The organism is uncultured Kocuria sp. (assembly GCF_947500125.1).
In the GTDB taxonomy this organism is placed as follows: Bacteria; Actinomycetota; Actinomycetes; order Actinomycetales; family Micrococcaceae; genus Kocuria.
The window spans coordinates 55,690-111,829 of sequence record NZ_CANMRA010000002.1; the positions used below are offsets into that span (position 1 = coordinate 55,690).

Genomic DNA, 56,140 nt, shown 5'->3' on the forward strand with positions numbered 1-56,140 from the left:
TGCTGCTCCAGGCGCTGCTGCTCCGCGGACCAGCGCAGGCGGGCGGCCGCCGCGTAGGCGGCCCCGGACTCCTTCATCCGGCCCGCGCGCTCGTAGAGCCGGCCCAGGGCGGTGAAGCACTCCGCCTGGTCGGTGGTCGTGGCCTCGGTCTCCTGGTAGAAGTCCAGCGCCCGGTTGTACGCGGTGATGGCCTGGGTGTGGCGCTCGCCCAGTTCGTACACCCGCCCCAGGTTGACGTGGCACTGCGCCTGGTCCTGCGCCTCGTGCGGGGTGTCGAGGTACTGGCCCAGGGCGTCGAGGAGGTGCTCCTCGGCGTCGTGGGCGCGGTCGAGCTCGAGCAGCAGGCTGCCCAGGATCAGGTGCGTGCGAGCCTTGTGCTTGCCGCTGCCCGGGATGTGGCGGAAGAGCCCGAGGGCGTTCTCGTAGGCGGTGAGCGCCCGGCCGGGGCGGTTCATCCCGAGGTAGAGGTGGCCCAGGTTGTAGTGGCAGGCGGCCAGCTCCTGGGCGGAGTCGCCCTCCTCCTCGAAGAGGACGATGGCCTGCTGGTAGGCGGTCTCGGCCTCGTCGAGCCGTCCGCGGTCCTCGGCGTCGAGGGCCCGGGTGAAGAACCCGTGCCCGTCCTGGGTGTAGCTCATGCGGATTCCTTTCTCGGCCGGGTCTCCCGCGGGGTGGAGGGAGCTACGCGGGATGCGGGTCCTGCGGGCGGGGGGCCCGGCGGCCCAGCGCGAACCACAGTCCCGCGCCGGCGACGGGGAACGCGAGGATCACGAGCAGCCACAGCAGGCGCAGCACGGGGTCCTGGGCCGGGCTGCGCAGCAGGGAGAGCGAGGCGGCGGCCATCAGCGCGACGACGACCGCTCCGGCCGCCGTCGCACCGCTCTCCCACGCTCCCGTCCGCACGGCCTCGGCGCCGCCGGCCGCGAGGACGGTCAAGGTGCTCATGCATCGATACTGGCACCGCCGGGGCGGGTGGACAAGGGCGGGTGCCGGGGCGTGCCGGTCCCCGGTCCCCCGTAGAGTGGGCTCCGTCACCGCTCAGCACGCTGATAAAATCTGCAGGACGACAGCAATCCCGAGGAGAGCCCACGATGTCCACCTCCGACGACCGCCCGTACGACCAGGAATCCACCCGCGAGGAGACCACCGCCGGGCGCGCCGGCGGACGGGACGCCGACGACACGGGGGTGGAGCGCCACGCGCCCAGCTCGGCGACCGAGCTCTGGGACCACAACGCCTACGGGCGGGAGGACGGCGACATCGGCGGCCCCGCGACCTCGGGCCCCACCGACACGCGCGACCCGCGCGGCGGGGCCCCCGCCTACAACATCGACGCCGGGGACGACGACGCCGTCCGTCACGGCGACGACTCCGGCCGCGAGGGCGGCACGGACGTGCGCAGGACCGGCGAGTCGCTGACCGGGGCGGACGCCACGGCCGGCGACGGCCGCGAGATCGTCGGCGGCGGCGGGGGGCGCGGCGACCGGCGTGACGGCCGGCGCGACGAGCCGTCCGGTGCCGTCGGGCAGGCCTTCGACCAGGAGGCGGCCGACCGGGACGCCACCGCACCGGGCGCGGGGGACCGGGGCGCCCCGGCCGCTGAGGGCCGGGGCACGACGGAGCGCGGTGCCGGCCGCCACGTCGCCGGGGACGAGGGCCGCGACCTCGGGTCCGCCGGTGCCGTGGGCGGCGGGCGCCCGGAGGAGAGCCCCTCCGTGGTGCGGCAGGAGGAGCGGCTGCAGGTCGGGACGGAGCGGGTCGAGACCGGGCGGACCCGGCTGCGCAAGTACGTGGTGGAGGAGCCGGTGCGCGCGGAGCAGACCCTGGCGTCCGAGGACGTCGAGGAGATCCGCACCCCGGTCACCGACGAGGAGCGCGAGGCGTTCCTCGCCGGCCAGGAGCTGACGGTGGGGGACGACGAGGTCGTCCTCTACCGGGAGGTGCCCGTGGTGCGGACGGTGCGCGTGCCCTACGAGCGGGTGCGCCTGGCCGTGCGCCGCACGGAGCGCACCGAGGTGGTCGAGGAGACCGTGCGCCAGGAGTGGATCGACGTCGAGGAGGACTGAGTCCCTCCGTCCCGGACCCCCTCGGCCGTGCGGCCGAGGGGGTCCTTTCCGGTGCGGGGAGGCGCGTCCCCAGGTCGCAGGCGGTTGTTCACCCAGCGCGGAGCCGCGCCCGGGGGCTTGTGCCCTGCCTCACGGGAGTGCAGTAATGATCAGTGAGCTGGTCGTTCCGGTCCGTGCGGGTCGGTGCCGGCCGGTGCCGACCACGTGACGACGACCGGGAGGTCCACCATGCGCAAGAGGCTGAACAGGATGAGGCAGAAGACCGGGGAGCAGTCGTCCATGGCCCCCGGCGTCCCCGGCAGCGAGACCGCGCCCGTCGCGGAGCCCACCACGCCGCGTCCGCCCCTGCCGCCCAAGCCGGACCAGGGCACGCCCGAGCCCGTGAGCCCCACGGGCCAGGACACCGGGATCGACCCGACGCTCAACGCCCAGGGCGGGGAGCACCTGACCACCGCCCACGGTGCTCGGCGCAGCGACACCGACCACTCCCTGAAGGCCGGCCGGCGCGGGCCCGTGCTCCTGCAGGACCACCACTTCCGGGAGAAGATCAGCCACTTCGACCACGAGCGCATCCCGGAGCGCGTCGTGCACGCCCGCGGCGCCGGCGCCCACGGCGTGTTCCGCTCCTACGGCACCGCGAGCAGGATCTCCTCCGCCGCGGTGTTCCAGAAGGACGTCGAGACCCCGGTCTTCGTGCGCTTCTCCACCGTCCTCGGCTCGCGCGGCTCCGCCGACCTCGCCCGGGACACCCGCGGCTTCGCCACCAAGTTCTACACCTCCGAGGGCACCTGGGACCTCGTGGGCAACAACATCCCCGTGTTCTTCATCCAGGACGCCATCAAGTTCCCGGACGTCATCCACGCCGGCAAGCCCCACCCGGACCGGGAGATCCCGCAGGCGCAGTCCGCGCACGACACCTTCTGGGACTTCGTCTCCCTGCACACCGAGGCCCAGCACCACACCATCTGGAACATGTCGGACCGCGGCATCCCGCGGTCCTACCGCACGATGGAGGGCTTCGGCATCCACACGTTCCGGCTCGTCGACGACGCGGGCCGCAGCGTGCTCGTGAAGTTCCACTGGAAGCCGAAGCTGGGCGTGCACTCGGTGCTGTGGGAGGAGGCCCAGATCGCGATGGGCATGGACCCCGACGTGCACCGCCGGGACCTCGCCGACGCCATCGAGGCCGGTGCCCACCCCGAGTGGGAGCTGGGCGTCCAGGTCTTCGAGGACAACGAGGAGCAGACCTTCGAGGGCATCGACCTGCTCGACCCCACGAAGATCGTCCCGGAGGAGCTCGCACCCGTCGAGCCGGTCGGGCTGATGACGCTCAACCGCAACCCGTCGAACTACTTCGCCGAGACCGAGCAGGTCGCCTTCAACCCCAACAACCTGGTCCGCGGCATCGACGTCACCAACGACCCGCTGCTGCAGGGCCGGCTGTTCTCCTACCTCGACACCCAGCTCAGCAGGCTGGGCGGGCCCAACTGGACGCAGCTGCCGATCAACCGCCCGCACGCCCCGGTCAACGACATGCTCCGGGACGGCATGCACCAGACCGCCGTGCACTCCGGCGTCGCGCCCTACCACCCGAACTCGCTGGACGGGAACAACCCCTTCCCCGCCGACGAGCCGGCCCGCCCCTTCATCGACCACCCGGCCCCGGTCGCGGAGTCGGTCAAGGAGCGCGGGAACCCCGTCTCCTTCGAGGACCACTACAGCCAGACCCGCCTGTTCTGGCTGTCGATGAGCGACGTCGAGAAGGAGCACATCGCGCAGGCGTACACCTTCGAGCTCGGCAAGTGCTGGGAGCAGTCCGTCAAGGAGCGGCAGCTGCAGGCGCTCGCCAACGTGGACGAGAAGCTCTGCGCCGTGGTCGCCCAGGGGCTGGGCCTGCCGGCGCCGAAGCCGACCGTCAAGCACGGGAAGATCACGCCGAGCCCGGCCCTGTCCCAGGTCGGCGGGCAGTGGCCCCTCGACGGCCGCCAGGTGGGCATCGTGGTGGGCCCGGACCCGGACGAGAACGACCTCGTGGCCGTGGTCTCCGCGATCGACGACGCCGGGATGGTGCCCCTGGTCATCGCCCCGCACGGCGGACCGGTCGGGCGCGGCGGGAAGGTCGTGGCCCACCGGACCTATCTCACGGCGCGCTCGGTCGAGTTCGACTCGGTGCTCGTGGCCGGTGCCGTCCCACCGGCCCCGGACGCCCAGCAGGGCCTCGACGCGAAGGCCGGGGCCGTCTCGTCCGGCGGCGTGGACCCGCGCGTGCACCTGCTGCTCGGCGAGGTGTTCCGCCAGGCCAAGGCCATCGGCACCTGGGGCACCAAGGGGCAGGTGCTCGCCGCGGCGGGCCTGCCCGCGGGTGCGCCCGGCGTGGTCTCCGGCAAGGACGCCGCCGCCGTGGTCGAGCAGGTGGTCACGCTCATGAAGAGCCACCGCGCCTGGGAGCGGTTCCCCGTCTCCGGCCGCCTCTGACCCCCGCCCCCTGACGCGAAGTCACCACTTCTGCCCGAGACCGCCGCAGACCAGCGGTGCGCTCGGGCAGAAGTGGTGACTTCGGCGGCTGGGGCGCGCGGGGTGCCCGGGGAGGGGCCGGTCAGAAGCGGCCGAGCTCCTCCCGCAGCGCCGAGCCCAGGTCGGGGTGGCGGAACCGGTAGCCGCGGTCGATGGCCCGGTCCGCCGAGACCCGCTGGTCCGCGAGCGCCATGAGCTCGGCGCCCTCGGACCCGAGCACGAGCTTCGGCCCGAACCCTGGCGTGGGCAGCAGGGCCGGCCGGCCGAGGACCTTCCCGAGGGTCCGGGCGTAGTCGCGGCCCGTCACGGGCATCGGGGCCACGGCGTTGAGGGGCCCGTGCAGGCCGGGGGAGAGCACGGCGTGGGCGAACAGGCCCACCGCGTCGTCCAGCGAGATCCAGCTCAGCCACTGCTCCCCGGAGCCGAGCCGCCCGCCCAGTCCCGCGAGGAACAGGGGCAGCTGGGCCTTGAGGGCGCCGCCGGCGGGGCTCTGCACCACCCCGGTGCGCACCGTGACCACGCGGGTGCCGATGGCCTCGGCGTCCTGGGCGGCCCGTTCCCACTCCGTGCAGACCTCGGCGAGGAAGTCGTCGCCCGGCGGGGACTTCTCCGTGACGGTCTCCCCGTGCGTGTCCGCCCCGTAGTACCCGATCGCGGAGCCGTTGATCAGCGCGGAGGGCGCCTCGTCGCCGAGAGCGGTGAGGGCCCGGACCAGCAGCCGGGTGCCGAGCACCCGCGAGTCGTGGATCTGCTCCTTCGCCGCGTCCGTGAGCCGCCCGCCGATGCTGCGCCCGGCCAGGTTCACCACGACGTCCACGCCCCGCAGGGCGGCGGGGTCCAGCTCCCCGGCCTCCGGGTCCCACGAGATCTCGAGGGGGGTGCGCGCCGCGCGGCGCACGAGGCGCAGGACCGTGTGGCCCCCGGTGCCGAGCAGCGCGGCCAGCTGGACGCCGATGGTGCCCGAGGCCCCCGTGACGGCGACGGTCAGGGGCCGGCCGGGATAGCGGGAGTGGAGGTCGAGGTCGGCGGCCAGCCGCCGGGAGCGGGTCTCGAACTGGCGTCCCAGGGACCGGCTCATCAGCCGGTCCCCGAACGCCCGGCTGCCCGGCAGCGTCGCGTACTCCACCGTGTCGGTGACCAGGGTGCCGCCGTGCCCGTCGTCGTCGAACCGGTGGTGGTGCTCCCACGAGGCGAGCGGGCCCTTCACCATCCGGTCCCGGAACTCCCGGCCCGGGACGAAGCCGTGGTGCTCCGCGGTCCAGGGCACCGAGGCCAGCCCGTAGGAGCCCGGCACGGCGACCCGGAGCCGGGAGCGCGTCCCGTCCTGCAGCGGGGGCGAGGACTCCTCCACCACGGAGCCCGTCCAGGCGGGGGTCAGCCGTGTGAGCGCCCCCGGGCGGGCGTGCCAGGCGAAGACGTCCTCGACGGGATGGGGCACGCGGGAGCTGAACGTGAAGGTGGTCATGCGTGCCACTCAACCCGCAATGCCCCGGTTCGTCCAGGACCTCGCGCCGCAGGCCGTCCGTGTCCCCGCCCGAGCCCCGGCGCCCGCCCTTCCCCGGGCCCGTCCGGTTCGCTAGGGTGGACGCACGTTTTCGCGAAGGAGGTTGCCATGACCACCCCGAACAACGACGACACGCCGGACCTCGACGACGTCATCCGGCCCGAGGAGGACGCCCTGCCCCGCCGCATCCACCAGGGGCACGCCGGTATGCCCGAACGGCTCGACGACGACGCCCTCGCCGCGGCCACCGAGCAGGAACGGGTGGCCGCCGGGTTGCAGGACTGGGCGCCGGGGCAGGCCCCGCCGGCCGCCGACCCGCTGCCCGAGGGGTCCTCCGAGGCCGCCGACCGGGCCCAGCGGGGCCTGCCCGACGAGGAGCCCGGCTGACCGTCCGCCCGCTCCGGCACGACCGTCCGGCCACGGGCAGGGCCGGGCCGCCGGCGGGAACCGTTCCGGCAGGGCCCCTGACCGGCAGGGTCCCACTCCGGCAAGATCCCATTCCAGCAAGGTCCCATTCCAGCAAGGTCCCATTCCAGCAAGGAGATCGACATGGCCGAGCGAGGCAGCACCAAGCACAGCGCGGAACTGGACGACCAGATGAAGCAGGAGGTCGCCGGTGAGGTGGCCGGCGTCCAGCCCGACCACGTGGAGGAGCACCGGCAGACGGACCCGTGGGTCGACGACACCGACAGCCCGGAGGTGCTCTCCGCCGTCGAGGAGCGCGAGCGCGCTCCCCGCCCGGAGGACCGGCCGTAGCGGTCGGGGGAGCCCGGAGCCCGCGCGGTCGCGGGCTCCGGGCGTCCCGCTTGCCCCGGGGCGGGCCGTCGCCCAGAGTGGGGGACGTGAACACCCCCGGACGCATCGTCCTCATCCGCCACGGTCAGACCGACTGGAACCTCGAGGAGAGGCTCCAGGGCGCCACGGACGTCCCGCTCAACGACGCCGGGCGGGAGCAGGCCCGGGCCGCCGGCCGGCACCTGCTCGCCGAGGCCCTCGGCTGGGACGTGCTGGTCTCCTCGCCGCTGGGCCGGGCCGTGGAGACCGCGCGGATCATCGGCGAGGCCCTGGGCCTCGAGCTCGCGGCGACCTACGACGAGCTCGTGGAGCGCAGCTTCGGCCCGCACGAGGGCTCGCGCCTGGCGGGCCTCGAGGGAGTCGCACGGGAGCGGGTCCTCTCCGCGGGGGAGCCGGCGGAGGCGGTCGCCCGCCGCGGCCTGGCGGCGCTGCGCCGGATCCGCGACGACCACCCGGGGCGCAGCGTGCTGGTCGTGGCGCACGGCTCGCTCATCCGCCTGACGGTCTCCGAGCTCAACGGGGAGGCCCATCCCCGGGTCCGCAACTGCGAGGTGGTGCCCGTGCGGGCGGAGGCCCTCGGCGCCGCGCGCCTGCGAGATGACGTGTCGGAGTCCACCGCACCCTGACAGCCCCGGGTTCCTTCAATAAGCTGAGGCCATCAGGGACGGTCCCACGAGGTGCCGTCCACCCCCTGCGGCGGCGACGGTGGCGCACAGAACGCGTCCCCGGCCGTCCACGGCGACGAAGGCGTGATGCGGCTGTGGCCTCTGACCAGTACACGATCCCCGACGAGGACCGGACCCAGGCGATCCGCGTGATCCCGCGGGCCCCCGACTGGACCGGGGACCGGGAGTGGATCAACGAGTACTACCGTCACGTCCCGCAGGACGACCTGCTCGCCCGCACCGAGGAGCAGCTGCGCGAGCGGGCCGAGCACCATCACGAGGTGGGCCGGGTCCGGGCGCCGCGGGAGATCGCCGTGGGCGTGCGCCAGGAGGACTCGACCTCCGTGGTCTTCGTGGTCACCGAGGACGTCCCCTACCTCGTGAGCACCGTGTCCGCGGAGATCGCCGCCAAGTGGGGCGGCGCCCGCCTGCTGATCCACCCCGTGCTCGTCGCCACCCGGGACGCGGACACCCACGAGCTGCGCGAGCTCCAGCAGGTGCCGGACTTCTCGGCCACCTCCAGCGGCGACACCACCGCGCTGCCCAGCCTGGCCGGCCTCCGCTCGGACGGCAGCACCACGCACGTCGTGGAGTCCTGGATCTCCGTGGAGCTGTCCCGGCAGATGTCGGACGGGACCGCCCAGGAGCTCGTGGACCGGCTCTCGAGCCTGCTCGAGGACGTCCAGCGGGTCGACGACGACCAGGTGGAGCTCAAGGAGCGCGTCGGCCGGCTCGCGGACGAGCTCGACCGGCTGCGGCAGCTGGACCTGCCCGAGGGCGGGCACCCGCCGCTGATCGGACCGTCCCAGGAGTTCCTGCGCTGGCTGGTCCGGGGCAACTTCATCCTCATGGGGTTCAAGGAGTACGACCTCGAGGACTCCGGCGACGGACTCTCCCTGGTCAGCCGCCCCGGCACCGGCCGGGGCCTGCTCGTGGAGCACGACCGCAAGCCGCACCGGCAGGTCCTGACCGGGCTGGGCCGGGAGCACGCGCGCGAGGCCGGGACGCTGTTCATCACGAAGGCCAACCGCCGCTCGTCGATCCACCGCCGGGAGTACCTCGACTACATCGGTGTCGCGAAGTACGACGACGAGGGCCGGATCGTGGGCGAGTACCTGGTGCTGGGGCTGTTCACCCGCCGCGCCTACAACACGCCGGCCCGCGAGACGCCGCTGATCAAGGAGAAGATGGCCGAGGTCGCCGAGCGGTTCGGCTTCCTCGAGGACTCGCACTCGGCCCGGGACCTCATGGGCAACATCGAGGACTACCCGCGCGACGAGCTGTTCCACATGACCGCGGACGAGCTCTACGACATCATGCGCGGTGTCATGGGCCTGGACGAACGGCGGCAGACCCGCCTGTTCCTGCGCCAGGACCACTTCGGGCGGTTCATGTCCGCCGTCGTCTTCCTCCCCCGCGACCGGTACAACACGTCGGTGCGCGGGCGGATCGAGGCGGAGCTCAAGCGCACCTTCGACGCCGAGTCCATCGACTTCGACGCCCGGCTCTCCTCCTCGACCCTGGCCCGCCTGTTCTTCCGCATCCGGCTGCCGTACACCGGCGAGGTGCAGTCCTTCGACCGCTCGGGCCTCGAGGCGCGGCTGCGGGCCGCGGTGCGGTCCTGGTCCGAGGCGCTGGCCCGCGCGATCCACCGGAACTTCTCGGAGGAGCTCGCCCGGACCCACGCCGAGAACTGGGCGGAGGCGTTCCCGGACGCCTACCGGGCGGACTACGAGATCGAGGAGGCCGTCGAGGACCTCCAGCGCTGCGAGGAGCTGTGGGGGCGGGACCCGGACCTGCCCGCGGAGGTGCGCGTCGTCGACGACCCCGGGGGCGTGCGGCTGAACATCTACCTCACCCGGTCGCTGTCCCTCACCGAGCTGCTGCCGATGCTGCAGAACCTCGGCCTGACGGTCCTCGACCAGAAGCCGTACGAGGTCACCCCCGCCGACGGCCGCCACTTCCAGCTCTACGACTTCGGGGTGCGGCTGCCGGAGGGCGTGGACGCGACCGGCCCGGAGGACGCCAAGACCGAGGACCTCATCGAGGACACCCTGTGCGCGGTGCTGTCCAACCGCTCCGAGTCGGACTCCCTGAACCGGCTGGTCCTCACGGAGCGCATGACGTGGCGGACCGTGGCCGTGCTGCGCTCCTACGTCCGGTACCTCCTGCAGCTGGGGCATCCCAACTCGTTCGACTACATCGCGGACACGCTCCTGGCGTTCCCCGAGGTCACCCGGACGCTGGTCGAGTTCTTCGACGCGAGCTTCAACCCGGCGCTCGACGACGCCGTGCGCGGCTCCCAGCGCGACGCCGCGCACGGCCGGCTCATCGAGGCCCTGGACGAGGTGCCGACCCTGGACGCGGACAAGCTGCTGCGCGCGCTGGCCGAGATCATGGCCGCGACCCTGCGCACCAACGTGTACCGGCACCGCCCCACCATGGCGTTCAAGCTGGATCCCCGGCGGATCAGCACGGCCCCGCTGCCGCACCCGATGTTCGAGGTCTGGGTGTGGTCCCCGCGGGTCGAGGGCACGCACCTGCGCTTCGGGCCCGTGGCCCGCGGCGGGCTGCGCTGGTCGGACCGCCGCGAGGACTTCCGCACCGAGGTGCTGGGCCTGGTCAAGGCGCAGATGGTGAAGAACTCGGTGATCGTGCCCAACGGCGCGAAGGGCGGGTTCTACCCCAAGCAGCTGCCGGAGCCGGCCGTGGACCGCGACGCCTGGGTGGCCGAGGGCCGGGAGGCCTACAAGCTGTTCATCGCCTCCCTGCTGGACATCACCGACAACCTCGTCCGGGACGAGTCCGGCCAGGACGTCGCCGTGCACCCGGAGCACGTGGTGCGCCGCGACGGCCAGGACGCCTACCTGGTGGTGGCCGCGGACAAGGGGACGGCGTCCTTCTCGGACACCGCCAACGCGATCTCCGCGGAGTACGGCTTCTGGCTCGGGGACGCCTTCGCCTCGGGCGGCTCGGTGGGCTACGACCACAAGGCCATGGGCATCACCGCCCGGGGGGCGTGGGAGTCGGTGAAGCGGCACTTCTTCGCCCTGGGCGTCGACACCCAGACCGAGGACTTCACCGTGGTGGGCGTGGGGGACATGTCCGGCGACGTGTTCGGCAACGGGATGCTGCTCTCCGAGCACATCCGGCTGGTGGCCGCGTTCGACCACCGCGACATCTTCCTCGACCCCGATCCGGACCCGGCGGTCTCCTACGCCGAGCGCGAGCGGCTGTTCGGCCGCCCCCGGTCCTCGTGGCAGGACTACGACCCGGAGAAGATCTCGGCCGGCGGCGGCGTGTACTCGCGCACCGTGAAGTCCGTGCCGATCTCACCGCAGGTCCGCGAGGCCCTCGACCTCGACGACGGCGTCGAGGAGCTCTCCCCGATCGAGCTGATGCGCGCGATCCTCACGGCGCCCGCCGACCTGCTGTACAACGGCGGGATCGGCACGTACGTGAAGTCGGCGCAGGAGACCTCCACGGACGTGGGGGACAAGGCCAACGACGCCATCCGCGTCGACGGCCAGGACCTGCGGGCCAAGGTCGTCGGCGAGGGCGGCAACCTGGGCTGCACCCAGCTCGGCCGCGTGGAGGCCGCGCTGAACGGGGTGCTGATCAACACGGACGCGATCGACAACTCCGGCGGCGTGGAGTCCTCCGACCGCGAGGTCAACATCAAGATCCTCGTGGACCGCATGGTCGTGGCCGGGGAGCTCTCCGCGGACGAGCGCGCCGGCTTCATCGAGGCCATGACCGACGAGGTCGCCGGGCTCGTGCTGGAGACGAACGTGGCGCAGAACGTGCTGCTGACCACGGAGCGGGCGCGTGTGCGGGACCTCAACGAGGCCTACATCCGGTTCATGCACTGGCTCGAGGAGGAGGCCGACCTCGACCGGGAGATCGAGTTCCTGCCCTCCGACGAGCAGCTGCGCGAGCGGGTCCGCTCCGGCCACGGGCTCACGTCCCCGGAGCTGTCCGTGCTGGCGGCCTACGCCAAGATCCAGCTCTCGGAGGCCCTGGTCGAGGGCGGCCTCGCCGAGGACCCGTGGTTCGTGGAGGTCCTGGAGGCCTACTTCCCGGAGCAGATCACGCAGCGCTTCGGCGAGCTCGTCGGTACCCACCCCCTGCGGGCCGAGATCATCGGCACGGTGGTCGCCAACCAGATGGTCAACTACGGCGGCATCCCCTTCGTCTACCGCGTGATGGAGGAGACCGGGTGCGGGCCCGTGGAGGTGGCCCGGGCCTTCGTGGCGGCGGTGCAGATCTACGAGATCGATCGCTACGCCCACCAGCACCGGGAGCTGCCCGCGGACGTGCCCACCGAGATGTGGGACCGGATGTTCCTGGACATGCGCCGCCTGCTGGACCGCGTGGTGCGCTGGCTCATCAACCGGGAGGAGACCGCCAACCCGGTCGCCGAGGTCATCGACCGCTACAAGCCCACCGTGGACATCCGGTTCCTCGAGGACCGGCTGCTCGGGGAGGACTCCCGGCAGCGGGTCGACTCCCGGGCGGAGGCCGCCGAGCGGCAGGGCATCCCCGGGCCGCTGGCCACGGAGTGGTCGCAGCTGCTGGACGCGTTCGCGCTGCTCGACGTCGCCCGCCTCGCGCACGCCTCCGGCGAGGCCGTCGCCGAGGACGGCAGCCTCGACGAGGAGCAGATCAAGACCATCGCCAAGGTCTACTTCCGGCTCTACGACCGCTACCGCATCGAGAGCCTGCTCAACCGCATCACCGGGCTGCCGCAGACCACCCGCTGGGAGAACCTCGCGCGGATGTCCATGCGGGAGGACGTCTACGCGACCCTCGTGGCCCTCGCCGACCAGGCGCTCGAGGCGCCCGGGCAGGACGCGCGGGAGAAGGTCGAGTCCTGGGAGTCCAGCAACGAGTCCCGGCTGAGCCGGCTGCGCGACGTGCTGGGGGAGATCGAGGCCGAGGGCACGGGCGAGACCTCCGCCGAGCTCGCGTCCCTGTCCGTGGCGCTGCGGACCATGCGCAGCGCACTGGCCGGGTAGGACGGCCCGTGCAGGGAACGGCCGCGGTCGTCGGCTCGGGGCCCAACGGGCTGGCCGCGGCCGTGGTGCTGGCCCGTGCGGGGCTCGACGTCACGGTCCACGAGGCGGCGGGCGCGGCCGGGGGAGCGGCACGCTCCTCCGCCGCGCTCGGCCCCGGCACGGTGGTCGACCTCGGCTCCGCGGTGCACCCCTTCGGCGTGGCCAGCCCGCTGTTCGCGCAGCTGGGCCTGCACCGGCACGGCCTGGAATGGCTGCACCCGCCGGTCGTCGCGGCGCACCCGCTCGACGACGGCCCGCCGGGCCTGCTGCACCGCTCGCTCGAGCGCACCGCGGCAGGGCTGGGCGCGGACGGCCGGGCGTGGTCCCTGCTGCACCGCGGCGTGGTGGAGCGCTGGGAGGAGACGGTCGAGTCGGTGCTGGGCCCGCTCGTGCGCGTGCCCGAGCACCCGCGGGCCCTGGCGTCCTTCGGCCTGCGCGCCCCGTGGCCCGCCGCGGCCACGGCGCGGGCGCTGTTCCGCACCGAGCAGGCCCGGGGACTCTTCGCCGGGTCCGCGGCCCACGCGGTGCTGCCCCCGCGGCACGCCCTGACCTCCGCCTTCGGGACGCTGTTCGGCGCCGCCGCCCACGCCACGGGGTGGCCGGTCGCGCGGGGCGGGTCCCAGACCGTCGTCGACGCCCTCGTGGCCGATCTCGAGGAGCACGGCGGCCGGGTGCTCCTCGACTCGCCGGTGACGGACCTCGCCCGGGTGCGACCCGCCGACGTCGTCCTGCTGGACCTCACGCCCCGGCAGGTGCTGGGCCTGCGCGGGCTCGAGCTGCCGGACCGGTACCGGCGGGCGCTGGCCCGGTGGCGCTACGGCACGGCCTCCTACAAGGTGGACCTGCTGCTGGACGGGCCCGTGCCGTGGCGGGACCCGCGCGTGGCGGAGGCCGGGACCGTGCACGTGGGCGGGACGCTCGCCGAGATCGCCGCCGCGGAGGAGCAGGCCCGGGCGGGCCGGCTGCCGGAGCGCCCGTTCGTGCTCGTGGCCCAGCAGGGTGCCGCCGACCCGTCCCGGGCGCCCGCGGGCCGGCAGGTGCTGTGGGCCTACGCCCACGTCCCGCACGGCTGCGACGACCCGAGGGCGGGGGAACGGGTGCTCGACCAGCTCGAGCGCTTCGCCCCCGGGGTCCGCGACCGGATCCGGGGGCGCGTGGACACCTCGCCGGCCCGGCTCGAGGCGTGGAACGCGAACCTCGTGGGCGGGGACATCGGCGGCGGCTCCCTGGACGGGCTGCAGCAGGTGTTCCGGCCGGCCGTGCAGGCCGACCCCTACGCGACCGGCGTGCCGGGGGTCTGGCTGTGCTCGTCGTCGACCCCACCCGGCGGCGGGGTGCACGGGATGGCCGGGTACCACGCGGCCCGCAGGGCGCTCCGGGGCATCGCGAGGAGCCGGCGGGCCGCCGGCTGACGGGAGCTCAGGCGCCGATCCCGGCGTACGTGGTGGCCGCGAGCTCGCGGATCTGCGCCACGTAGCCGCGGGTCTCCGCGAACGGGGGGATCCCGCCGTGCCGCAGGACGGCCGTGGGCCCGGCGTTGTAGGCCGCGAGCACCAGGTCGATCTCCTCCTGGGGCGAGGCGGGCGCCAGCCCCTGCACCATGCGCCGCAGGTCCTTGAGGTAGACGCCCTGGGCGCGGATGGCGGCCCGCGGGTCGAAGGGGTCGCCCCGCCCGTAGCGCTGCCAGGTGTCCGGCATGAACTGGGCGAGGCCCTGCGCGCCGGCGTGGCTGACGGCCCGCGGGTTCCACCGGCTCTCGACGTCCAGCTGGGCGGCCACGATCTCGGGCGGGAGCCCCGAGAGCTCGGCGGCGGCCAGGACGTCGTCGCCCCACGGCTCCGGGACGGGAGCGGTGCGGCTCGGCCCGTCCCCGCGGAGTGCGTCGCAGCACCCGGGGGCGTTGGCGTGGAAGAGCCCGCCGGTCCCGATCAGGAGCAGCACCACGGAGGCCAGCAGGAACCACGGGGAACCGCGCGGGGCGAGTTCCCCGGGGCCGGCGCTCTCGGTGCCGGTTCGCTCGGCGCCGGTTCTCTCGGCGCCGGGGCGCGCGGGGTCCAGGACAGTGGTGGTCATCCGTTCCAGGCTAGGAGGCCCTGTCCGTCCCGGTCTGCGGCCTCTTGGGGGGACAGCGGCCGTCCCGCCCGGTGGGGAGGGCGGGTCAGCCCGTGACCTCGATCAGGCCGCGGGCTCCCCGCTCGGCCTCCACGAGGGAGTGGTTGACGAAGGGGTAGGTGCCCGGGTCGGGGAACTCCAGCTCCACGAAGCCGCCCTGGGCGGGGGCGAGGTCGAGGGCCTGGGCGCCGCCGGAGGACGCGCCGCCGGGCTCCAGGAGATAGGCGCCCTCCCGGTGGACGGTGTCGAACTGACCGCCCACCACGTGGAAGCTCAGTCCCGTGGACGGACCGGCCGCGAGGACCCGGATCCGCACCCTCTCGCCGGCGCGGGCGGTCAGCGGCTCGTGCAGGTACTGGGTGGCGTGGCCGTTGAAGACCGTGAGGCTGGGCACCCCGCCCGGGATCCTGGCGGGATCCACCACCGCGTCCACCCCGGCCTCCTCGTCGGCGACGTCCCGGGGCGGGCCCAGGTACGTCTCGTTCTGCACGAGGAGGTAGTCGCGGTCCACCTCCGGGAGCCCCGGTGGGTCGATGACCACGGCGCCGAACATGCCGGCCGCCACGTGCGTGCTCATCGGCGCGGTGGAGCAGTGGTAGAGCCAGATGCCGGAGCGCACCGCCTCGAAGCGGTAGACGAGGGACTCCCCGGGGGCGACGGTGCGCATGGTCTCGTCGGGCGCCACCGTGCCCGCGTGGAAGTCCACCGAGTGGCCCATCGTGCCGCCGTTGGTCAGCGTGATCTCGAAGACGTCGCCGACCTCCCCGCGCAGCGTGGGCCCCATGTAGCGGCCGTTGTACGTCCACGCCCGCATGCGGACGCCGGGGGCGATCTCGTGCTCGCCCTCCGAGACGTCGAGGTCCACCCGGTGCACCCGCCGGCCGTCCTCCTGCACGCCCGCCCCGACGGGCTCGAGCACGGGGGAGCGGACCTCGACGCCCTCTCCCGGGGCGGCCCCGAGGTCCGCCCCGGCGGCCGGATCGGCGCCGGCGGGGACCGTGCCGGGCGTCCCGTGCCGCTGGTCGGCCGCGGAGGGCGCGTCGAGGGGAGCGCCGTCCGCGCCGACGGCGACCACGTCGAGGGTCATCCCCATGCTGCGGTGCCCGACGATCGAGCACCACCCCTCCAGGGGCCCGTCGACCACGCCGGCCTCCACGGTCACCGTCTGCCCGGGGCCGACGCGCCCGGAGCTCGTGCCGGAGGCCAGGACGAGGTCGTGCACGTTGGTCGGGTCGTCGTTCGTCAGCTCGATCACGAGCTCGTCGCCGACCGGGACCTCCACGGCGGAGGGCTCGAAGCGCATCCCTTCCCGGGCACTGACCTGCACGGTGGTCGTCCTGCCCGTGGCCGGAGCCCCGGAGCCGCCGCCGCGCACGTCGAACCCCGCCGCGGCGGGGTTCACGGCGATGCCCGCCGCGACGCCCAGGGCCACGACGAGCACCCCCGCCAGCGCCTCGCGGGCCGGCCGCGGAGGCGCGGCGGGGGCGACGGCCTCCGGCGCGGGCACCGGCTCCCCGGCCCGGCGGGCCATGGCCGCCCGGCGCCCCGCCACCGAGGTCCGGGCGGCGGAGACCATGAGTGGGACGAACGCGAAGAGGGCCGCCGCGCCCAGGACGGAGACCACGGCCCGGACCCAGGAGGGCACCGCGCCCGGTGGGAGCGCGAAGAGCAGCACGCACAGGTTGACGACCACCACGCGGAACGTCCCGGCGCGGTTGATGGCCCGGTGGGCCGCCCGCACGGTCGCCGGCCCTCCCCCCATGGTCACGGGCAGGAGGTAGGACATGGCCCCCAGCAGCACCTGCACCAGGAAGCCGGCCACGAACGGGACGGTCAGCTGCCCCAGCGCCGCCGCGTCGAAGCCGCGCAGGGCCACCACGAGGGCGGCGGCGACCACGGCGAGCGTCCACCACAGGACGCCGGCGGCCACGGACCAGCCCGCGTAGTCGGCGGGGCGGGCCCGCACCGCGGTCCGGGCCATGACCGCGACCACGGCGCCCAGCCCCGCCGCGTAGACCGCCAGCCCCGCCGCGGCGAGCACGGGGGACCCTGCCAGCGCCGCCGTCCCGGTGAGCACCAGCCCCCCGGTCAGCACGGGCAGCGCCGCGGTGCTGACCCGGGTGGAGAGCTCCGCCATGCGCGTGCGCAGGATCGTGGGCCACAGGGTGAGCACGGTCCCTGCGACGGTCAGGCCCACGAAGCCCAGGACGTTGGTGGCCTCGTGGGCGAGGAGCAGGCGCGCGTGCCAGGCGCCGGCGGGACCGGTGGCCAGGAGCGCGCCGAGGACCGCGCCCACCGGCAACAGGAAGGCCGCGACCACGTAGTAGCGCACGGTCACCGCGAACCGGGACGGCAGCGCCGTGCGCAGCTGCCGGAGCAGGGCCACCCCGTGCCAGGCCACCGCGGCGCCCACGGCGGTCGAGGCGACGAGCACCAGCACGTACCAGCCGGTGAGGAGTCCTGCGACGAGCAGCACGGTGCCGGCGTTGAGCAGCCCGATCCGGGCCAGCTGCCGGCCCCGGGCGTCGTCGGGCACCCGGTTCTTCAGCAGGGAGTCGGTGAAGTGCTGGGACCAGACCAGGACCGAGTTGGTCACGAGCCCCAGGGTGACGAGGTGCACCAGCAGCCACCGCGTCTCCGGGAGCCAGCGGTGGAAGAGCACGACGAGGAGCAGGGCCGCCATCCACAGGAGGACCGGTCTGCCGGCCCGGCGGTGCCAGGACGTCCGTCCCCGGGGGCGTGCGGATGCGTGCACGGAGCTCACCTGCCCAGTTAATCAGCGGATCAGATACCAGTATAGGGTGCGGCCTGCGCCGGGCGTGCCGCCTACGATGAGGGCGTGACTGCCGAGATCATCGCGACCCTCATCACCGCCGTCCTGCTCGTCGTGGGGTGCCTCGGCATCGTGGTGCCGGTCCTGCCGGGCTCCATCCTGATCGTGGTCGGGCTGCTCGTCTGGGCGCTCACGGTCCAGGCCGTCGAGGGCTGGACCGTGCTGGCCCTCGGCTCGGCGCTGGCGATCGCCGGGATGGCCGCGAGCGCCGTGCTCACCGGGACCCGGCTCAAGCGCCGGCAGATCCCCAACCGCTCCCTCCTCTACGCCGCCGCCGGCGCGGTCGTGGGGCTGTTCGTCATCCCCGTGGTGGGGATCTTCGTGGGGTTCTTCGTGGGCCTGCTCCTGAGCGAGACCGCCCGCCGGCGCGACCTGCGGGCGGCGCTGGACGCCAGCTGGGCGGGACTCAAGGCGGCCGGCCTGGGGATCGTCGTGGAGTTCGCGTGCGCGCTCGCCGCCTCCACGGTGTTCGTGCTGGGCGCGCTGGTCCTGTTCACGACCGCCTGAGACCGAGCCGGCCCCGGGGACGTCCCGCAACACGCCGGGGGCCCGGACACGCTCGGTGTCCGGGCCCTCGGCGTCCTGCGGCGGCTCAGTGCTCCGCGGCGGCTCGGTGCTCCGCGGCGGCTCAGCGCCAGGGCAGGGGGACCACCTCGGCGTCCTGCCCGGCGGCCACGCCGTCCGGCGGGACCACGATGATGACGTCCGCGTGCGCGAGCCCGCGCAGCATGTTCGCGCCGACCCGGTCCCGGGGGGAGACCGTCCCGTCCCGGAGGTAGCCGGGCACCAGGGCGGTGACCTTCTGGCCCGGCAGGTCCTCGGCCGCGGGCAGGGTGCGGGTGGCCGGGGGCTGGTCGCCGTGCAGCTTGGCCAGCAGCGGCTCGGCCACCGTGAAGATGCTGGTCATCGCGGCCAGCGGATTGCCCGGCAGGCCGACGACGAAGGGGCCGTCCTCGGGCAGCCGCGCCAGGAACGTGGGGTGCCCCGGACGCTGGGCGAGGCCGTCGAGCAGGAAGACCGCGCCGAGCTCCAGGAGCGCCGAGCGGACGTGGTCGGCGTCGGAGTGCCCGGTCCCCCCGGTGGTGATGACCACCTCGGTGCGGGCGTCGAGCACCGACCCCATGCCGGAGGGCGCCTCGGTCAGGGCGGAGAGCATCGCCTTGGCGGTGTCCTCGACGCGCCGGAGCTGGTCCACGGACCCGCCCAGCATCTCCACGAACGTGGGCAGCTGGGGGCCGAAGGCGTCCCGCACCTGGCCGGGCTCGGGGATCCCGTCCTCGACGACCTCGCTGCCGGTGAGCAGGATGGTCACGCGCGGACGGCGGCGGACCGGGAGCATGTCGTGGCCGCTGACGGCGGCGAAGGCGATGTGCGCCGGGTTGAGCAGGCACTCGGCGTGCAGGATGACGTCCCCGGCCGCCACCTCCTCGCCGGTGCGGCGGATGTTCTGCCCGTAGGGGATGTCCTCGGCCGAGGGGGCGTGGGCCGCGATCGTGAGCACGGTCCCCTCCTCGGACAGGTGCGCGAACTCGTCCCGGAGCACGGCCCGGGCCCCGGCCGGGACGAGTCCGCCGGTGACGATGCGGGTGGCCTCGCCCGGCTCCAGGTTGAGCACCGGGCGGTAGAGCTCCTTCGGCGGGATGGTCAGCATCTTGCGGGGGTCCGTCTCCACGGGCTCGGGGAAGACCACCGTCCACGGCTGGGGGCCGGCCACGGCGTAGCCGTCCATGGCGGAGGAGGCGTAGTGCGGGACCGGGATCGGGGCGGTGACGTCCTCGGCCAGGACCTCGCCGAGCGCCTCCTGCAGGGGCAGCCAGTGACTGGGCAGCGCGGTGGCGATCTCGTAGGAGAACTGCCGCGCCCGGTGCCAGTCGGCGTCGTGGATGGCCTCGACCTCCTCCGCGGCGGTCTCGGGCGTGCCGCTGTCGTCCTCGATGACGGGCAGCGCGTGCGTGTAGGGGCTGTTGGTGTCGTGGGGCAGGGGCAGTCCGGACATCAGTTCTCCTCGGGGGTTCGGCGTGCGTCGGGGACGAGTCCGTCGACGGTCTGCAGGGCGCGCGCCAGGGCGCGGTGCTCGTCCTCGCCCGCGGCCACGGCGCGGGCCACGTGGTAGCCGAGCAGGTAGGCGGTGGGCGGGACGGCAGGGCGCACGGTGCCGTGGGCGATCCTGCCGGTGAGGCCCAGCACCTCGTCCACGGGGAGGTCGGCGTCGGGCACGTCCAGGGCTCCGCGCACCGTCGCGATCCACCGCTCCAGGATCTCGTTCTCGGACGGGCTCAGGTCCTCGGGCATGCGCCGCTCCTCCCGGGCGGTGGGGCCGCCCGCTCGTGGTCAGGTCAGGTGGTGCCTCTGCACATCGTCCCACGTATCGACGTCCGCGGTGGCGTCCTGGGGCACGGTGACGTCCCGCAGCGGGAGGTCGCGCACGAAGGAGAACACGGAGCGGTCCGCGGCGTCCTGCCCCGCGTACGCCGCGCGCAGCACGTCGCTGCGGTAGAGGGCGGCGAGGGGCTGGCGGTGGCCGCCGGGCGGGACGCAGACGTAGCCGGCGGCGTCGGGGCCGGTCCGGGCGGCCTCCAGCAGGAGGGGCACGGCCCGCGACACCCCGGGCATGTCGCAGGCCAGCGTCATGGTCCAGTCCGCGCCGGGCAGGCGGTCCAGGGCGCGCAGCCCGGCAGCGATGCCCGCGGCCGGTCCGGAGAACGGCGGGTCCTCACGGGTCCGCAGCACGCCCTCGGGAACGGAGGGGTCCGGGGGTCCGACGACGACGACGCCCGCCGCCTCCCGGACCGCGTCCAGCGTGAGCTCCAGGAGGGTGCGTCCCGCCCGCCGCAGCCGGGCCTTGGACCGTCCGCCCAGGCGGGCGGAGCGGCCGCCCGCCAGGACCACGGCGTGGAAGACCGGGGCCGGGCCCGGGGCGCTCACGCGCTCACCCGCCCGAGAAGGGCGGCAGGACGTCGAGCACCCCGTCGGCCGGGACCATGCTCCCGGGATCGGGGCAGGCCACGCCGTCGAGCAGGAAGCTCGACCGGGCCAGCACCTCCGCCAGCGGGGGCTGCCCGGGCGGGGGCTCGGGGTGGGCCCGGACCAGCAGGGCCTCCACGTCCCGGCGGGTGCAGGGCCGGTCGGCGGGGGTCTCCAGGGTCTCGGCGTCGGTGCCGGCCGCGGCGCGGGCGGCGGCGAAGTAGCGGATCAGCACTCCGGCTCAGCCCCCGATCGCGCTCATCGAGCGCTCGGGCTGGACGTAGTCGGCGGAGTCCAGGCCCACGTGGTCCATGCCGTGGGCAGCTGGCTTGAGCCACATCGCGGCCCGCCAGCGGTCGGCGAGCTCGGCGTCGGTCGCACCCGCCCGGAGCAGGGGCAGCAGGTCGAACTCCTCGTGCGAGAAGAGGCAGGACCGGATCCGGCCCTCGGCCGTGATCCGGGTCCGCTTGCAGTCGGCGCAGAAGGGCTCCGTCACGGAGGCGATGACGCCCACGGTGCCCAGCGGCGCGTCCTCGGCGTCGGCGGGGGCCGCCGGGCCGTCCGCGGCGGGGCGCACGTCCCAGAGCTCGGCCGGGGCGCCGTCGCGCCGGCCCGGGTGCGGGGACAGCCGGAACCGGGTGCCCAGCCGGTCACGGATCTCGGCGGCGGTGACCATGTCCGCCCGGGTCCAGCCGTGGTCGGCGTCCAGGGGCATCTGCTCGATGAACCGCAGGGCGAAGCCGCGCTCGAGCGCCCACGCGAGCAGCTCCGGGGCCTCGTGGTCGTTGACCCCGCGCATCAGCACGGCGTTGATCTTCACCGGGGCCAGGCCCGCGGCGGCCGCGGCCTCGGCGCCGGCCAGGACGTCCGCGAGGCGGTCGCGGCGGGCCAGGAGCTTGAAGGTCTCCGCGCACAGGCTGTCCAGGGAGATGTTCACCCGGGTCAGTCCCGCCTCCGCCAGGGCCTGGGCGCGGGCGGCCAGGCCGATGCCGTTCGTGGTCAGGGACAGCGGCAGCTCGGGGTGCGCCGCCCGCACCCCCGCCACGATCTCCTCGAGGTCGCGGCGGACCAGGGGCTCCCCGCCGGTCAGGCGCAGCTCGGCGATCCCGAGCTCCCGGACGCCCACGCCGACGAGCCGGACGATCTCGTCCGCGCTCATGAGCTGCGCGGCGGGCAGCCAGGGGAGGCCGTCCGCGGGCATGCAGTAGGTGCAGCGCAGATTGCACTTGTCGATGACCGACAGCCGCATGTCGGTGGCGCGGCGGCCGTGGCGGTCCACGAGCCCCGCCTGTCGTGGCGCGCCGCTCGGCGCCGGTCCGGCACTGCGGATCTGCGGGAATCCCAGGGAAACGCTCATGTCACCGCCTCGGTGGTTCCGCCGGCGCGCAGGGTGTCGGCGCGCCGGGATGGTCCGCCCAGTGTAATCAGACCCCAGCATGCTGAGAATGCCCCCGGCTCCGTCCGGCGTCATGCCGGCTCCGGCGGGGCCTGCGCGTCCAACTGGGCGAGGGCGCCCGTCCACCGGGTCTCCCGCTCGGCGGGCGACTGCTCCCACCACGGCGTGCCGCGCTCGCCCAGGCCCAGTTTCGCGAGCCCCACCCGGTCCCGCACGGCCCGCAGCTCCTCCTCCGTGCCGTGCCGCCGCACCGTGCGGACGGCCGCGCGGGCCCGGCCCAGGTGGGATCTCAGCCGGGCCGCGACGTCCGGGGGCAGCGCGGGGTCCTGCCGCCGCCACCGCCGCCCGTCCACCACGATCCACCGGCCGTCCGGCGTGTGCTCCACGTCCCGTCGCGTCATGGCCCCGATCCTGCCAGGGCGGGCCCGTCCCGGCACCTACGCTGGAGGGATGAGCAGGCACGCGCAGCACCCGGTCCGCAGCGTCGACGAGCACCGCCGTGCGGTCACGGACGCCCTGCGCGGCCTCCGGCCCCGGACGGAGAGCGTCCCCCTGGAGTCCGCGCCGGGCCGGGTCCTGGCCGCGGACCTCGTGGCGGCCCTGAGCCTGCAGCCCTTCGACAACTCGCAGATGGACGGTTTCGCGATCCGTGCCGCCGACAGCCGGGCGGCGCCGGGGGAGGACGGGCGCACGCCGTTCGTCGTCGTCGCCCCCGTGCCCGCCGGCCACGTCCCCGGCCCGCTGGCTCCCGGGGAGGCGGCCCCCGTCATGACCGGAGCGCCGATGCCGCCCGGTGCGGACGCGGTGGTGCCCGTCGAGGAGTCGCTGCCGGGAAGCTTCCCGGCGGCGGGGACGCTCCTGCGGCTCCCGGCGGGCCAGCCGGCCGGGCGGTTCGTCCGGCGGGCGGGGGAGGACGTGGCCGCGGGGGACACGGCGCTGGTCGCGGGGCAGCGGCTCACGCCCGCCCGGATCGGTCTCGCCGCCGCCCTGGGGTGCGCGGAACTGACCGTGCGCGCCCGCCCCCGGGCCGTGCTCTACACGACGGGCGACGAGGTCGTGACGCCCGGCGCCGTGCGCGGCCCCGCCCAGATCTTCGACGCGAACGCGGCGATCCTGCGCGCCCAGCTGGCCGAGGCGGGCGTGGAGGTGATCGGCGCCCACCTGGTCCCCGACGACGCCGACGCCTTCGCGGCACGCCTGGCCGAGGACACGGCGCGGCGGCCCGACTTCTTCGTCTCCTCCGGCGGGGTCAGCGAGGGCGCCTACGAGGTGGTGCGGCAGGTGCTGGAGCCCCACGGCGAGTTCGGGCACGTCGCGATGCAGCCCGGCGGGCCCCAGGGTCTCGCGGCACCCGGCGGCGTGCCCTTCGTCTGCCTGCCGGGCAACCCGGTCAGCACCCTCGTGTCCTTCGAGATGTTCCTCCGCCCCGCCCTGACCGAGGCCGTGGGGGCCCCGGCGCCGCGGGCCCGCGCCACGGGGCCCCTCGCGGAGGCCGTCCGGCCGCTGCCCGGCCGGACGCAGGTGCGCCGGGCGGTCTGGGACGGCGCCACGGTGCGGATGGCGGGCGGGCCGGGCTCCCACCTGCTGGCCGCGGCCGCCCGGGCCAACGCCCTCGCGCTCGTGCCGGCGGGCGGGGCGGAGCTGCCGGCGGGGACCCTGGTGAAGCTGCTGCTGCTGGAGTGAGCCGCCCGCGCGAGCGACCTGCGGCAGGACGGGACGGCTCCGGCCGGGCCCGGGGGCGCCGCGGCGGTGTCGCCGCCGCTCGTTAGACTGGTCCGCGCCCCGACCGGACGATCGCACAGAACAGGTCCCCATGACGTCCCTGCTCGCCCCGCTGCTCCTCGCCGCCACCGCCGTGATCCAGGCGCTCGGCCGCTACGAGTACCACCAGAACGGCATCACCGTGGTGGGCCAGATGCTCTTCCCCATCTTCTTCGCCGTCCTGGCGGTCTTCCTCGCCCGCCGCGGCGAGCGGGGCTCCTTCGGCACCGCGCACCTCGGGCTGCTCGTGGTCGGCGCCGTCCTGTTCGTGCTCACCCTGGTCGGCTGGAACGGCACCGTCCCCCAGCTCTACCCCTCCGTGTGGATCTACTACGCGGCGTTCGCGCTGCTCGCGGTCCAGGCCGCGCTGCGCATCGCGGGGACCCCGGGACGCCGGCGCGGGGACGCCCCGGCCGAGGACCCCGCCGCGCGGGACTGAGCCGCTACAGGGCGGTCTCGGCCCCGCCGACGCGTTCCAGCACCAGTTCCGCCAGCTCCCCGGCCCGGGTCTCCGGCAGCCAGTGGCCGGCGTCCAGCTCCACGAACCGGTAGGGTCCCCGGACCTGCTCGGCCGTCAGCTCCGCGGCCCGCCGGCCCAGGGCGGGGTCCCGGCTGCCCCACACGTACGTGGTCGGGACGTCGACCGGCGCGCTGCGCAGCCGGGACAGCGGCAGGGCGCGGTACCAGTTCAGGGCCCCGGTGAGCGCGCCCGGCTCCCGCATCCGGGCCGCGTAGCGGGCGGCCTCCGCCGCGGGCAGACCGGAACGGCGCAGCAGGTCCTCGAGGCGCGGGCCGAGCAGCGCCTCCGGGAGCCGGGGCAGCTGGAAGGCCCCGACGTAGGTCGAGCGCAGCGCCTGCGACGAGCGCGTCAAGGAGCGTGCCAGGGCCCGCGGGTGCGGGACCGAGGCCACCGTCAGGGAGGCGACCCGCTCCGGGCGGTGGCCCGCGAGGGCCCACGCCACGATCCCGCCCCAGTCGTGGCCGACGACGTGCGCCCGCTCCGGTCCGGCGGCGTCCAGCACCGCCACGGCGTCCTGGACGAGCAGCTCGAGCCGGTAGGCGCGGCGCCCCCGGGGCCGCGCCCCGGGGGCCAAGCCCCGCTGATCGGGCACGAGCGTGCGCAGCCCCGCGCGCCGCAGCACGGGCGCGACCCCGGACCAGCACGTGCCGTCCTGCGGGAAGCCGTGCAGCAGCAGCACGGGCTCCCCGTCCGGGGGCCCGTCGTCGCGCACGTCGAGGCGCACATCGGGGCGCACGTCGGGGTGCACGCCGGGTCGGAGGTCGCCAGGAGTGCGGAGGGTCGGTCGGTCCATCCGGCCAGGCTAGCCCCGGCCGGCGCCCGTCCGCGCGACGGCCGGGGCTCGGTCATCCCCTTTCCGCCGAGAAAAACAAGGGTGCCGGAATTCTTGACGGAAAATGAATTCTGAACTTGATGCGTCATGAATTCTTTTTCACCGAATCGCCGTTTATTGGTCCACAAGAAAATCCTAATTCAGAATGCTGAATTCGATAGGTTGGCACCATGGTTGCCAGCTCCGTTCCGCCGGGCACCGATGGCCCCGCGTCCAACGCCCTGCTCAAGCTCGGGAAGTTCTTCACCCGCTGGGAGGAGTCGCCGGACGGCCGCGCCGTCTACCGCGAGGGCGGGCGGGCCGGGGACGCCTTCTACCGGAACCGGTGGAGCCACGACAAGGTGGTCCGCTCCACGCACGGGGTGAACTGCACGGGCTCGTGCTCGTGGAAGGTCTACGTCAAGGACGGGATCATCACCTGGGAGGCGCAGGAGACCGACTACCCCTCGGTGGGTCCCGACCGCCCGGAGTACGAGCCCCGCGGCTGCCCCCGCGGCGCGGCCTTCTCCTGGTACACCTACTCGCCGACCCGGGTCCGCTACCCGTACGTCCGCGGGGTGCTGCTGGAGATGTACCGCGAGGCCAAGGAGCAGGTGGGCGGGGACCCCGTGCTCGCCTGGCAGGCGGTCGTGGGCGACCCGGAGAAGCGCCGGGCCTTCCAGCAGGCCCGCGGCAAGGGCGGGCTGGTGCGCTCGAGCTGGCAGGAGGCCCTCGAGATGACCGCCGCCGCCCACGTGCACACCGTGAAGACCTACGGGCCCGACCGGTGCACCGGGTTCTCCCCGATCCCGGCGATGTCCATGGTCTCCCACGCCGCGGGGGCCCGGTTCATCAACCTCATCGGCGGCGTGATGAACAGCTTCTACGACTGGTACGCGGACCTCCCCGTGGCCAGCCCCCAGGTCTTCGGCGACCAGACGGACGTCCCGGAGTCCGGCGACTGGTGGGACGCGACCTACCTCATGATGTGGGGCTCCAACGTCCCGGTCACGCGCACCCCGGACGCGCACTGGATGGTCGAGGCCCGCTACCGCGGCACGAAGGTCGTCTCCGTGAGCCCCGACTACGCGGACAACACCAAGTTCGCCGACGAGTGGCTGCCGGCCCAGGCCGGCACGGACGCCGCCCTGGCGATGGCGATGGGCCACGTGATCCTGCGGGAGAACTTCGTGGCGCGGCGGGTGCCGTTCTTCGAGGACTACGTCCTGCAGTACACGGACCTGCCCATGCTCGTCACCCTCGACGAACGTGAGGACGGCACCGTGGTGCCCGGCAAGTTCGTCACCGCCGCGGACCTGGGCGGGGGCGAGGCCAAGGCCTCCGACGCGGCGTTCAAGACCGTGCTGATCGACCGCGACGCCGGCACGCCGGTGGTCCCCCACGGGTCCATGGGCTTCCGCTACAACGACCAGGACGAGGGGAAGTGGAACCTCGACCTGCAGGGCGTGCGCCCGGCGCTCTCGCTCGCGGACGCCTCCTCCTACCAAGGTTCCGTGAGCGCGGTGCACCTCCCCGCCTTCACCGACGCCACGGGGGAGGGCTCGGTGCTGCGCCGCGGTGTTCCCGTCACCGAGGTCGCCGGGCGGAAGGTCACCACGGTCTTCGACCTGATGCTCGCCCAGTACGGTGTGGGCCGCGAGGGCCTGCCGGGGGACTGGGCGGCCGGGCTCGACGACGTCGCGACCCCCTACACCCCGGCGTGGCAGGAGGAGATCACCTCGGTCCCGGCCCAGGCCGTGATCCGCACCGCCCGCGAGTTCGCGGCCAACGCGGAGAAGTCCGGCGGCCGGTCGATGATCATCCTGGGCGCCGGCATCTGCCAGTGGTACCACGGGGACGTCACGTACCGGGCGATCCTCGCGATGCTCATGCTGTGCGGGTGCCAGGGCCGCAACGGCGGCGGGTGGGCGCACTACGTGGGCCAGGAGAAGGCCCGCCCCATCACGGGCTGGGCCGCGATGGCCGCCGCCACCGACTGGACCCGCCCGCCCCGGTTCATGATCGGCACCGCGTTCTGGTACATGCACACCGACCAGTGGCGCTCCGACGGCTACTCGTCCGACTCCCTCCAGTCGCCCCTGGCGGAGGGCCACCTGAAGGGCATGCACACCGCGGACGTGATCGCGAAGTCCACCCGGATGGGCTGGATGCCGTTCTACCCGCAGTTCGACCGCAACTCCCTCGACGTCGCGGACCTCGCCGCCGAGGGCGTGGCCCGGGGGGAGGCCCCCGCCGAGGCGCAGTGGGTCGCGGACCGGCTGAAGTCGGAGGAGCTGCGCTTCGCCGTCGAGGACGTCGACGCCCCCGAGAACTGGGCCCGCACCCTGGTGCTGTGGCGCTCCAACCTGCTGGGGTCCTCCGCGAAGGGCGAGGAGTACTTCCTCCGGCACCTCCTCGGCACCCACCACAACGTCATGGGCCAGGACCACTCCGCGTCCCGGCCGAAGGACGTGGCCTGGCACGAGGAGGCGCCCGAGGGCAAGCTCGACCTGCTGGTCTCCGCGGACTTCCGGATGACGAGCTCCACCCTGCTCTCCGACGTCGTCCTCCCCGCCGCCACCTGGTACGAGAAGTACGACCTGTCCTCCACGGACATGCACCCGTACGTGCACGCGTTCACCCCGGCGATCAACCCGCCGTGGGAGGCCAAGACCGACTACGAGCTGTTCCGGCTGCTCTCCGAGGAGTTCTCCCGGCAGGCGCGGACCCACCTGGGGGTGCGCAAGGACCTCGTGGCCACCGCGCTGACCCACGACACCCCCGGGGAGATCGCCCAGCCCGGCGGGCACGCGCCCGACTGGAAGCACACCGACCTGCCGGCCGTGCCGGGCAGGAACCTGCCGAACCTCAAGGTCGTGGAGCGGGACTACACCGCGATCGGGGACAAGTTCTCGGCGGTGGGGCCCCTGGCCGAGCAGCTGGGCTTCACCACGAAGCACATCACCTACGACGTCTCCCGCCAGGTGGACCAGCTGGCCCGCCTGCACGGGGTCTTCGACTCCGGGGCCGCCGCGGGCCGCCCGGCCGTGGACACCGACGCGCGGATGGCGGAGGCGATCCTGCTCTTCTCGGGCACCACGAACGGGGAGCTCGCCGTGCAGGGCTTCGAGACCCTCGAGAAGCGCACCGGGGTGGAGCTCGCGGACCTCGCCCGCGGCTCCGAGGAGAAGCGGATCAGCTTCGCCGACACCCAGGCCGCCCCGGTCCCGGTGATCACGTCCCCCGAGTGGTCCGGCTCGGAGACCGGCGGGCGGCGCTACGCCCCGTTCACGGTCAACATCGAACGGCTCAAGCCCTTCCACACCCTCACCGGGCGGATGCACTTCTTCCTGGACCACGACTGGATGAAGGACATGGGCGAGACCCTGCCCATCTACCGCCCGCCCCTGGACATGCACCGGCTCTTCGGCGAGCCGCAGCTCGGGGAACGGGGGGAGCTGTCCGTCGCCGTGCGGTACCTGACCCCCCACAACAAGTGGTCGATCCACTCGGAGTACCAGGACAACCTGTTCATGCTCTCCCTCTCCCGCGGGGGCACCACGGTGTGGATGAGCCCCCAGGACGCCGCGCTGATCGAGGTCTCCGACAACCAGTGGGTCGAGTGCGTCAACACCAACGGCGTCTACGTGGGCCGGGCCATCGTCAGCCACCGCATGCCGGCCGGCGTGGTCTACGTCCACCACGCCCAGGAGCGCACCATCGACGTGCCGAAGTCCGAGGCGACCGGTCGCCGCGGCGGGATCCACAACTCGGTCACGCGCATCCTCGTCAAACCCACCCACATGATCGGCGGCTACGCGCAGCTGTCCTGGGCCTTCAACTACCTCGGGCCCACCGGCAACCAGCGCGACATCGTCTCCGTGGTCCGCAAGCGCTCCCAGGAGGTCCAGTACTGATGCGAGTCATGGCCCAGGTCGCCATGGTGATGGCGCTCGACAAGTGCATCGGGTGCCACACCTGTTCGGTGACGTGCAAGCAGGCGTGGACGAACCGCGCCGGCACGGAGTACGTGTGGTTCAACAACGTGGAGACCCGTCCCGGGCAGGGCTATCCCCGCCGGTACGAGGACCAGGAGAAGTGGAAGGGCGGCTGGGAGCTCAACCGCCGCGGCAACCTCAAGCTCAGGTCGGGCGGGCGCTGGGCGAAGCTCGCGGGACTGTTCGCCAGCCCCGTCCAGCCGGAGCTCAACGACTACTACGAGCCGTGGACCTACGACTACGAGACCCTGACCAACGCGCCCGCCGGCACCGACTTCCCCGTGGCCCGCCCCAAGTCCCTGATCACGGGGGAGGACACCAAGATCGAGTGGTCCGCCAACTGGGACGACAACCTCGGCGGCGTCACCGAGGCCGGCCACCTGGACCCGATCGTGGAGAAGGTGCGCCGCGAGTCCGAGGACCGGATCACGTTCGAGTTCGAGCAGACGTTCGCGTTCTACCTCCCGCGCATCTGCGAGCACTGCCTGAACCCCTCCTGCATGGCCTCCTGCCCCTCCGGCGCGATCTACAAGCGCACCGAGGACGGGATCGTGCTGGTGGACCAGGACCGCTGCCGCGGCTGGCGGCAGTGCGTCACCGGCTGCCCGTACAAGAAGATGTACTACAACCACAAGTCCGGCAAGGCCGAGAAGTGCACGTTCTGCTATCCCCGGATCGAGGTGGGCATCCCCACGGTCTGCGCGGAGACGTGCGTGGGCCGGCTGCGCTACATCGGCATCTTCCTCTACGACGCCGACCGGGTCACCGAGGCCGCCGCGACCCCGGACGAGCGGGACCTCTACGAGGCCCAGCTGGACCTCATGCTCGACCCGCACGACCCGGAGGTGGTCGCCGCGGCGCGCGCCGAGGGCATCCCCGAGGACTGGCTCGACGCCGCGCGCAGGTCCCCGGTCTACACCCTGGCCAAGGAGCTGCGGGTGGCGCTGCCGCTGCACCCGGAGTACCGGACGATGCCCATGGTCTGGTACGTCCCGCCGCTGTCCCCGGTCGTGGACCTGCTCAAGGACCAGGGGCACGACGGCGAGGACGCGGGCAATCTGTTCGGCGCCATCGAGTCGCTGCGCATCCCGGTCGAGTACCTCGCCGAGCTGTTCACGGCGGGGGACACGCAGATCGTCACGGACGTGCTGCGCAAGCTCGCGGCCATGCGCTCCTACATGCGGGACATCGCCCTCGGGGACCCCCCGGACGAGTCGATCGCCGAGGGCGTCGGGATGACCGGGTCCGAGATCCAGAAGATGTACCGGCTCATGGCCATCGCCAAGTACGACGAGCGCTACGTCATCCCCTCCGCCCACCTGGAGGACGCGCACAACCTCGAGGAGATCGGCTGCTCCCTCGACGTGGACGGCGGGCCCGGAATGGGCCAGACCGGCGTGTTCGGCGAGGCGTCAGGCCGCCCCACGCCCGTGGCCGTGGAGAACTTCAACGCCCTGCAGGCGCGGCAGACCGGCGAGTCCGCCACCGGGGAGCAGCAGATGGCCGGCCGAGTGAACCTGCTCAACTGGGACGGCAGAGGAGCGCCCGCGGGGCTGTTCCCGCCGCGCTCCGAGGACGGGGACCGGCCGTGAGCCTGCTGGAGAGGCTGCTGGGCAAGGCCGGCAAGGGCACTCTCGACCCCGGGGCCTGCACGGACCGGCACCCGCGGCGCAGCGCGGTGGCCCGGCAGGCCGCCGCCGTGCTGCTGGGCTATCCCGACCGCGAGCTGCTGGCGATGCTGCCCGTCCTGCGGGAGGCCCTCGAGGAGGTGGGCGCGCCCGTGCCCGAGGACCTCCTCGACTGGCTGCGCGCCCGCCCGCTCGACGCGGTGCAGGCCGACTACGTCCAGGAGTTCGACCTCTCCCGGCGGCACAGCCTGCACCTGACCTACTGGACCGACGGGGACACCCGGCGGCGGGGCGAGGCGCTCGCCGCGTTCAAGGAGGTCTACCGGTCCCACGGCGCACAGCTGGACGAGACCGAGCTGCCGGACTACCTGCCGCTCGTGCTCGAGTTCGCGGCGACGGTCTCCCCGGAGGACGGCTACGAGCTGCTCCAGCGCTATCGGCCGTCCCTCGAGCTGCTGCGGCTGGCGCTGCGCGACGACGGCCTGCCGTACCACGGCGTCGTCGCCCTCGTGTGCTCCACCCTGCCCGGGGTCTCCCCGGAGGACCGGGACGCCGCCCTGCGGATGGCCGGCTACGGTCCGCCCACGGAGTCCGTGGGCCTCGACCCGTACGATCCCCGGCTGCTGCCCGTCACCGAAAGGAACAGCGCATGACTGCCACCGCCGCGAGCCTGCTCGCGCCCGGGACCTCCCTCCCCCTCGAGGCGGCGGTCCCGGCCGCCGCCGGGACGGGGGTCGGCGACATCCTGCTCTGGGGCGTGCTGCCCTACGTCGTGCTCGCGATCGTGATCGGCGGCACCGTCTGGCGGTACAGGTACGACCAGTTCGGGTGGACCACGCGGTCCTCGCAGCTCTACGAGTCCCGCATCCTGCGCATCGCCTCCCCGCTGTTCCACTTCGGGATCCTCGCCGTGCTCGCGGGCCACGTCATGGGTCTGATCATCCCGAAGACCTGGACGGAGGCCGTGGGCGTCACCGAGGGGATGTACCACTTCCTGGCCCTGAGCATCGGGCTCGTGGCCGGCGTGGGCACGCTGCTCGGGATCGTCCTGCTCATCTGGCGCCGGCGCACCACCGGACCCGTGTTCATGGCGACCACCAAGAACGACAAGTTCATGTACATCATGCTCGTGGCCGCGTTGCTCACGGGGCTGGGCACCACCCTCATCTCGGTGTTCGACCACTCCGTGCCCGACTACCGCCAGACGGTCTCGCCGTGGTTCCGCTCGATCTGGATCCTGCAGCCGGACGTCGCCGCGATGACGGCCGCCGGGATCTCCTTCAAGGTGCACGCCCTGTGGGCCATGGGGCTCTTCGCCGTGTGGCCGTTCACCCGCCTGGTGCACGCGTTCACGGCGCCCGTGCACTACCTGTTCCGGCCGTACATCGTCTACCGCTCCCGGGACCACCGGTCCACCGGGTCCGTGCCGGTGCGCCGCGGCTGGGACCCCGTCGGGACCCAGGACCGGGACAGGAGCACCCACCGCAACCGCGCCGGCACCCGCCGCTGACCCCCGCCCCCGGACCCACGAGGACCGCCATGTCATCTTCGCCGCCCCATGCCTCCCCGGACACCGCGGCCCCGGACCTGCGGTCCGGCCAGCTGCGGAACCTGCTCCTCGCCACGCTGGCGTCCACGGCGGGCTTCTGGGCCTGGACGATCGTGGGCCCGCTGTCCAGGCGCTACGCGGAGCAGATGGAGCTCAGCTCCTCGCAGACCGCGCTGCTCGTGGCGATGCCGATCTTCGTCGGCTCCATCGCCCGGGTGCCCGTCGGCGCCCTCACGGACCGCTTCGGGGGACGGGTGATGTTCACGGCGATCCTCGCCCTGACCGCCCCGCTGGTGCTGCTCACCGCCCTCGTGGGACAGCTGGGCAGCTTCGTGCTGCTGCTGGTCGTGGCGTTCTTCCTCGGCATCGCCGGCACGGTCTTCGCGATCGGCATCCCGTTCTGCTCCGCGTGGTACGAGTCCCACCGCAAGGGCTTCGCCACCGGCGTCTTCGGCGCGGGCATGGCCGGCACGGCCGTCTCCGCGTTCGTCACCCCGCGCCTGGTGGCGGGCATAGGGTACGTGGGCGCCCACGCGGTCATCGCCGCGATCGTCGCGGCCATGGCCGTGGTGTGCTGGATCGGCCTGCGCGATTCCCCGGCCCGCGCCGGCGCCGTGCCGCAGCCGGTGCTGCCCCGGATCAAGCACGCCTTCACCCTGAAGGTGACCTGGCAGCTGTGCTTCCTCTACGGCGTGGTCTTCGGCGCGTTCGTGGCGTTCTCCAACTACCTGCCCACCTACCTGGACACCGTCTACGGCTTCGACGCCACCGCGGCCGGGACCCGCACCGCGGGCTTCGCCCTCGCGGCGGTGGTCGCCCGGCCGGTCGGCGGGATCCTCGCCGACCGGTTCGGCCCGAAGGTCGTCACCGTCACCTCGCTCGTCGGCACGGCGGTCCTCGCGATGGTCGTGGCGCTGCAGCCGATCCAGGAGGTCGCCTACGGGGCCACGTTCCTGGCCATGGCGGTGTTCCTCGGCCTGGGCACCGGCGGCGTGTTCGCGTGGGTGGGACGGGCCGCCCCGGCGAAGGACGTGGGCACGATCGGCGGCATCATCGCGGCCGCAGGCGGTCTCGGCGGCTACTTCCCGCCGCTCGTGATGGGCGCCACCTACGACGCCGAGAACAACAGCTACTTCGTGGGGCTGACCCTGCTGGCCGTGTTCGCGGTGGCCGCCCTGGTGCTCACCTTCACCGTGCGCAACGGGGGGAAGGTCGACGAGCGGTCCCGCGACTGAGGGCCGCCCGGGCACCGGTGACGGTGTCCGGGCGGCCCCCAGCGGCTCCGCGGGCCCGGGCTCACTCGTCCGGGCTCACTCGTCCGGGGAGTGCCGCGCCCCCGACAGCGGGGTGCGCCACACCTCCGGATCCGCGACCGGGAACCGGCGGCCCGTCACGAGCCCCGGCACGACCCGGACGAAGATGCCCTTGCGCCCCGCCTGCCACGGGAACAGCGGCAGGTCGAGGGTGTCCGTGAGCTCCTGGACCTGCCGGATGCGCTCGGCGCGGCCCTTGACCACCACGCTCCACGCCTTCCCGGAGGGCTCGTCGTACCCGTCGATCTCCACCGCCACGGGGACGTCGGTCAGGGCGCCCGCGATCTTCGTCCCCTCGGCCGAGCGGAAGACGAGGGTCCCGTGGTCCACCACGAAGTTGACCGGGAAGATGTCCGGGTGGTCCTCCACCCACACGGCGAGGCGGCCGACACCCGCGTTCCGCAGCAGCTCCCAGCAGCTGTTGACCGCCAGCTCCTCCACGTCGTGGCCGTGCGTGTCCGTCATCGTGTCCTCCGTCGTCGTCGCTGTCCCGGCCCGCTGCCGCGTGCTGGTCCTGGTGCTGGTCCTCGTGCTGGTCCTCGTGCTTCCGGCCACCGGGCTGCCCCGGCCCCTCACTCGAAGTCGGCGAGCCAGAGGTCCGGGCCGAACACCTCGTACTGGATGTCCCGGGCCGGGACGCCCCTGGCGATGAGCGCGCTGCGCACGGCCTGCATGAACGGCAGCGGCCCGCACAGGTAGTACTGCGCGTCGTGCGGCAGCTCCACGGTGCGCAGGTCCATGAACCCCTCGTGCTCGTTCTCGGCGCGCTCGCCGCTCGTCCGGGGCTGCTCGAACCAGGCCCGGAGGGAGCCGTCCTCCAGGGCGGCGAGGTCCTCCTCGATCTGCCCGCGCAGCGCGAACGTCTCCGGCGCGGTGTCCGCGTGCAGGAACTGCACCGTGCGCTGCGAGCCGTCCTTCACCAGGTGCGAGAGCATGCCCGCCATGGGGGTGACGCCGATGCCGGCGCTGGCCAGGACCAGGGGCCGGTCCGAGTACTCCAGGACCACGTCGCCGGAGGGCACCGACAGCACCACCTCGTCGCCCACCTGCACCCGGTCGTGCAGCAGGGTGGACATCTCGCCGGCCGGAGTGCCGTTGCCGCGCACCCGCTTGACCGCGAAGCGCCGGTGGTGGCCGTCGTCGGCGCGGGTCAGGCTGTACTGCCGGGGCTGCTGCACCCCGTCGGGCATCTCCATCCTCAGGGTCACGTACTGCCCCGGCAGGGACCGCTTCACCTCGCGCTCGTCGACGCGCTCCACCACGAAGGTCGTGACGTCCTCGGTCTCCGGGATCTTCTCGACCACCCGCCAGGTCCGCCAGACGGTCTCGGGGGAGAGCCGGACCGCGTCGTAGAGACCCCGCTCCTGGTTGATGAGCACGTTGGCCATCAGCCAGTAGACCTCGTCCCACGCCGCGGCGACCTCCGGGGTCACGGCGTCGCCCAGGACGTCCACGATGGCCCACATGAGGTTGTCGTGCACGATCTGGTACTGGTCCGGGTGCAGCCCCAGGGACACGTGCTTGTGCGCGATGCGGGAGAGCAGGTGGTCCGGCAGCTCGGTCGGCTTGTTCACCAGGTAGCCGGCGAAGGCGGCCACGGAACCGGCCAGCGCCTGCTGCTGGCGGCCGTCGGCCTGGTTGCCGCGGTTGAACAGCCCGTCCAGCAGCTCGGGGTGCTCCCCGAACATGTGCTGGTAGAAGCGCCGGGCGATCTCCTGGATGTTCTCCCCGACCACGGGGAGCGTGGCCTTCACCACGGGGTACGAGGTGTCTGACAGCACGGTGGGCTCCTTCACGAGCGCCGACGTCGTCGACGGCGCTCTGGTCGCGTCCCGTCAAGCTAGCACCGCACCGGGCGCCGTACCAGGACATGACACGGCGGCGCCCGGCCCGGTCGTGGGCCAGAATGGGAGGGACGCACCGACGGCAGAGGCGAAGGGGACCGGACCGACATGACCGACCAGCAGCAGGGCCTGACCCACGTCCGGGCGGACGGGTCCGCGCACATGGTGGACGTCTCGGACAAGGCCGTCACCACCCGCGAGGCCACCGCGACGGCCACGCTGCGCACCCGCCCCGACGTCGTCGAACAGGTCTTCGCCGCGGACCTGCCCAAGGGGGACGCCCTGCCGGTGGCCCGGGTGGCGGGGATCATGGCGGCCAAGAAGACCCCGGAGCTCGTCCCGCTGTGCCACCCCCTGCCGATCAGCAAGGTGACCGTGGACTTCGAGCGGCTCGCGGACGGCGTGCGGATCAGCGCGACGGTGCGGACCCGCGGGGTGACGGGCGTCGAGATGGAGGCGCTCACCGCGGCGGCGGTGGCCGCCCTGACGCTCTACGACATGATCAAGGCCGTGGACAAGCTCGCCGAGATCGAGCAGGTGAAGGTGCTCGCGAAGTCCGGCGGCAAGTCCGGGGACTGGGCGCGGACCGACGGGGACGCCGCATGAGGAGTGCCGCCGTCGTCGTCGCGTCGACCCGCGCGGCCGCCGGGGTCTACCCGGACCGGAGCGGGCGGATCGCCGCCGACTGGTTCGGCTCCCACGGCTTCGCGGTCGAAGGCCCCTTCGTGGTGGCCGACGGCGAGGACGTGCGCGCCGAGCTCCAGCGGCTGCTCGTGACCCGGGCCCCCGAGGACCGTCCCCGGGTGGTCGTCACCAGCGGGGGGACCGGCCTCGGCCCGGACGACCTCACCCCCGAGATGACCCGGCCCTTCCTGGACCGCGAGCTGCCCGGCATCATGGAGGCACTGTGGGCGGAGGGCCGGAGGACCACGCCCCTGGCGGTGCTCAGCCGCGGGCACGCCGGGGTCAGCGGCGCCACCTTCGTGGTCAACCTCCCCGGCTCCACCGGCGGGGTCCGGGACGGGCTGACGGTCCTCGAGCCGCTCCTCGACCACGTCTGCGACCAGCTCGAGGGCCACCGCGACCGCGGGCACGACGGCCCCCGCCACGACCCCCGCCACGACCCCCGAGCGCACGAGGAGACCGACCGATGAGCAGCCCCGGACCGATCCAGGCGGAGACCGCCGTGGTCGGCGCCTTCGTCACCGAGGAGCCCCTGGACCACGCCCGGGCCGTCGCGGCCGTGCAGGACGAGCGCACGGGCGCCGTGGTCTCCTTCAGCGGCGTCATCCGCGACCACGACGGCGGACGCCCCGTCACCAGCCTCGACTACACCTGCCACCCCGGCGCGGACCGGGCCATCCAGGACGTGGCCCGCCGGGTCGCCGAGGAGTTCCCCGGGGTGCGGATCTGGGCCGCCCATCGGGTCGGTCCGCTCGGGATCGGGGACTCCGCACTGGAGGCCGCCGTGGCCGCCGCGCACCGCAAGCTCGCGTTCGCCGCCTGTGACGCGCTCGTGGACCGGATCAAGACAGAGGTGCCCATCTGGAAGGAGCAGCTGTTCGCGGACGGCTCCACCGAGTGGGTCGGGCTGGACGCCTGAGCGCCGTGGACCTGCCCCCGCTCGTCGACCCCGCCCCGGAGCTCACCGGCGCCGAGCTGCGCCGCTACGCCCGCCACCTGACCGTCCCCGAGATCGGCGAGGAGGGCCAGCGGCGGCTCAAGAACGCCCGGGTGCTGTGCGTGGGCGCGGGCGGTCTCGGCTCCCCGGCCCTGCTCTACCTCGCCGCCGCGGGCGTCGGGACCCTCGGCGTGGTCGACGACGACGTCGTGGACGCCTCCAACCTGCAGCGCCAGGTGATCCACGGCGAGGGGACCCTCGGGGCGCCCAAGACCGCCTCGGCCGCCGCGCGGATCGCCGACCTCAACCCGCTGGTGCGCGTCGTGGAGCACCGCGTGCGGCTCACCGCGGGCAACGCGGAGGAGGTCCTCGCCGGGTACGACCTCGTCCTGGACGGCACGGACAACTTCGGGACCCGCTACCTCGTCTCCGACGCGTGCGAACTGACCGGTCTCCCGCACGTGTGGGGCTCGATCCTGCGCTTCGACGGCCAGTACTCGGTGTTCTGGGGCGCCCACGGGCCCACCTACCGCGACCTCTACCCCGTGCCCCCGGCACCGGGCACGGTGCCCAGCTGCGCCGAGGCCGGGGTGCTCGGCGTGCTGCCGGGCCTGCTGGGCACCGCCATGGCGGTCGAGGCCGTCAAGCTGGTCACCGGGATCGGCACCACGATGCTCGGCCGGGTCGCCACCTACGACGCCCTGTCGGCGCGCTGGTGGGAGATCCCGCTCTCGCCCACGCCGGGCCGCGCGCCCGTGACCACCCTGACGGCGGCCGGCGACGACGGCGCGCCCGCCTGCCCGGCGCCCCGCTCCGTCACGGGCCCGGAGGACGTCCCGACCGTGACGGCCCGCGAGCTCGAGGCGCTGCTGGCGGCGCGGGCGCGCGGCGCGGCGGACTTCGAGCTCGTCGACGTCCGGGAGCCCTACGAGGCCCGGCTCGCGGCGATCCCCGGCGCGCGGCTGGTCCCGCTGGGGCAGTTCGAGTCCGGGGAGGCCTTCGCGCGGATCGCCCCGAACCGCCGGGTGCTGCTGCACTGCAAGGCCGGGGCGCGCTCCGAGCGGGCCCTGCGGCTCCTGGTGGCCTCGGGGCACCCCGACGTCGCGCACCTCGAGGGCGGGGTGCTGGCGTGGATCGACCAGGTGGACCCGTCCCAGCAGCCCTACTGACCCGGTCCCGCTCCCCGGGTCCCGGCCCGGAGCGCCCGGCATCGGGCGCGGGGGCAGGTCCGGCGGACAGGACGTAGGCTGATCATCCCGTGCCGCCGACCGATGGACACCGCATGCCCCCTCCGCACCCCCGCCGCACCGCCCACCCCGGCCGCGTCCAGGAGGCCGCGGCGGCCCTGCGCGCCGCAGCGCCCGGCGCCGTGGACCAGGCCCTGCGAGCGGCCCTCGACGTGGCCCGGGAGCTCGGCGAGGAGCTCCCCGCTCCCGGCGCGGGCCGCACCGGGCAGCTGTGGCTCCGGCTCTCCGAGCTCGCCCGGCTCGACCTGTCGCTCGCCCGCGTCGTGGAGCCGCACCTGGACGCCCTCGCGATCCTGCGCCAGGCAGGGCTCGAGGAGCTCGCCGGCCGGCCCGCCGCCTGGGGCGTCTGGGCCGCCGAGGCTCCCGGCCACGAGCTCGTGGCCCGGCACGGGCCCGGCGGGTGGGAGCTCACGGGCTCCAAGGCCTGGTGCTCCCTCGCCGCGCACCTCGACCGGGCGGTCGTCACCGCGAGCACGGGCGGGGGCCGCCGCCGGGCCTTCGCCGTGGACCTCGCCCACCCCGGCGTGGTCCCCGGGAGCACCGAGGGCTGGCGGCCGGCCGGGCTGTGGGACGTGCCGACCGGTGACGTGCGGTGCACGCGGGTGCCGGCCGTGCCGGTCGGAGAGGACGGGTGGTACCTGGAGCGCCCCGGCTTCGCCTGGGGCGGGATCGGCGTGGCCGCGTGCTGGTACGGCGGTGCGGCGGGGGTGGCCGATCTCCTGTGGGAGGACGCCGCGCGGCGCCGCCGGCCGGGCGGGCGCCCGCTCGACCAGCTGGGGCACGCGGCGCTCGGCGTCGTCGACACGCTCCTGCACACCGCCCGCACGGCGCTGGGCTCGGCGGCGGAGCAGGTCGACGCCGGCGGGGCCGGCGGGGACCGCGGGGCGGTCCTGGCCCTGCGCACGCGGCGCATCGTCGCACGGGCCGCGGAGGCCGTGATCGCGGAGGTGTCGGCCGCCACCGGACCGGGCCCGCTGACCGGGGCGCCCGAGCACGTCCGCCGGGTGAGCGCCCTGCAGGTCTACCTCCGGCAGGAGCACGCCCAGCGGGACGCCGCGGCCCTGGGCCGCGCCCTGCTCGACGGCGCGCCCGGGGACCGCCCGTGGTGAGCTTCGACCACCGGGACCCCGGGACCCCCGAAGCGGTGTGGGAGCAGGCGCCGCACCTGCGCGCCGCGCGTCCGCTCGAGCTCGGCGGCATCGACCGCCTCGTGGTCCTCGCCGCCCACCCCGACGACGAGAGCCTTGGCGCGGGCGGGCTCATCTCGCTCGCGGTCCGCGCGGGCGCCCGGGTGCGGGTGGTCGTGGCGACCCTGGGGGAGCGGTCCCACCCGCGGTCCCCGACCCGCACTCCCGCCGACCTCGCCCGCGTGCGCCGGGCCGAGGCCGCGGCCGCCACGGACCGTCTCGCGGACGGCGTGGCGCCCGAGCTCCTGGAGCTCCCCGACGGGGCCCTGGACGCCGCGGGGGAGGCGCTGCGCGCCCCCGTGGCCGAGGCGGCGGCCTGGGCCGCCGCCGGGCGGCGGGGCGTGCTCGCCGCACCCTGGGGCGAGGACGGGCACGTCGACCACGAGGTGCTGGGCCGGGCGGCCCGGGCGGCCGCCTCCGCCCACGGCGTCGAGTGCCTCGAGTACCCCGTCTGGCTGTGGCACTGGGGCGGGCCCGGCGACCTGCCCCCGCACGGGATCCGGGTCCTCGCCCTGGACGCCGGCGCGCGTGCGGCCAAGGAGCGGGCCCTGGCCGCCCACGCCTCGCAGGTCCTGCCGCTGTCCCCGGCCCCGGGGGACGAGGCCCTCCTGGGCCCCCACGTGCTGGCCCGGTTCCGCCGCCCGGCGGAGCACTTCTTCGTGGTCCCGCCCGCGGGGACGGCCCCGGACGCCGCCGGCGTGTTCGACGACGTCCACCGCGGCGCCGAGGACCCCTGGGACGTCGACTCCTCCTGGTACGAGCGGCGCAAGCGCGCCGTGACCCTCGCCGCGCTGCCCCGCCCCCGGTACCGCCGGGTCCTGGAGGCCGGCTGCTCCGTCGGCGCCCTCACCGCGGAGCTCTCGGGACGGGCGGACCTCGTGCTGGCCGTGGACGCGAGCGGCGTCGCGGTCGCACGGGCCCGGGACCGGCTGGCGGAGCACCCCGGCGTGCAGGTGGAGCGGCGCGGGCTGCCCGAGCAGTGGCCGCCCGGCCGCTTCGACCTCGTGGTGCTCTCCGAGACCGGCTACTTCCTCGACGCCGCGCAGCTGACCGGTCTCCTCGACCGCGTGGCCGGATCCCTCGAGCCGGACGGCCACCTCCTGCTGTGCCACTGGCGCCACCCGATCGAGGGCTGGCCGCTCGACGGGGCCGACGTGCACGCGGCCGTGCGCGCGGACGCCCGATTCGGACGCCTGCTGGAGCACACGGAACGGGACTTCGTGCTGGAGGTCTTCGAGCCCGTGGCGCCCCGGGCCGCCGGCGCCGGACCGTGCTGACGGCGGTGGAGCGCGTGGTGGTGGTGGTCCCGGTCCGGAACGAGGAACGGCTGCTCGGCCGGTGCCTGGCCACGGTGGAGCACGCCGCCACCCGGGCGCGGGGGGCCCGGCCACCGGTGCGGGTGGACGTCGTGGTGGCCCTGGACCGCTGCACCGACGGCAGCGCCCGGATCGCCGCGGCGGCGGGAGCGGACGTCGTCGTCGGCGCCTGGGGCACCGCGGGGGCGGCCCGGGCCGCGGCCGTGCTCGCCGCGGGAGCCGCCGGGGAGCGCACCTGGATCGTGTCGACCGACGCCGACAGCGCGGTGCCCGCCCACTGGCTCACGGGCCACCTGGACGCGGCCGGGAGCGGGGCGGAGCTGGTGCTGGGCACCGTGGAGCCGGACCCGAGGGACCTGGCCCCGGGCGTCCTGGAGCGCTGGCACGCCCTGCACCGGCTGGAGGAGGGGCACCCGCACGTGCACGCGGCGAACCTGGGCGTCCGCGCCGACGTCTACGCCGCGTGCGGGGGCTTCCGGCCGGTGCCGCACGGTGAGGACGTCGGACTGGCGGAGACGGCGCGGGCGCACGGGCACCGGGTGCTCGCCACGGACCGGGTGCGCGTGCTGACCTCGGGCCGCAGCACCGGCCGGGCCGAGCGGGGCTTCGCCGGATACCTGCGGGCGCTGGCCGGGGAGCGGCACGCCCTCGGGGCGGGCCCGCTCTGAGGGCCGCCCGGGACCACGGCTACGCGGGGAGCGGACAGCCCTGGCCAGGGGCCGGTCCCGTCTGCCTACGGTGGACCCGTACCGTTGCCGACGAGAGGAACCACCCGTGTCCGAGAACAGCATCTCCGCCAGCCGCGTCATCGACGCCCCCGCCGACGCCATCTTCGACGTCCTCAGCCTGCCCTCGCGCCACCGCCAGATCGACGGCTCCGGCACGGTCGTCTCCGGCGACGACCAGCGCATCCAGGAGGTCGGCCAGGTGTTCGTGATGAACATGAACGGCGAGCACATGGGCGGCGACTACGTCATGGAGAACACCGTCTCCGGCTACGACGAGAACAAGCTGCTCGCCTGGAAGCCCAAGCCGCAGGGCGCGGAGCTGGAGGGCTGGGAGTGGATCTGGGCGCTCGAGCCCCAGGGCCCCGGCACCACGCTGGTCACCGAGACCTACTCGTGGGAGCACGCGACCCCGGAGGCCAAGAAGGCCGTGTCCTTCCCGCTCTTCGAGGAGGGCGCCCTGGAGCACTCCCTCGAGCGGCTCGCGGCGGCCGTCTCCGAGAAGTGAGCGCCTGAGCCCCGGACGGAGCCCGGTCACCACGGGTGACCGGGCTCCGTCCTGCCCGCGGTCACCGCTCCCGGCGGGCGGTGCGGACGGAGGCCGCCGCAGGATCGACCCACAGGATCTCCCACTGGTGGCCGTCGGGGTCCCGGAAGCAGCGCGAGCGCAGGAAGCCGTAGTCCTGGGAGTCGCCCTCGGTCCCGCCGGCGCGGACGGCGCGGTCCACGATGGTGTCGATCTCGTCGGGGGAGTCGACGCTGAGCGCGTTGACGACCGAGGCGTCGGCCGGGGTGCCGGGCGTGCCGGGGCCCACCAGGCGCAGGTGGCGGTCCTCGCTCAGGACCATGACGTGCTCGTCCTCGCGGATCTCGACGGTCCCGGCGCCGCTGCCCTCGAACGCGGGGTGCAGGCGCCAGCCCAGGCAGGAGTAGAACCGCTTCGACCTCTCCAGGTCCGAGACGGGAAGGGTGATGAAGTCTGCCGGTGCCATGGTCTTCCCCTTCGTGGTGCGGCGGGACCCGCCCTCAGCATGGCCCCCGGACGGTGGGGCCGCAACGGTGTGACGGGATCCGCGCCCGCATGTCAGCACGGCATCGGAACGGCATCGGAGCGGCACCGGCACGGCGTCGGAACGGGGCCGGAATGGGGACGCGCGCCCCGGGGTTGGAACGGGCATGCGAGTCATCGGAGTCGAGTCGTTCGGAGGGCCCGAGGTCCTCGCCGTCCACGAGGTGCCGGACCCCCGCCCCGGGCCCGGGGAGGTGCGGATCCGGGTGAGGGCGGCCGCCGTCAGCCCCACGGACACCGTGCTGCGCGCCGGCGGTCAGCCGCTGGAGCACCTGCGGCCGCCGTACGTGCCGGGGATGGACGCGGCCGGGATCATCGACGAGGTCGGGCCGGGCAGCGCCTGGCAGGCGGGGGAGGCGGTCATGGCCATCGCCCTGCCGCGCGGGGAACACGGGGGCGCCTACGCGGAGCTCCTGGTCGCCCCGGACGACTCGATCGCCCGCCTCCCGGCGGGCACGGACTTCGCCACGGCCTCCACCCTGCCCATGAACGGGCTCACGGCCCTGCAGATCCTCGAGGTGCTCGACCTGCAGCCCGAGCAGACCCTGGCCGTCACCGGGGCCGCGGGGACCCTCGGCAACTACGTCGTGGAGCTCGCCAAGCACGAGGGCCTGACCGTCGTGGCCGACGCGTCCGACCACGACCTGGAGCTCGTGGAGAGCCTGGGCGCCGACCACGTGGTCGCCCGCGGCGACGACGTCGCGGAGCGGATCCGCGAGTTCTTCCCCGACGGCGTCGACGCCCTTGTGGACGCCGCCGTGCTCGACGAGAAGGCGGCCCCCGCCGTCCGGGACGGCGGGGGCTTCGCGACCGTGCGCCACTGGACGGGGGACCCGGGGCGGGGGATCACGGTGCACCGGATCAGCGTTCCCCAGGAGTACCACTCGGGCCGGAAGCTCGACCGGTTGCGCCGGTACGTGGAGGAGGGTGTGCTCTCCCTGCGCGTGGCCGCCGTCCTGCCCGCCGCGGACGCCGCCGAGGCGCACCGCCGGCTCGAGGCGGGGGGCGTGCGGGGGCGCCTCGTCCTGGAGTTCTGACGCGGGTCCCGGAGGGCCGGGCCCGGCGGAGCCGGGATCAGAAGTGGGACCGGTACTGGTGGTCGATCCCGACCTGGTCCACCTTCCGGTGGAAGCGCATCCCGGCCAGGCCGCCCAGGACCGCCGCGAGCAGCGGGATCAGGACGGCGACGACCAGGGCGATGATGCCGCCCGTGGTCAGGGTGCCCTCGCCGATCGGGATCCGGGGGAAGCTGTTGAGCTCGCGCAGCACGTTGAACTGCTCACCCGCGACCGCTCCCAGGACCGCCAGGACGATCGCGATGACGACCGCCCAGACCCACACGGCCACCCCCTGCTTGGCGCCGTCGAAGCGGGCCATCCGCCCGGCCACGTAGCCCCCGGCGAAGTAGGCGACGAACAGGACCACGGCGAGGGCGATCCCGCTGACGATGCCCACGGTGCCGGCGTCCTGGGCCACCTGCTCCGCGATCTCGCCCGGATCGGTGCTGGTCGCCACCCCCACGCCCGCGCCGATCGCGCCGAGCAGGGCGGTGAGCAGCACGGCGATGCCCGTGGCGGTCATCCAGCCGAAGAACGCGGAGCCGAACTTCACGCCCCCGAACTCCCGCTTCTCCGCCGCGACCACCTCCTGCCGCCGCCCCCGCGGGGTGGACGCCCCCGGGCGGTCCGTCCCGGTCGTCCGGGGCTCCTCCGGGGGAGTCGATCCTGACGGGCCCTGGTGTGCCATGGCTCTCTCCTCGCGTCCGACCATCAGCGTGCTCCACATGCTCCTCCCGTCGGTGGCGGTCCGCAATGGGGCAGGATGCCGGCCCGGGGGTGTGCCGCGCGTCGCCGCCGGACATAGGCTGAGGCCTCCGGGCCGCCCCGCACGGCGGTCCGCGCACCGCACGGACGGAAGGGCACGACCATGGAACGCACTCCCGAGTTCACCCCGCGCACGGCCGTGGTGACCGGCTCCGACTCCGGCATCGGGCGCGCGACCGCCGTGGCGCTCGCGGCGGCCGGCCTGGACGTGGGCATCACCTGGCACCAGGACGAGGCCGGCGCCGAGCGGACGGCGGAGGAGGTCCGGTCCTACGACCGGCGGGCCGTGGTCGCGCGGCTGGACACCACGGAGCTGGAGAGCTGCGGGGCCGTCGTCGACGACCTCGTGGAGCGGCTCGGCGGCGTGGACGTGTTCGTGAACAACTCGGGCACGGGGGCGAACGTCCCGTTCCTGGAGACGTCCCTGGCCACGTGGCGCAAGGTGGTGGCCACGGATCTCGACGGCGCGTTCCTGTGCCTCCAGGCGGCGGCGCGGCACATGGTGGCCGCCGGCCGCGGCGGTCGGCTGATCGCCGTCACGAGCGTCCACGAGCACGTGCCGCGGGTGGGCTCGAGCGCCTACGACGCCGCCAAGCACGGTCTCGGCGGACTCGTGAAGACCATCGCGCTCGAGCTGGGGGAGCACGGGATCACCGCGAACTCGGTGGCCCCCGGGGAGATCGCCACCCCCATGACGGGACAGGAGGACGAGAACCCGCGGTCCACCCACCGACCCGGCGTGCCCCTGGGCCGGCCCGGGGACGCCCGCGAGATCGCCTCGGTGATCGCGTTCCTCGCCTCCCCGGCCTCCGCCTACGTCACGGGCGCGTCCTGGGTCGTGGACGGCGGCATGGTGCAGATGGGGCCGCAGGCGGGCTCCCACCTGACGAGCGACGAGTGGCGGAAGGGCTAGATCCGGCCCCGCCGCAGGACGCCCCGGTTCCTCAGGAGTCGAAGTGGGTGGTGGCCGGGCCCTGTCCGACGGTGGCGACCAGGTCCGCGGCCAGGTCGCGCAGCTTGACGTTGCGGTGGCTGGAGGCGGCCCGCAGGATGTCGAAGGCCTGCTCCTGGGAGCAGCGGTTCTGGCCCATGACGATGCCCACGGCCAGGTCGATGGTGGTGCGCGATGCCATGGCCGCCTTCAGGTCCGCCTCGGCGTCCCGGTGCTTCTCCATCCGCACGGCCAGGCGCAGCGCGCTGGAGGCCGTGGCCACCTCGCGCTGGACGACCGCGATCGTCGCCCGGTCGAACTTGTGGGGGCGGTCGGCGTAGACGTCCAGGGCCGCGGCGGCCTCGCCGCCGAGCTCCAGGGGCACCCCGAGGGCGGAGAGGACGCCGTGGGCGGCGGCGGCCCGGCCGTACTCGGGCCACCGGGGGTCGGAGCGGGTGTCCGGGACGTGGACCAGCCGGTGCTCGCGGGAGGCCGTGAGGCACGGTCCGTCACCGTAGTGGTACTGGATCTCGTCCAGGGCCTCGGCCGCGGGGCTGGAGGAGGCCACGGTGGAGGACCTCTTCGGGCGCAGCAGGGTGACCGCGCACCACACCTCGTCCCCGTCGGTGGACAGGGCCTGGGCGATGCTGGCGGTGAGGGCGTCGAGGAAGGACGTGATGTCCTCGCTCTCGAGCAGCAGCTCGTGCAGGGGCGCCGCGGGCGGGCCGCCCGTCTCGTGCTCCGTCATGGTCTTCCTCCGGTGGTCGCAGCGGGCACGCGGTGCCGGTGCCGTCGGTCCCGGCCGTCGGGGCCTCGGGGTCCGCATGGTCCATCATGCCGTGTTCCCGGGCCGTCGGCTCCCGCCGCCGTGGTGGCCCGGCGTCCGGACCGCGCCCGTCCGGCCGGACGCCGGGCCCGGCCACCGCCCGCGGGGCCGGGCGGGCTTAGAGTGGGGACCGACCCCGCACGCCGTCGCACGGTGGGGAGAGGCGGTCCGGGCAGCCGCGGACCGCGCCGCCGTGCAGCGCTGCTCCGGTCCCGCTGTCCGCGGGGTCCGCGGGGCCCCACCCCGTGCGCGTGCGCTCCTGCACGCACCGACCCGAGAACCGAGGCCCTGGTGAGCGTTTCCTCCACCGCCGTCACGTTCCGCACCGGACGCTCGACGGCGCTGACCGGTCTGGCGTGGCTGCTGCTGGCGTCCGTGCTGGTGCGGTCCGTCTGGCTGGCCCTCGACGGCAGCATCGACCTGGACGTCTACCGGCTCGGCGGCATGGCCGTGGTGGACCGGCACGGGTTCGCCGACGAGCTCTACGGGCCGGGTCTGAGCCTGCACGACGACGGCGGACTGCCGTTCACCTACCCGCCGTTCGCGGCGCTGCTGTTCGTGCCGCTCGCCTACCTTCCCGAGCGGCTCACCGAGCTCGCCCTGGTGCTCGCCACGATCGGCTTCGCCGCGGGGCTGTCCGCCGTGCTCCTGCGCTGCGCGGCCGCCCGCGGCCGCCCGCTGCCGCTGCAGACCCTGCTGGGCCCGGCCACCGCCGTGGCCGCGGGCACCGCGGTGCTGCTGTGGTCGGGTCCCTGGATGCGCAACACGGGTCTCGGGCAGATCAACGCGCTGCTCATCGCCCTCGTGCTCTACGACCTGCTGCGCACCCGCGACGACACCCTCCTGGGCCGGATCCCCCGCGGGGCCTGGATCGGACTGGCCGCCGGCGTCAAGCTGACGCCCCTGGCCTTCGGGCTGGTGTTCCTGATGCGCGGGCAGCTGCGGCCGATCCTCACCATGGGCCTGACGTTCGCCGCGACCGTGCTGATCGGGTTCCTGGTGCTGCCGCGGGACGCGGTCGTGTTCTGGACCGAGGCCGTGGTCAGCGACGAACGCGTCGGCGACACCGCCTACGTCGACAACACCTCGCTGCAGGGGGTGCTCCTGCACCTCGGCGTCCCCGGGGAGGTAGAGCCCCTGCTGCGCTGGGCCCTGGTCCTCGCCATGGTCGTGGGCATCGCCCTGCTGATCCGGGTCCTCGCGGTCCGGGGCATGGTCCTGTCCGTGGTCGCGGTCAACGCCCTGGTCATGCTCTACATGTCCCCGGTCACCTGGTCCCACCACCACCTGTGGTGGGGACTCGTGTTCACGGCGCTGTGGGTCGAGGCGTGGCCGGCGTTCCTCCGGGACGGCCCGCGCCGGCTCGCCCTGGTGCTGGGCGGGGTCGCCCTCGTGGGTCTGTACGTGGGGCCGATCCGCTGGGACGCGTGGCTGCGCCCCCTGGGCGTTCCCGGACCGGTGATCGACGTCGTGGCCGCGCTGTCCTATCTCGCCCTGTTCCTGCTCCTGCTCCTGTGGGTGGTCACCGGGCTCCGGGCCGGGACCCGAGACGTCGACGCGGACCGTGGCTGACCCCGGCGCCTGGACCGGCTACGACCGCGGCAGCCGGGGCTACCGCAAGGTGCTGCTGGCCCTGCTGTGCGCCGGGGTGGCGACGTTCGCCCAGCTCTACTCGGTGCAGGGCGTGCTGCCGCTCATGGCGGCGGACCTCGGGATCGACGCCGCGGAGGCGTCCCTGGGCGTCTCCGCCGCGACCCTGGGCCTCGCCGTGGGCGTCCTGCCGTGGTCCGTGGTCTCCGACCGGTGGGGCCGGCTGCGGACCATGGTGGTGGCCGTCGTCTCCGCCACGGTCCTGGGACTCGTGATGCCCCTGGCGCCCAGCTTCGAGACCGTGGTGGCGCTGCGCTTCGCGGAGGGCATCGCCCTGGGCGGGATCCCCGCCGTGGCCATGGCCTACCTCGCGGAGGAGCTCGACCGCCGGCACGCCGCCGTGGCCGCCGGCACCTACGTGGCGGGCACGAGCCTGGGCGGGCTCGCCGGGCGCATCGTCGCCGCACCCGTGGGCGACGCGTTCGGCTGGCGGACCGGCACGATCACCGTGAGCGTGCTCGCCGCGCTCGCCGCCGTGGTCTTCGTCCTGATCGCCCCGCGCCAGCGGGGCTTCGTGCGCCAGACCGTCCGGCTCACCGGGCCCGCCGGACTGCTGGGGCGTCTGCGCGCCAACCTCGCCGACCGCGGCCTGGTCGTGCTCTACCTGCAGGGCTTCCTGCTCATGGGCGGGTTCGTGGCGATCTACAACTACCTGGGCTTCCACCTCGGCGAGGAGCCGTTCGGGGTGTCCCAGACCGTGGTGAGCCTCCTGTTCCTGGCCTACCTCTCGGGCACCTGGTCCTCCGGGACGGCGGGACGGATCGCGGCGGCCCACGGGCGCCGCGTGGTCCTGGCGAGCAGCGGGACCGTCATGCTCGCCGGGCTGCTGGCCACGCTCGTCCCGTCGCTCCCCGTGATCGTGGTGGGGCTGCTGCTGTTCACCGCCGGGTTCTTCGCCGCGCACGCCGTGGCCTCTGGATGGGTGCCGGTGCGCTCCCGCACCGGCAAGGCCCAGGCCTCGTCCCTCTACACGCTCTTCTACTACGCCGGCTCGTCCGTGCTGGGCACCGCCGGCGGCGTCTTCTACACGGCCACCGGCTGGTCCGGGGCCGTCGGCTTCGTGGCGACCCTCGTGGTCCTCGCCGTGCTCCTGGTCCTCACGGTCCTCCGGGAGCCCGAGCCGGCCTGACCGCTCCCCGCCGGTGGGACGGCGCTCAGTCCTCGCTGCCGCCCCACTGCAGGGGGAGCACCTCGAAGGAGCTCGCGAGGGGCGCTCCGAGCCGCTCGCCCACGGCGGCGGCGTTGCCCCGCAGGAAGGCGTCCGGGTCGAAGTCGGCCCAGCCCAGCCCCTCGAGGTAGGCGCGGTGGGCCCGCAGGGACTCCACGCCGGCGTCGAAGGTCTCCGTGACGTCCGCCGCGTGCCGGGCGTCGGGCGAGGCCGCCGCCCACACCGCCAGCACGTCGGGCCACGGCTCCAGGCCCGCCTCGATCTGCTCCGGGAAGACCCACCGGTTGCCGGCGTCCCGCACGGCGTCCAGGGTGGCCCGGCCCGTGGCGATGTGGTCGGCCTGGTTCAGGTTGGTGGCGTTGTCCCAGGTGTCCCGGAAGTTGTTGGTGATCACCACGTCCGGGCGGTTCCGGCGGACCGCCTCGGCGATCCGCCGCCGCAGCGCCACCCCGTACTCGAGCACCCCGTCCGGCTGGTGCAGGAACTCCACCTGCTCCACGCCGACGATCCGGCACGACTCCCGCTGCTCCGCCTCCCGCAGGGGGCCGCACTGCTGCGGCTCGAGTCCGTCGATGCCGGCCTCCCCGCTGGTGACCAGGCAGTAGACCACCTCCTTGCCCTGTCCGGTCCAGCGGGCCACGGCCGCGGCGGCGCCGAACTCCATGTCGTCCGGGTGCGCGACCACCACCAGGGCGCGCTTCCAGTTCTCGTCGACGTGCGTGAGCGGAGTCTCAGTCATGGTCCCCATCATGGCCCCGGTGCCGGGGACCGGCAACGACGGCGCGGTCCAGGACGAGGATCCGGGAGGACGAGCCCGTCCCGGACCGCCGGCCGGCCGGCTCAGCGGCCGGCGGCGGGCACGAGGGGCAGCGCCTCCGTCAGGGCCTCCGCCGGGTCCTCGGCCTGGTTCTCGGCCTGGTCCTCGGCCCGCGCCGTGACCTCCTCGGCGCCCTCGTCCTCGTGCGTGCGCCGGCCGCGGTCCCGGACGGCGCCCACGAGCTGCCACAGCGCGTAGCCGAACAGCGCCGTGGCGACCAGCACGATCCCGCCGCGCTTCTGCTCGGCGTCCAGGAGCGTGGCGGCGTAGCCGGCCCAGGGCACGTGGTACTTCACCAGGCCGCGCAGCTGGGTGGCGGTGACCGGGTCCGCGTCCGGGGCGGCGTTGGCGTCGCCCCGGGTCGTGAAGCTGCGCCGTCCCTCGCCGTCCACCGCCACGCCCACGATCCGGTGGGTGACGAGGGCGGGGTCGTCCGGGCGGGGCATGAACGTCACGACGTCCCCGGTGCTCAGCCCGGCGGCGTCGTCCTCGCCCTCGAGAGGGGCGACGACGACCTGGCTGCCGGTCGGGACGGTGGGCTCCATCGAGCCGGAGAGCACCGTGAGCGGCACCCAGCCGAGCACGAGCGGCACGACGACGACGGCGAGCAGCAGCGCGGCCACCGCGCTCAGGAGAAGCACGAGCAGCGGGTGCAGGGACCTGCGGAGCGCGGTGGTCATGACGGGAGTCCTTCACAGTTGATGTGGCCGCTCTTGCCGGGGGCCTTGATCGTCCACGCGTAGGCACTGTCCAGGTGAGGCGTGGTCCCGGTGGAGAGCACGGCCCGGACGAGGACCTCGTAGTCCTGGCTGGGAAGATGTGCCGTGCTCAGGAGGTCGGTGGCGGTGATCCGGATGTCCCGCGCGCCGCCGTCCTGCACGGTCCGCACCGGGGTGGGCGCCCCGGTGGTGCCCGCGGGCCGGACCAGGACCTGCCACTCGGCGACGGCCGGAGCGCCGGGGTCCCCGGTCCAGGACCACCGCAGCAGCGCGGCGCTGTGGTCCCCGCCGCACCGGGCGGCCTCGGTGGCCACCGGGCGGTCAGGAGCCGTCACCGGCGGCTGCTCCTCGGGCGGCAGATCTTCGGCCGGCAGTTCTTCGGGCGGCAGCTCCACGGTGAACGGGACGGTCCAGGAACGGGTCGTCGACCAGGTGCCGTCCCCGAGGGAGACGGCCTCCAGTCGGGTGACGACCTGCAGCACCTGCCCGGCGAGCGGACGCAGCGCGTCCTCGGCGACGGCGTCGGCCGAGACCGTCAGGCAGATCGCCGCGGGCCGGTCCCGCTCCAGGGTCGCCCGGGACTCCCCGGCGACGGCCACCAGGGCCGACGCGCCCGGCGCGACGGCGGTCCACCGCGCCGCGGACCGGGCGTCGCCGCAGTCCGCGCCGGTGCGGTAGGCGAAGCGCATCTGCGCCGGCGGGGCCACGGACCTCCCGGCGGAGTCGACCAGGGAGACCTGCAGCGGCCGGTACCCGACACCGAACCCGGAGGTGTTGGTCAGGGTCGCGGAGTGCTCGACGCCCTCGGTCCCACCGACCTCGAAGCCGATCCGGCCCGCGGACATGGCGGGCACGTCGACCTGTCCGGTGGCGGACCAGCGGGCGTGGGTCCCGCCGTTCGGGGTGGTGAGCACGATGACGGCCAGCAGGACGAGGACGCCGAGCACGTAGGCCGTGGGGGTGCGGTACTGGCTCATGGGAACTCCTGGGGGGGTCAGTTCTGGGTGAGGGCGACCGTGAGGGGGCCCGGCTCGACGGTCGTCCCCTGGGCCGAGGGATCGGCGGAGACGTCGTAGGCGACGACGATGTCGTAGGCCGCGCCGTCCTGGGCCGCGGTCACGGTCCAGGAGGCCGGCCCGGGCCCGGGGGAGAGCGGCAGCGCGCCGGAGACCGGCACCAGGTCGACGCGCGGGACGACCGTGCCGCCGGCCGGCACGGCGGGATCGACCGTGAGGGTCGCGGTGAGGTTCGTGCCCTCGACGTCGAGGGTCGCGCGGGTCGTGACGACGACGGTGTCGCCGGGGGCCAGCGCGGCGAGGGTGTCCGCCGTCCCGGTGAGGTCGGTGGCCCCGCGACCGACGGCGCCGGTCGCGGGGTCGACGTCGGTGTGCTGGAGGGTCGTCCGCGCGGGCGCCAGCACCACGTCGAGGCTGCCGGTGCCGACGGCCTGCGTCTCGAGCGGGGCGACGTCGGACCAGCGGGCGGCCGTCCCGAGGCCGTTGCCGAGCAGGGTCAGGGCCAGCAGCGCGGCCGCGGCGGCGGCGAGGGCGCGGCCGGCGGTCGAGGGGCGGGGAGTGCGCGTCATGGAAGCCTCTGGGGGTGAGACGGAACGAGACGGAAAGGCGAGGGGTGGAGCGCCCCGGTGCGGCGTCGTCGCCGCACCGGGGTCCTCCGGGGCGGCTCAGATGCTCTGGTCGAGCACCAGGTTGAAGCCCTTCAGGGACTGGGCCGGGATGTTCTGTCCCTCCTGGTTCTTGACGCTGTCGGCGTTCCAGGTGAAGGCCGCGGTCACGTTGACCATCTGGCCGTCGTTGGCCCTGGTGACCTCGTAGAGCCCGTCCTCGTTGCCGTCGGAGAGCCCGTCGACCTCCAGGTCGTAGTCGACGTACGTGCCGAGGACGGACTCGAGGTTCGCCGGCAGGTCCAGGGCCAGGGTGCCCTGGAGGGTCTCGCCCTCGGCCTGGATGGTCGGGGAGACCTTGAGCTTGACGGTGTCGCCGGGGACGACCTGGTACGTGTTGATGTCGATGGCCTTGTCGTTGCCGTCGGTCCAGGTAACGCCCTCGGCCAGGGCGAGGCTCAGCTCGCCGGTGGCGACGGTGGCGTCCGAGGCGATGGCCTCGGAGTCGGACCACTTCGAGAAGGTCCCGCCGCCGGCGGCGAGGAGGCCGACGGCCACGGCTCCGGCCAGGACGGCCTTGCCGGTGCGCCGGTTCCTGCCGGCCTGGGCGGTGGAGTCGGACAGGGGGTTCTGCGATGCAGCGTTCATGGTTCCGCCTTCGAGCGTGGAGAGGGGTGAGAGGAAGGATCGCGCGGGATCGGTGCGCGGGTCGTGCCGGGCATCCGGTGGGGTGTCCGCGGAGGCGGCGGGCGCCCCGTCCCCCCGGATCACGGGGGACGGGAGGCCTGCTGCGACGGCCGCGCCTCGGCGCGCCGGCCCGGGAGCCGCAGTGGATCGCCCGGGGAAGCCGCCGGCAGCCCTGCCGCCGGATTCCCTTGACACGTCAACCCTAGACAAAAGTCTATGAATTCGAACAGGTTTTTCCTGTCCCCACTTCACCTGACGTTACTGACTGGTAATGTCCCCGCTTCGGCGGTCTCCCGGGGCGGCGGGCCTAGGATGCCGGGGGAGGGCTCCCGACCGGAGGAGCCGGGACCGGAGGACCGAGATGACGCGAGCTTCCCAGCGCCGGCGCGTGCACCGGTACACCGCCGACGGCGACGGAACCGGGCGGGCGGACACCCTGGCCGGCGAGGAGCCCCTGGAGATCCGGCTCGACGGCCGGCCGTTCACCGTCACCATGCGCACGCCCGGCCACGACTTCGACCTCGTGGCCGGGTTCCTCGTCTCCGAGGGCGTGGTGCGCGCGCCGTCCGAGATCGTGCAGATGGACTACCGCAGCGGCATCGGCCCGGACGGGCAGCGGACCTACAACGTGGTGGAGGTCCGGCTCGCGCCCGGCGTCGCCCTGCCGGACACCTCCATGGAGCGGCACGTCTACACGTCGTCGTCGTGCGGGGTCTGCGGCACGGCGTCCATCGAGGCCGTCACCAAGGTCTCCGCCTTCGACCCGGCCGGGGACCCGGTCCGGCTGCCCGTGCCGGCGGTCCTGGCCCTGCCGGACCGGCTGCGCACCGGCCAGAAGCTGTTCTCCACGACCGGGGGCGTCCACGCCGCAGGTCTCTTCCGCCTCCCCGACGGCGCCGCCGCGACCGACGGCGCCGCCGAGCCCGAGCTGCTGTGCGTGCGCGAGGACGTGGGGCGGCACAACGCCGTGGACAAGGTCGTGGGCTGGGCGCTGCGCGAGGGTCTCCTGCCCCTGCGCTCCACCGTCCTGCAGGTCTCGGGCCGCGCCTCGTTCGAACTGGTGCAGAAGGCCTACATGGCCGGCGTCCCGGCCCTCGCGGCCGTCTCGGCGCCCTCCGCCCTCGCCGTGGACCTCGCGGACGAGGCAGGCGTCACGCTGCTCGGCTTCAGCCGCGGCACCTCGTTCAACGCCTACGCCCACCGGGAGCGGCTCGTCCCCTGAGTGCGCCGGGAGCGCCACGGCGCTGGCTACGATGGAGTCATGAAGCCCTTCCTGCTGCTCGCCACCCGCGCCGAGGACGACGTCGCGGACGAGGAGTACGAGACCATCCGCCGCTTCAGCGGCCTGCAGGAGAGCAGCCTCCACCGGGTCCGGCTGGAGGCCGGGCCCATGCCGCCGATCGACCTCGAGCGCTACTCCGGGGTCATCATCGGCGGGTCCCCGTTCAACTCCTCCGACCCGCCGCAGCTGAAGTCCGAGGTGCAGCGGCGGGCCGAGTCCGAGATGCGGGACCTGCTCGACGAGGTCGTCGACCGGGACTTCCCCTTCCTCGGGGCCTGCTACGGCGTCGGCACCCTCGGCACCCACCAGGGCGGGATCGTGGACCGCAGCCGTGGCGAGGAGATCGGCGTCATCGAGGTCACCCTCACCGACGAGGGGCTGCGGGACCCGCTGCTCCGGGAGTTCCCGCCCGCGTTCCACGGCTTCGTGGGGCACAAGGAGGGCACGCGCACCCTGGCGCCCGCCGCCGTCCTGCTGGCGACCGGCACGGACTGCCCCGTCCAGATGTTCCGGATCAAGCGCAACCTCTACGCGACCCAGTTCCACCCCGAGCTCGACGCCCCCGCGCTGCTCAACCGGATCGAGGCGTACAAGGAGCACGGGTACTTCCCGGTCGCCGAGGCCGAGGACGTCAAGGACCGCATCCGCACGGGGCCGCCCGTGACGGAGCCCGAGAAGATCCTCGCCGCGTTCGTGGACCGCTACGCGCGCTGACGTCCCCGGCCGCCGGGAACCCGCGCCCCCCGAACTGTCGCGTGTCCGGAGGAGATCGGCTGGGGATACCGTGGGAGGTATGACCACGCGCGCCGCCCCCTGGAGGCAAGGGCCTCTCGACGACCACCGCACGTCCCCCGGTCCCCGCCTCCTGCCGTACCACCGGCTCGGTCACGCCGACCCGGAGCACCGGTGGTGGAAGCCGCTCGTGGAGCTGCTGCTCTTCGGGGCCTTCTACGTGGTGCTGACGATCATCTTCGGCATCGTGTGGGCCGTGGGGCTCGTGGTCGTGCGCGGCGAGGAGGCCCTGGACGAGATCTTCCTCGCGGGCACGGAGCTGGACATGATGGACCCGGCGATCTTCTTCATGCTGTTCTTCTCCCTGGTCCTCATGATCCCGGCGCTCCTCGCGGCCCGGGCCATCATGGGCCCACGGCCAGTCGGGCTGCTGCTGTCCGTGACGGGGCGGCTGCGCTGGGGCTTCCTCGGCCGGTGCCTCCTGGTGGCACTCGTGGTCTACGCGGTGGGCCACGCGGCCGCCGCCCTCGTGGAGTACGCGCTGCTCGGGACGCTGACCGCCCCGCAGCCGGTGGAGGGCTTCTGGTGGCTGATCGCGATGATCGTGCTCGTGGTCCCGCTGCAGTGCGCGGCGGAGGAGCTCGTCTTCCGGGGCTACCTGCTGCAGACCGTGGGGCGGTGGCTGCGCCGGCCCGTGTTCGCGATCCTGCTGCCCGTGCCCCTGTTCACGTTCGGGCACCTCTACGACGCCTGGGGGCTGCTGGCGGTCGCGGTCATGGCGGTCGTCGCCGGCTATCTGACCTGGCGCACCGGCGGGCTCGAGGCGGCGATCGCCCTGCACGTGGTCAACAACGTGATCGCGACGCTCTTCGGGGCCCTCAGCCTGGCCGACCCCGACGCCGAGGAGTCCTCCTGGGTGGCCCTGGCGATCTCCGCGGGCATGCAGCTGCTCTTCGCGTGGCTCGTGGTCCGCGACGCGGGCCGGCGAGGCGTCGAGGTGACCCGGACGGTGCACCCGCCGCGGCTGCCCGTCCTCCTCGCCCCGGGGCCCGGTCCCGGCGGGCACCCCGGGGGCGGATCCGGCCGGCCGGACCACGAGCCCGCCGCCTGGGTGTGCCCCGGCCCGCCGGCCTGCCCCGGCCACTGGGCGGAGCGGGCGCCCGGCCCCGCGCCGCAGCCCCTTTCGTAGACTGACCGCATGGAACCGAGCACCGCAGTCGACCCCCGGTCCGCCGTCGAGGACCTCGGCCGCTACGTGATGGAGTCGCCGAGCTCCTTCCACGCCGCGCACGCCGCCGCCGCACGCCTCGAGGAGGCGGGCTTCGTCCGCCTCGACGAGACGGAGGACTGGGCCCGGACCGGCGTCCGGGGGCGGCGCTACGTGCTGCGCGA

At 74.3% G+C, this 56,140-nt stretch carries 53 protein-coding genes (2 of these 53 running past the window's edge); 31 read left to right on the forward strand and 22 right to left on the reverse strand.

Annotated features, from left to right (window positions below; genetic code table 11):
- Window positions 1-635, reverse strand: the 5' portion of a protein-coding gene (locus Q0817_RS01545; RefSeq protein WP_298583185.1) for a tetratricopeptide repeat protein. 64 nt of this gene lie to the left of the window's left edge; 635 of the gene's 699 nt are visible here — the first part of the coding sequence; its start codon is at window positions 633-635; its stop codon lies off the left edge, out of view.
- A 43-nt stretch (window positions 636-678) separates the two neighbouring features.
- Window positions 679-942 carry a PLDc N-terminal domain-containing protein gene (locus Q0817_RS01550; protein WP_298583187.1) on the reverse strand — a complete coding sequence of 88 codons (264 nt, stop codon included), beginning with the start codon at window positions 940-942 and terminating at the stop codon, window positions 679-681.
- A 146-nt stretch (window positions 943-1,088) separates the two neighbouring features.
- Here Q0817_RS01550 and Q0817_RS01555 point away from each other — a divergent pair, with 146 nt between their 5' ends.
- A complete protein-coding gene (locus Q0817_RS01555) occupies window positions 1,089-2,063 on the forward strand; it encodes a YsnF/AvaK domain-containing protein (RefSeq protein ID WP_298583189.1) in 975 nt (324 codons plus the stop codon).
- A gap of 279 nt (window positions 2,064-2,342) precedes the next feature.
- Window positions 2,343-4,538 (forward strand): catalase, encoded by a 2,196-nt coding sequence (locus tag Q0817_RS01560; protein ID WP_298583543.1) that lies wholly within the window; start codon window positions 2,343-2,345, stop codon window positions 4,536-4,538.
- A 121-nt stretch (window positions 4,539-4,659) separates the two neighbouring features.
- Here Q0817_RS01560 and Q0817_RS01565 read toward each other — a convergent pair whose 3' ends face one another.
- Window positions 4,660-6,042, reverse strand: coding sequence for a TIGR01777 family oxidoreductase (locus tag Q0817_RS01565; protein ID WP_298583191.1), 1,383 nt, complete (start codon window positions 6,040-6,042; stop codon window positions 4,660-4,662).
- A gap of 147 nt (window positions 6,043-6,189) precedes the next feature.
- On the opposite strand from Q0817_RS01565, the gene Q0817_RS01570 reads away from it, so the two are divergent.
- From Q0817_RS01570 to Q0817_RS01590, 5 genes are all read left to right on the forward strand, one after another.
- Window positions 6,190-6,468 carry a hypothetical protein gene (locus Q0817_RS01570; protein WP_298583193.1) on the forward strand — a complete coding sequence of 93 codons (279 nt, stop codon included), beginning with the start codon at window positions 6,190-6,192 and terminating at the stop codon, window positions 6,466-6,468.
- Window positions 6,469-6,630: 162 nt separating this feature from the next.
- Window positions 6,631-6,837, forward strand: coding sequence for a hypothetical protein (locus Q0817_RS01575; RefSeq protein ID WP_298583195.1), 207 nt, complete (start codon window positions 6,631-6,633; stop codon window positions 6,835-6,837).
- 86 nt (window positions 6,838-6,923) lie between these two features.
- Complete coding sequence (locus Q0817_RS01580) at window positions 6,924-7,502, forward strand: histidine phosphatase family protein (RefSeq protein WP_298583197.1); 579 nt, start codon at window positions 6,924-6,926, stop codon at window positions 7,500-7,502.
- A gap of 134 nt (window positions 7,503-7,636) precedes the next feature.
- Window positions 7,637-12,559: an NAD-glutamate dehydrogenase gene (locus Q0817_RS01585; protein WP_298583199.1), complete on the forward strand. Its 4,923-nt coding sequence runs from the start codon at window positions 7,637-7,639 to the stop codon at window positions 12,557-12,559.
- A gap of 8 nt (window positions 12,560-12,567) precedes the next feature.
- Window positions 12,568-14,010: an NAD(P)/FAD-dependent oxidoreductase gene (locus Q0817_RS01590; protein WP_298583201.1), complete on the forward strand. Its 1,443-nt coding sequence runs from the start codon at window positions 12,568-12,570 to the stop codon at window positions 14,008-14,010.
- 7 nt (window positions 14,011-14,017) lie between these two features.
- On the opposite strand, the gene Q0817_RS01595 is transcribed toward Q0817_RS01590, so the two are convergent.
- Together Q0817_RS01595 and Q0817_RS01600 are read right to left on the reverse strand one after the other, a co-directional pair.
- Window positions 14,018-14,671 (reverse strand): lytic transglycosylase domain-containing protein, encoded by a 654-nt coding sequence (locus tag Q0817_RS01595; RefSeq protein ID WP_298583203.1) that lies wholly within the window; start codon window positions 14,669-14,671, stop codon window positions 14,018-14,020.
- Window positions 14,672-14,756: 85 nt separating this feature from the next.
- A complete protein-coding gene (locus tag Q0817_RS01600; protein ID WP_298583205.1) occupies window positions 14,757-17,465 on the reverse strand; it encodes a multicopper oxidase domain-containing protein in 2,709 nt (902 codons plus the stop codon).
- Between the two features lie 84 nt (window positions 17,466-17,549).
- Between Q0817_RS01600 and Q0817_RS01605 the strand changes: the two genes are divergently transcribed.
- On the forward strand, window positions 17,550-18,050 hold the full coding sequence (locus Q0817_RS01605) for a DUF456 domain-containing protein (RefSeq protein ID WP_298583207.1): 501 nt from the start codon (window positions 17,550-17,552) through the stop codon (window positions 18,048-18,050).
- Window positions 18,051-18,171: 121 nt separating this feature from the next.
- Here the strand turns inward: Q0817_RS01605 and Q0817_RS01610 are convergent, their stop codons facing one another.
- The 6 genes from Q0817_RS01610 to Q0817_RS01635 form a co-directional block, all read right to left on the reverse strand.
- Window positions 18,172-19,539: a molybdopterin molybdotransferase MoeA gene (locus Q0817_RS01610; protein ID WP_298583209.1), complete on the reverse strand. Its 1,368-nt coding sequence runs from the start codon at window positions 19,537-19,539 to the stop codon at window positions 18,172-18,174.
- Window positions 19,539-19,835, reverse strand: a complete 297-nt coding sequence (locus tag Q0817_RS01615) for a DUF6457 domain-containing protein (RefSeq protein ID WP_298583210.1) — start codon at window positions 19,833-19,835, stop codon at window positions 19,539-19,541. Before Q0817_RS01615 ends, Q0817_RS01610 begins: the two co-directional genes overlap by 1 nt.
- A 39-nt stretch (window positions 19,836-19,874) precedes the next feature.
- A complete protein-coding gene (locus tag Q0817_RS01620) occupies window positions 19,875-20,468 on the reverse strand; it encodes a molybdenum cofactor guanylyltransferase (RefSeq protein ID WP_298583212.1) in 594 nt (197 codons plus the stop codon).
- A 4-nt stretch (window positions 20,469-20,472) separates the two neighbouring features.
- Entirely contained in the window at window positions 20,473-20,742 is a 270-nt protein-coding gene (locus tag Q0817_RS01625) for a MoaD/ThiS family protein (RefSeq protein ID WP_298583214.1), read from the reverse strand.
- 6 nt (window positions 20,743-20,748) lie between these two features.
- A complete protein-coding gene (moaA, locus tag Q0817_RS01630; RefSeq protein ID WP_298583216.1) occupies window positions 20,749-21,864 on the reverse strand; it encodes a GTP 3',8-cyclase MoaA in 1,116 nt (371 codons plus the stop codon).
- Between the two features lie 110 nt (window positions 21,865-21,974).
- The gene (locus tag Q0817_RS01635; RefSeq protein WP_298583218.1) at window positions 21,975-22,304 is read right to left on the reverse strand and encodes a biopolymer transporter Tol; all 330 of its coding nucleotides are present in this window, start codon (window positions 22,302-22,304) and stop codon (window positions 21,975-21,977) included.
- A gap of 49 nt (window positions 22,305-22,353) precedes the next feature.
- On the opposite strand from Q0817_RS01635, the gene glp reads away from it, so the two are divergent.
- Complete coding sequence (gene glp / locus Q0817_RS01640; protein ID WP_298583219.1) at window positions 22,354-23,586, forward strand: gephyrin-like molybdotransferase Glp; 1,233 nt, start codon at window positions 22,354-22,356, stop codon at window positions 23,584-23,586.
- Window positions 23,587-23,716: 130 nt separating this feature from the next.
- Window positions 23,717-24,103 carry a hypothetical protein gene (locus tag Q0817_RS01645; RefSeq protein WP_298583220.1) on the forward strand — a complete coding sequence of 129 codons (387 nt, stop codon included), beginning with the start codon at window positions 23,717-23,719 and terminating at the stop codon, window positions 24,101-24,103.
- A gap of 4 nt (window positions 24,104-24,107) precedes the next feature.
- Here the strand turns inward: Q0817_RS01645 and Q0817_RS01650 are convergent, their stop codons facing one another.
- Window positions 24,108-24,977 (reverse strand): alpha/beta fold hydrolase, encoded by an 870-nt coding sequence (locus Q0817_RS01650; RefSeq protein ID WP_298583221.1) that lies wholly within the window; start codon window positions 24,975-24,977, stop codon window positions 24,108-24,110.
- 209 nt (window positions 24,978-25,186) lie between these two features.
- Between Q0817_RS01650 and Q0817_RS01655 the strand changes: the two genes are divergently transcribed.
- The 5 genes from Q0817_RS01655 to Q0817_RS01675 are packed head-to-tail and all read left to right on the forward strand — an operon-like array spanning window position 25,187 to window position 33,405.
- Window positions 25,187-28,912 carry a nitrate reductase subunit alpha gene (locus tag Q0817_RS01655; RefSeq protein ID WP_298583223.1) on the forward strand — a complete coding sequence of 1,242 codons (3,726 nt, stop codon included), beginning with the start codon at window positions 25,187-25,189 and terminating at the stop codon, window positions 28,910-28,912.
- A complete protein-coding gene (gene narH, locus Q0817_RS01660) occupies window positions 28,912-30,585 on the forward strand; it encodes a nitrate reductase subunit beta (protein WP_298583225.1) in 1,674 nt (557 codons plus the stop codon). The genes Q0817_RS01655 and narH overlap by 1 nt, the downstream gene beginning before the upstream one ends.
- Entirely contained in the window at window positions 30,582-31,274 is a 693-nt protein-coding gene (narJ, locus tag Q0817_RS01665) for a nitrate reductase molybdenum cofactor assembly chaperone (RefSeq protein ID WP_298583227.1), read from the forward strand. Before narH ends, narJ begins: the two co-directional genes overlap by 4 nt.
- Window positions 31,271-32,131 carry a respiratory nitrate reductase subunit gamma gene (gene narI / locus Q0817_RS01670; protein ID WP_298583229.1) on the forward strand — a complete coding sequence of 287 codons (861 nt, stop codon included), beginning with the start codon at window positions 31,271-31,273 and terminating at the stop codon, window positions 32,129-32,131. Before narJ ends, narI begins: the two co-directional genes overlap by 4 nt.
- Window positions 32,132-32,160: 29 nt before the next feature.
- The gene (locus tag Q0817_RS01675) at window positions 32,161-33,405 is read left to right on the forward strand and encodes an MFS transporter (RefSeq protein ID WP_298583230.1); all 1,245 of its coding nucleotides are present in this window, start codon (window positions 32,161-32,163) and stop codon (window positions 33,403-33,405) included.
- Between the two features lie 75 nt (window positions 33,406-33,480).
- Here Q0817_RS01675 and Q0817_RS01680 read toward each other — a convergent pair whose 3' ends face one another.
- Window positions 33,481-33,948: a pyridoxamine 5'-phosphate oxidase family protein gene (locus tag Q0817_RS01680; protein WP_298583232.1), complete on the reverse strand. Its 468-nt coding sequence runs from the start codon at window positions 33,946-33,948 to the stop codon at window positions 33,481-33,483.
- A 107-nt stretch (window positions 33,949-34,055) separates the two neighbouring features.
- Window positions 34,056-35,264 (reverse strand): globin domain-containing protein, encoded by a 1,209-nt coding sequence (locus tag Q0817_RS01685; protein WP_298583234.1) that lies wholly within the window; start codon window positions 35,262-35,264, stop codon window positions 34,056-34,058.
- Window positions 35,265-35,435: 171 nt separating this feature from the next.
- On the opposite strand from Q0817_RS01685, the gene moaC reads away from it, so the two are divergent.
- The 8 genes from moaC (at window position 35,436) to Q0817_RS01725 (ending at window position 41,931) form a co-directional block, all read left to right on the forward strand.
- Window positions 35,436-35,933 carry a cyclic pyranopterin monophosphate synthase MoaC gene (moaC, locus tag Q0817_RS01690; protein WP_298583235.1) on the forward strand — a complete coding sequence of 166 codons (498 nt, stop codon included), beginning with the start codon at window positions 35,436-35,438 and terminating at the stop codon, window positions 35,931-35,933.
- The gene (locus tag Q0817_RS01695) at window positions 35,930-36,481 is read left to right on the forward strand and encodes a MogA/MoaB family molybdenum cofactor biosynthesis protein (protein ID WP_298583237.1); all 552 of its coding nucleotides are present in this window, start codon (window positions 35,930-35,932) and stop codon (window positions 36,479-36,481) included. Before moaC ends, Q0817_RS01695 begins: the two co-directional genes overlap by 4 nt.
- Window positions 36,478-36,930, forward strand: a complete 453-nt coding sequence (locus tag Q0817_RS01700; RefSeq protein ID WP_298583239.1) for a molybdenum cofactor biosynthesis protein MoaE — start codon at window positions 36,478-36,480, stop codon at window positions 36,928-36,930. Before Q0817_RS01695 ends, Q0817_RS01700 begins: the two co-directional genes overlap by 4 nt.
- 5 nt (window positions 36,931-36,935) lie before the next feature.
- Complete coding sequence (gene moeB, locus Q0817_RS01705) at window positions 36,936-38,117, forward strand: molybdopterin-synthase adenylyltransferase MoeB (RefSeq protein WP_298583241.1); 1,182 nt, start codon at window positions 36,936-36,938, stop codon at window positions 38,115-38,117.
- A 113-nt stretch (window positions 38,118-38,230) separates the two neighbouring features.
- Window positions 38,231-39,304, forward strand: coding sequence for an acyl-CoA dehydrogenase family protein (locus tag Q0817_RS01710; RefSeq protein ID WP_298583243.1), 1,074 nt, complete (start codon window positions 38,231-38,233; stop codon window positions 39,302-39,304).
- The gene (locus Q0817_RS01715; protein WP_366139848.1) at window positions 39,301-40,659 is read left to right on the forward strand and encodes a PIG-L family deacetylase; all 1,359 of its coding nucleotides are present in this window, start codon (window positions 39,301-39,303) and stop codon (window positions 40,657-40,659) included. Before Q0817_RS01710 ends, Q0817_RS01715 begins: the two co-directional genes overlap by 4 nt.
- Complete coding sequence (locus Q0817_RS01720) at window positions 40,653-41,366, forward strand: glycosyltransferase (RefSeq protein WP_298583245.1); 714 nt, start codon at window positions 40,653-40,655, stop codon at window positions 41,364-41,366. Before Q0817_RS01715 ends, Q0817_RS01720 begins: the two co-directional genes overlap by 7 nt.
- Window positions 41,367-41,472: 106 nt before the next feature.
- Entirely contained in the window at window positions 41,473-41,931 is a 459-nt protein-coding gene (locus Q0817_RS01725) for an SRPBCC family protein (protein WP_298583247.1), read from the forward strand.
- Window positions 41,932-41,992: 61 nt separating this feature from the next.
- Here the strand turns inward: Q0817_RS01725 and Q0817_RS01730 are convergent, their stop codons facing one another.
- Window positions 41,993-42,415 (reverse strand): VOC family protein, encoded by a 423-nt coding sequence (locus tag Q0817_RS01730; protein WP_298583249.1) that lies wholly within the window; start codon window positions 42,413-42,415, stop codon window positions 41,993-41,995.
- Window positions 42,416-42,599: 184 nt separating this feature from the next.
- Between Q0817_RS01730 and Q0817_RS01735 the strand changes: the two genes are divergently transcribed.
- Entirely contained in the window at window positions 42,600-43,529 is a 930-nt protein-coding gene (locus tag Q0817_RS01735; protein ID WP_298583251.1) for an NADP-dependent oxidoreductase, read from the forward strand.
- A gap of 37 nt (window positions 43,530-43,566) precedes the next feature.
- Here the strand turns inward: Q0817_RS01735 and Q0817_RS01740 are convergent, their stop codons facing one another.
- Window positions 43,567-44,238 carry a hypothetical protein gene (locus Q0817_RS01740; RefSeq protein ID WP_298583252.1) on the reverse strand — a complete coding sequence of 224 codons (672 nt, stop codon included), beginning with the start codon at window positions 44,236-44,238 and terminating at the stop codon, window positions 43,567-43,569.
- 180 nt (window positions 44,239-44,418) lie between these two features.
- Here Q0817_RS01740 and Q0817_RS01745 point away from each other — a divergent pair, with 180 nt between their 5' ends.
- On the forward strand, window positions 44,419-45,228 hold the full coding sequence (locus tag Q0817_RS01745) for an SDR family oxidoreductase (RefSeq protein WP_298583254.1): 810 nt from the start codon (window positions 44,419-44,421) through the stop codon (window positions 45,226-45,228).
- Between the two features lie 31 nt (window positions 45,229-45,259).
- On the opposite strand, the gene Q0817_RS01750 is transcribed toward Q0817_RS01745, so the two are convergent.
- Window positions 45,260-45,994, reverse strand: a complete 735-nt coding sequence (locus Q0817_RS01750) for a GAF and ANTAR domain-containing protein (RefSeq protein ID WP_298583256.1) — start codon at window positions 45,992-45,994, stop codon at window positions 45,260-45,262.
- A 369-nt stretch (window positions 45,995-46,363) separates the two neighbouring features.
- Between Q0817_RS01750 and Q0817_RS01755 the strand changes: the two genes are divergently transcribed.
- Window positions 46,364-47,644, forward strand: a complete 1,281-nt coding sequence (locus Q0817_RS01755) for a glycosyltransferase 87 family protein (RefSeq protein WP_298583258.1) — start codon at window positions 46,364-46,366, stop codon at window positions 47,642-47,644.
- Window positions 47,637-48,851, forward strand: a complete 1,215-nt coding sequence (locus Q0817_RS01760; protein WP_298583259.1) for an MFS transporter — start codon at window positions 47,637-47,639, stop codon at window positions 48,849-48,851. Before Q0817_RS01755 ends, Q0817_RS01760 begins: the two co-directional genes overlap by 8 nt.
- Window positions 48,852-48,876: 25 nt before the next feature.
- On the opposite strand, the gene Q0817_RS01765 is transcribed toward Q0817_RS01760, so the two are convergent.
- From Q0817_RS01765 to Q0817_RS01785, 5 genes are all read right to left on the reverse strand, one after another.
- Window positions 48,877-49,629 (reverse strand): PIG-L deacetylase family protein, encoded by a 753-nt coding sequence (locus Q0817_RS01765; RefSeq protein ID WP_298583261.1) that lies wholly within the window; start codon window positions 49,627-49,629, stop codon window positions 48,877-48,879.
- A gap of 101 nt (window positions 49,630-49,730) precedes the next feature.
- A complete protein-coding gene (locus tag Q0817_RS01770; protein WP_298583263.1) occupies window positions 49,731-50,387 on the reverse strand; it encodes a signal peptidase I in 657 nt (218 codons plus the stop codon).
- Window positions 50,384-51,403 (reverse strand): hypothetical protein, encoded by a 1,020-nt coding sequence (locus Q0817_RS01775; protein WP_298583265.1) that lies wholly within the window; start codon window positions 51,401-51,403, stop codon window positions 50,384-50,386. The genes Q0817_RS01770 and Q0817_RS01775 overlap by 4 nt, the downstream gene beginning before the upstream one ends.
- Before the next feature lie 17 nt (window positions 51,404-51,420).
- Complete coding sequence (locus tag Q0817_RS01780; protein ID WP_298583266.1) at window positions 51,421-52,011, reverse strand: hypothetical protein; 591 nt, start codon at window positions 52,009-52,011, stop codon at window positions 51,421-51,423.
- 96 nt (window positions 52,012-52,107) lie between these two features.
- Window positions 52,108-52,695 carry an alternate-type signal peptide domain-containing protein gene (locus Q0817_RS01785; RefSeq protein ID WP_298583268.1) on the reverse strand — a complete coding sequence of 196 codons (588 nt, stop codon included), beginning with the start codon at window positions 52,693-52,695 and terminating at the stop codon, window positions 52,108-52,110.
- Window positions 52,696-53,095: 400 nt separating this feature from the next.
- Here Q0817_RS01785 and fdhD point away from each other — a divergent pair, with 400 nt between their 5' ends.
- From fdhD to Q0817_RS01805, 4 genes are all read left to right on the forward strand, one after another.
- Window positions 53,096-53,956, forward strand: coding sequence for a formate dehydrogenase accessory sulfurtransferase FdhD (fdhD, locus tag Q0817_RS01790; RefSeq protein WP_298583270.1), 861 nt, complete (start codon window positions 53,096-53,098; stop codon window positions 53,954-53,956).
- Window positions 53,957-53,995: 39 nt separating this feature from the next.
- On the forward strand, window positions 53,996-54,730 hold the full coding sequence (locus Q0817_RS01795) for a glutamine amidotransferase (protein WP_298583272.1): 735 nt from the start codon (window positions 53,996-53,998) through the stop codon (window positions 54,728-54,730).
- A 79-nt stretch (window positions 54,731-54,809) separates the two neighbouring features.
- Window positions 54,810-55,937: a CPBP family intramembrane glutamic endopeptidase gene (locus Q0817_RS01800; protein ID WP_298583274.1), complete on the forward strand. Its 1,128-nt coding sequence runs from the start codon at window positions 54,810-54,812 to the stop codon at window positions 55,935-55,937.
- Between the two features lie 9 nt (window positions 55,938-55,946).
- Window positions 55,947-56,140: the 5' end (the start) of a M18 family aminopeptidase gene (locus Q0817_RS01805; protein ID WP_298583275.1), read on the forward strand. The gene runs 1,126 nt beyond the window's last position; the window shows 194 of its 1,320 coding nt (coding positions 1-194); it begins with the start codon at window positions 55,947-55,949; its stop codon lies beyond the right edge, outside the window.

Bases quoted from the DNA above. Each gene is read 5' to 3' on its own strand.
- moaC (WP_298583235.1), top strand. From the start codon at position 35,436: ATGACCGACCAGCAGCAGGGCCTGACCCACGTCCGGGCGGACGGGTCC.
- Q0817_RS01655 (WP_298583223.1), top strand. From the start codon at position 25,187: ATGGTTGCCAGCTCCGTTCCGCCGGGCACCGATGGCCCCGCGTCCAAC.
- narI (WP_298583229.1), top strand. From the start codon at position 31,271: ATGACTGCCACCGCCGCGAGCCTGCTCGCGCCCGGGACCTCCCTCCCC.
- fdhD (WP_298583270.1), top strand. From the start codon at position 53,096: ATGACGCGAGCTTCCCAGCGCCGGCGCGTGCACCGGTACACCGCCGAC.
- Q0817_RS01650 (WP_298583221.1), bottom strand. From the start codon at position 24,977: ATGGACCGACCGACCCTCCGCACTCCTGGCGACCTCCGACCCGGCGTG.
- Q0817_RS01645 (WP_298583220.1), top strand. From the start codon at position 23,717: ATGACGTCCCTGCTCGCCCCGCTGCTCCTCGCCGCCACCGCCGTGATC.
- Q0817_RS01695 (WP_298583237.1), top strand. From the start codon at position 35,930: ATGAGGAGTGCCGCCGTCGTCGTCGCGTCGACCCGCGCGGCCGCCGGG.
- Q0817_RS01785 (WP_298583268.1), bottom strand. From the start codon at position 52,695: ATGAACGCTGCATCGCAGAACCCCCTGTCCGACTCCACCGCCCAGGCC.
- Q0817_RS01675 (WP_298583230.1), top strand. From the start codon at position 32,161: ATGTCATCTTCGCCGCCCCATGCCTCCCCGGACACCGCGGCCCCGGAC.
- Q0817_RS01740 (WP_298583252.1), bottom strand. From the start codon at position 44,238: ATGGCACACCAGGGCCCGTCAGGATCGACTCCCCCGGAGGAGCCCCGG.
- Q0817_RS01680 (WP_298583232.1), bottom strand. From the start codon at position 33,948: ATGACGGACACGCACGGCCACGACGTGGAGGAGCTGGCGGTCAACAGC.
- Q0817_RS01730 (WP_298583249.1), bottom strand. From the start codon at position 42,415: ATGGCACCGGCAGACTTCATCACCCTTCCCGTCTCGGACCTGGAGAGG.
- Q0817_RS01775 (WP_298583265.1), bottom strand. From the start codon at position 51,403: ATGAGCCAGTACCGCACCCCCACGGCCTACGTGCTCGGCGTCCTCGTC.
- Q0817_RS01635 (WP_298583218.1), bottom strand. From the start codon at position 22,304: ATGACGCGACGGGACGTGGAGCACACGCCGGACGGCCGGTGGATCGTG.
- Q0817_RS01765 (WP_298583261.1), bottom strand. From the start codon at position 49,629: ATGACTGAGACTCCGCTCACGCACGTCGACGAGAACTGGAAGCGCGCC.
- Q0817_RS01595 (WP_298583203.1), bottom strand. From the start codon at position 14,671: ATGACCACCACTGTCCTGGACCCCGCGCGCCCCGGCGCCGAGAGAACC.
- Q0817_RS01615 (WP_298583210.1), bottom strand. From the start codon at position 19,835: ATGCCCGAGGACCTGAGCCCGTCCGAGAACGAGATCCTGGAGCGGTGG.
- Q0817_RS01780 (WP_298583266.1), bottom strand. From the start codon at position 52,011: ATGACGCGCACTCCCCGCCCCTCGACCGCCGGCCGCGCCCTCGCCGCC.
- Q0817_RS01550 (WP_298583187.1), bottom strand. From the start codon at position 942: ATGAGCACCTTGACCGTCCTCGCGGCCGGCGGCGCCGAGGCCGTGCGG.
- Q0817_RS01800 (WP_298583274.1), top strand. From the start codon at position 54,810: ATGACCACGCGCGCCGCCCCCTGGAGGCAAGGGCCTCTCGACGACCAC.
- Q0817_RS01735 (WP_298583251.1), top strand. From the start codon at position 42,600: ATGCGAGTCATCGGAGTCGAGTCGTTCGGAGGGCCCGAGGTCCTCGCC.
- moaA (WP_298583216.1), bottom strand. From the start codon at position 21,864: ATGAGCGTTTCCCTGGGATTCCCGCAGATCCGCAGTGCCGGACCGGCG.
- glp (WP_298583219.1), top strand. From the start codon at position 22,354: ATGAGCAGGCACGCGCAGCACCCGGTCCGCAGCGTCGACGAGCACCGC.
- Q0817_RS01555 (WP_298583189.1), top strand. From the start codon at position 1,089: ATGTCCACCTCCGACGACCGCCCGTACGACCAGGAATCCACCCGCGAG.
- Q0817_RS01770 (WP_298583263.1), bottom strand. From the start codon at position 50,387: ATGACCACCGCGCTCCGCAGGTCCCTGCACCCGCTGCTCGTGCTTCTC.
- Q0817_RS01710 (WP_298583243.1), top strand. From the start codon at position 38,231: ATGCCCCCTCCGCACCCCCGCCGCACCGCCCACCCCGGCCGCGTCCAG.
- Q0817_RS01565 (WP_298583191.1), bottom strand. From the start codon at position 6,042: ATGACCACCTTCACGTTCAGCTCCCGCGTGCCCCATCCCGTCGAGGAC.
- Q0817_RS01795 (WP_298583272.1), top strand. From the start codon at position 53,996: ATGAAGCCCTTCCTGCTGCTCGCCACCCGCGCCGAGGACGACGTCGCG.
- Q0817_RS01745 (WP_298583254.1), top strand. From the start codon at position 44,419: ATGGAACGCACTCCCGAGTTCACCCCGCGCACGGCCGTGGTGACCGGC.
- Q0817_RS01750 (WP_298583256.1), bottom strand. From the start codon at position 45,994: ATGACGGAGCACGAGACGGGCGGCCCGCCCGCGGCGCCCCTGCACGAG.
- Q0817_RS01575 (WP_298583195.1), top strand. From the start codon at position 6,631: ATGGCCGAGCGAGGCAGCACCAAGCACAGCGCGGAACTGGACGACCAG.
- Q0817_RS01560 (WP_298583543.1), top strand. From the start codon at position 2,343: ATGGCCCCCGGCGTCCCCGGCAGCGAGACCGCGCCCGTCGCGGAGCCC.
- Q0817_RS01610 (WP_298583209.1), bottom strand. From the start codon at position 19,539: ATGTCCGGACTGCCCCTGCCCCACGACACCAACAGCCCCTACACGCAC.
- narH (WP_298583225.1), top strand. From the start codon at position 28,912: ATGCGAGTCATGGCCCAGGTCGCCATGGTGATGGCGCTCGACAAGTGC.
- Q0817_RS01700 (WP_298583239.1), top strand. From the start codon at position 36,478: ATGAGCAGCCCCGGACCGATCCAGGCGGAGACCGCCGTGGTCGGCGCC.
- Q0817_RS01570 (WP_298583193.1), top strand. From the start codon at position 6,190: ATGACCACCCCGAACAACGACGACACGCCGGACCTCGACGACGTCATC.